53 protein-coding genes and 1 pseudogene (2 of these 54 running past the window's edge) are annotated in these 56262 nt (G+C 73.8%); 27 read left to right on the top strand and 27 right to left on the bottom strand.

Annotated features, from left to right (window positions below):
- The 5 genes from R2D22_RS32885 to R2D22_RS32865 form a co-directional block, all read right to left on the bottom strand.
- Positions 1-1176: the 5' portion of a DUF6986 family protein gene (locus tag R2D22_RS32885; RefSeq protein WP_318108731.1), read on the bottom strand. The gene continues 114 nt to the left of window position 1, outside the view; 1176 of the gene's 1290 nt are visible here — the first part of the coding sequence; the start codon lies at positions 1174-1176; the stop codon falls past the left edge of the window.
- 165 nt (positions 1177-1341) lie between these two features.
- Positions 1342-2304: an electron transfer flavoprotein subunit alpha/FixB family protein gene (locus tag R2D22_RS32880; RefSeq protein ID WP_318108730.1), complete on the bottom strand. Its 963-nt coding sequence runs from the start codon at positions 2302-2304 to the stop codon at positions 1342-1344.
- A gap of 56 nt (positions 2305-2360) precedes the next feature.
- Complete coding sequence (locus R2D22_RS32875) at positions 2361-3146, bottom strand: electron transfer flavoprotein subunit beta/FixA family protein (protein ID WP_318108728.1); 786 nt, start codon at positions 3144-3146, stop codon at positions 2361-2363.
- Between the two features lie 191 nt (positions 3147-3337).
- On the bottom strand, positions 3338-3844 hold the full coding sequence (locus R2D22_RS32870; RefSeq protein ID WP_318108726.1) for a flavin reductase family protein: 507 nt from the start codon (positions 3842-3844) through the stop codon (positions 3338-3340).
- Positions 3845-4035: 191 nt separating this feature from the next.
- Positions 4036-4359, bottom strand: a complete 324-nt coding sequence (locus R2D22_RS32865) for a TlpA family protein disulfide reductase (RefSeq protein WP_318110125.1) — start codon at positions 4357-4359, stop codon at positions 4036-4038.
- Between the two features lie 247 nt (positions 4360-4606).
- On the opposite strand from R2D22_RS32865, the gene R2D22_RS32860 reads away from it, so the two are divergent.
- On the top strand, positions 4607-5329 hold the full coding sequence (locus tag R2D22_RS32860; RefSeq protein ID WP_318108725.1) for a lysophospholipid acyltransferase family protein: 723 nt from the start codon (positions 4607-4609) through the stop codon (positions 5327-5329).
- Between the two features lie 111 nt (positions 5330-5440).
- On the opposite strand, the gene R2D22_RS32855 is transcribed toward R2D22_RS32860, so the two are convergent.
- The 5 genes from R2D22_RS32855 to R2D22_RS32835 form a co-directional block, all read right to left on the bottom strand.
- Complete coding sequence (locus R2D22_RS32855) at positions 5441-6541, bottom strand: threonine aldolase family protein (protein ID WP_318108724.1); 1101 nt, start codon at positions 6539-6541, stop codon at positions 5441-5443.
- Positions 6520-7281 carry an SDR family oxidoreductase gene (locus R2D22_RS32850; protein WP_318108723.1) on the bottom strand — a complete coding sequence of 254 codons (762 nt, stop codon included), beginning with the start codon at positions 7279-7281 and terminating at the stop codon, positions 6520-6522. Before R2D22_RS32850 ends, R2D22_RS32855 begins: the two co-directional genes overlap by 22 nt.
- Before the next feature lie 35 nt (positions 7282-7316).
- Positions 7317-8723: a DUF6421 family protein gene (locus tag R2D22_RS32845; RefSeq protein ID WP_318108722.1), complete on the bottom strand. Its 1407-nt coding sequence runs from the start codon at positions 8721-8723 to the stop codon at positions 7317-7319.
- 81 nt (positions 8724-8804) lie between these two features.
- Positions 8805-9824, bottom strand: coding sequence for an alpha/beta hydrolase (locus R2D22_RS32840; RefSeq protein ID WP_318108721.1), 1020 nt, complete (start codon positions 9822-9824; stop codon positions 8805-8807).
- On the bottom strand, positions 9817-10947 hold the full coding sequence (locus tag R2D22_RS32835) for an LLM class flavin-dependent oxidoreductase (RefSeq protein WP_318108720.1): 1131 nt from the start codon (positions 10945-10947) through the stop codon (positions 9817-9819). Before R2D22_RS32835 ends, R2D22_RS32840 begins: the two co-directional genes overlap by 8 nt.
- A 51-nt stretch (positions 10948-10998) precedes the next feature.
- Here R2D22_RS32835 and R2D22_RS32830 point away from each other — a divergent pair, with 51 nt between their 5' ends.
- Together R2D22_RS32830 and R2D22_RS32825 are read left to right on the top strand one after the other, a co-directional pair.
- Complete coding sequence (locus R2D22_RS32830) at positions 10999-11631, top strand: PadR family transcriptional regulator (protein ID WP_318108719.1); 633 nt, start codon at positions 10999-11001, stop codon at positions 11629-11631.
- A gap of 176 nt (positions 11632-11807) precedes the next feature.
- Positions 11808-12491, top strand: coding sequence for a glycerophosphodiester phosphodiesterase (locus R2D22_RS32825; protein WP_318108718.1), 684 nt, complete (start codon positions 11808-11810; stop codon positions 12489-12491).
- A 71-nt stretch (positions 12492-12562) separates the two neighbouring features.
- Here R2D22_RS32825 and R2D22_RS32820 read toward each other — a convergent pair whose 3' ends face one another.
- Positions 12563-13114 (bottom strand): GNAT family N-acetyltransferase, encoded by a 552-nt coding sequence (locus tag R2D22_RS32820; RefSeq protein WP_318108716.1) that lies wholly within the window; start codon positions 13112-13114, stop codon positions 12563-12565.
- A 145-nt stretch (positions 13115-13259) separates the two neighbouring features.
- Here R2D22_RS32820 and R2D22_RS32815 point away from each other — a divergent pair, with 145 nt between their 5' ends.
- From R2D22_RS32815 to R2D22_RS32800, 4 genes are all read left to right on the top strand, one after another.
- Complete coding sequence (locus tag R2D22_RS32815; RefSeq protein ID WP_318108714.1) at positions 13260-13814, top strand: DUF5134 domain-containing protein; 555 nt, start codon at positions 13260-13262, stop codon at positions 13812-13814.
- A gap of 137 nt (positions 13815-13951) precedes the next feature.
- The gene (locus R2D22_RS32810; RefSeq protein WP_318108712.1) at positions 13952-14887 is read left to right on the top strand and encodes a M56 family metallopeptidase; all 936 of its coding nucleotides are present in this window, start codon (positions 13952-13954) and stop codon (positions 14885-14887) included.
- A 133-nt stretch (positions 14888-15020) separates the two neighbouring features.
- Positions 15021-15671 (top strand): phosphatase PAP2 family protein, encoded by a 651-nt coding sequence (locus R2D22_RS32805; RefSeq protein WP_318108710.1) that lies wholly within the window; start codon positions 15021-15023, stop codon positions 15669-15671.
- 136 nt (positions 15672-15807) lie between these two features.
- Complete coding sequence (locus R2D22_RS32800; RefSeq protein WP_318108709.1) at positions 15808-16461, top strand: TetR/AcrR family transcriptional regulator; 654 nt, start codon at positions 15808-15810, stop codon at positions 16459-16461.
- On the opposite strand, the gene R2D22_RS32795 is transcribed toward R2D22_RS32800, so the two are convergent.
- On the bottom strand, positions 16437-17987 hold the full coding sequence (locus R2D22_RS32795; RefSeq protein WP_411977104.1) for an LVIVD repeat-containing protein: 1551 nt from the start codon (positions 17985-17987) through the stop codon (positions 16437-16439). The two genes, R2D22_RS32800 and R2D22_RS32795, sit on opposite strands and share 25 nt — an antisense overlap.
- Before the next feature lie 144 nt (positions 17988-18131).
- Between R2D22_RS32795 and R2D22_RS32790 the strand changes: the two genes are divergently transcribed.
- Positions 18132-18782 (top strand): DUF305 domain-containing protein, encoded by a 651-nt coding sequence (locus R2D22_RS32790; RefSeq protein ID WP_318108705.1) that lies wholly within the window; start codon positions 18132-18134, stop codon positions 18780-18782.
- A 106-nt stretch (positions 18783-18888) separates the two neighbouring features.
- A complete protein-coding gene (locus R2D22_RS32785; RefSeq protein WP_318108703.1) occupies positions 18889-20247 on the top strand; it encodes an FAD-dependent oxidoreductase in 1359 nt (452 codons plus the stop codon).
- Here the strand turns inward: R2D22_RS32785 and R2D22_RS32780 are convergent.
- Complete coding sequence (locus tag R2D22_RS32780) at positions 20234-20587, bottom strand: ArsR/SmtB family transcription factor (RefSeq protein ID WP_318108702.1); 354 nt, start codon at positions 20585-20587, stop codon at positions 20234-20236. The two genes, R2D22_RS32785 and R2D22_RS32780, sit on opposite strands and share 14 nt — an antisense overlap.
- A 123-nt stretch (positions 20588-20710) precedes the next feature.
- Between R2D22_RS32780 and R2D22_RS32775 the strand changes: the two genes are divergently transcribed.
- Positions 20711-21793 (top strand): NADH:flavin oxidoreductase/NADH oxidase, encoded by a 1083-nt coding sequence (locus tag R2D22_RS32775; RefSeq protein ID WP_318108700.1) that lies wholly within the window; start codon positions 20711-20713, stop codon positions 21791-21793.
- 113 nt (positions 21794-21906) lie between these two features.
- The gene (locus tag R2D22_RS32770) at positions 21907-22992 is read left to right on the top strand and encodes a WD40/YVTN/BNR-like repeat-containing protein (protein ID WP_318108699.1); all 1086 of its coding nucleotides are present in this window, start codon (positions 21907-21909) and stop codon (positions 22990-22992) included.
- A 36-nt stretch (positions 22993-23028) separates the two neighbouring features.
- Here R2D22_RS32770 and R2D22_RS32765 read toward each other — a convergent pair whose 3' ends face one another.
- On the bottom strand, positions 23029-23706 hold the full coding sequence (locus R2D22_RS32765; protein WP_318108697.1) for a uracil-DNA glycosylase: 678 nt from the start codon (positions 23704-23706) through the stop codon (positions 23029-23031).
- Positions 23707-23768: 62 nt separating this feature from the next.
- On the opposite strand from R2D22_RS32765, the gene R2D22_RS32760 reads away from it, so the two are divergent.
- Positions 23769-24761 carry an N-acetylglucosamine kinase gene (locus R2D22_RS32760; RefSeq protein WP_318108695.1) on the top strand — a complete coding sequence of 331 codons (993 nt, stop codon included), beginning with the start codon at positions 23769-23771 and terminating at the stop codon, positions 24759-24761.
- Positions 24762-24856: 95 nt separating this feature from the next.
- Entirely contained in the window at positions 24857-25777 is a 921-nt protein-coding gene (locus tag R2D22_RS32755; RefSeq protein ID WP_318108694.1) for a sirohydrochlorin chelatase, read from the top strand.
- A gap of 86 nt (positions 25778-25863) precedes the next feature.
- Here R2D22_RS32755 and R2D22_RS32750 read toward each other — a convergent pair whose 3' ends face one another.
- Both R2D22_RS32750 and R2D22_RS32745 read right to left on the bottom strand, forming a co-directional pair.
- A complete protein-coding gene (locus tag R2D22_RS32750) occupies positions 25864-26925 on the bottom strand; it encodes a lactonase family protein (protein ID WP_318108693.1) in 1062 nt (353 codons plus the stop codon).
- Between the two features lie 61 nt (positions 26926-26986).
- Entirely contained in the window at positions 26987-28492 is a 1506-nt protein-coding gene (locus tag R2D22_RS32745; protein WP_318110123.1) for an FUSC family protein, read from the bottom strand.
- 403 nt (positions 28493-28895) lie between these two features.
- Here R2D22_RS32745 and R2D22_RS32740 point away from each other — a divergent pair, with 403 nt between their 5' ends.
- The 5 genes from R2D22_RS32740 (at position 28896) to R2D22_RS32720 (ending at position 33467) form a co-directional block, all read left to right on the top strand.
- A complete protein-coding gene (locus R2D22_RS32740) occupies positions 28896-29222 on the top strand; it encodes a hypothetical protein (RefSeq protein WP_318108692.1) in 327 nt (108 codons plus the stop codon).
- 128 nt (positions 29223-29350) lie between these two features.
- Positions 29351-31804, top strand: coding sequence for an FUSC family protein (locus tag R2D22_RS32735; RefSeq protein ID WP_318108691.1), 2454 nt, complete (start codon positions 29351-29353; stop codon positions 31802-31804).
- A gap of 11 nt (positions 31805-31815) precedes the next feature.
- On the top strand, positions 31816-32454 hold the full coding sequence (locus R2D22_RS32730; protein ID WP_318108690.1) for a LysE family translocator: 639 nt from the start codon (positions 31816-31818) through the stop codon (positions 32452-32454).
- Between the two features lie 97 nt (positions 32455-32551).
- Positions 32552-32803 (top strand): EF-hand domain-containing protein, encoded by a 252-nt coding sequence (locus tag R2D22_RS32725; protein WP_318108689.1) that lies wholly within the window; start codon positions 32552-32554, stop codon positions 32801-32803.
- Between the two features lie 190 nt (positions 32804-32993).
- Positions 32994-33467 (top strand): Lrp/AsnC family transcriptional regulator, encoded by a 474-nt coding sequence (locus R2D22_RS32720; RefSeq protein WP_318108688.1) that lies wholly within the window; start codon positions 32994-32996, stop codon positions 33465-33467.
- Between the two features lie 6 nt (positions 33468-33473).
- Here R2D22_RS32720 and R2D22_RS32715 read toward each other — a convergent pair whose 3' ends face one another.
- Entirely contained in the window at positions 33474-34397 is a 924-nt protein-coding gene (locus tag R2D22_RS32715) for a carbon-nitrogen hydrolase family protein (RefSeq protein ID WP_318108687.1), read from the bottom strand.
- 4 nt (positions 34398-34401) lie between these two features.
- Positions 34402-35883, bottom strand: coding sequence for an APC family permease (locus R2D22_RS32710; protein WP_318108686.1), 1482 nt, complete (start codon positions 35881-35883; stop codon positions 34402-34404).
- A gap of 160 nt (positions 35884-36043) precedes the next feature.
- Between R2D22_RS32710 and R2D22_RS32705 the strand changes: the two genes are divergently transcribed.
- Positions 36044-36646 (top strand): TetR/AcrR family transcriptional regulator, encoded by a 603-nt coding sequence (locus R2D22_RS32705; protein ID WP_318108685.1) that lies wholly within the window; start codon positions 36044-36046, stop codon positions 36644-36646.
- A gap of 98 nt (positions 36647-36744) precedes the next feature.
- On the top strand, positions 36745-41424 hold the full coding sequence (locus R2D22_RS32700; RefSeq protein WP_318108684.1) for a HEAT repeat domain-containing protein: 4680 nt from the start codon (positions 36745-36747) through the stop codon (positions 41422-41424).
- 3 nt (positions 41425-41427) lie between these two features.
- On the opposite strand, the gene R2D22_RS32695 is transcribed toward R2D22_RS32700, so the two are convergent.
- The 3 genes from R2D22_RS32695 to R2D22_RS32685 form a co-directional block, all read right to left on the bottom strand.
- Complete coding sequence (locus R2D22_RS32695; protein WP_318108683.1) at positions 41428-42204, bottom strand: hypothetical protein; 777 nt, start codon at positions 42202-42204, stop codon at positions 41428-41430.
- Between the two features lie 66 nt (positions 42205-42270).
- The gene (locus tag R2D22_RS32690; protein ID WP_318108681.1) at positions 42271-43269 is read right to left on the bottom strand and encodes a hypothetical protein; all 999 of its coding nucleotides are present in this window, start codon (positions 43267-43269) and stop codon (positions 42271-42273) included.
- 228 nt (positions 43270-43497) lie between these two features.
- Positions 43498-43779 (bottom strand): hypothetical protein, encoded by a 282-nt coding sequence (locus R2D22_RS32685; protein ID WP_318108680.1) that lies wholly within the window; start codon positions 43777-43779, stop codon positions 43498-43500.
- Between the two features lie 94 nt (positions 43780-43873).
- On the opposite strand from R2D22_RS32685, the gene R2D22_RS32680 reads away from it, so the two are divergent.
- Genes R2D22_RS32680 through R2D22_RS32670 form a run of 3 tightly spaced genes read left to right on the top strand, consistent with a single transcriptional unit; the run spans position 43874 to position 46348 of the window.
- Entirely contained in the window at positions 43874-44755 is an 882-nt protein-coding gene (locus R2D22_RS32680) for a PP2C family protein-serine/threonine phosphatase (protein WP_318108678.1), read from the top strand.
- Positions 44756-44811: 56 nt separating this feature from the next.
- A complete protein-coding gene (locus R2D22_RS32675) occupies positions 44812-45990 on the top strand; it encodes a PP2C family protein-serine/threonine phosphatase (protein ID WP_318108676.1) in 1179 nt (392 codons plus the stop codon).
- A gap of 22 nt (positions 45991-46012) precedes the next feature.
- Positions 46013-46348, top strand: a complete 336-nt coding sequence (locus R2D22_RS32670) for a YnfA family protein (protein WP_318108674.1) — start codon at positions 46013-46015, stop codon at positions 46346-46348.
- 13 nt (positions 46349-46361) lie between these two features.
- Here R2D22_RS32670 and R2D22_RS32665 read toward each other — a convergent pair.
- Positions 46362-46478, bottom strand: a pseudogene (locus R2D22_RS32665) (respiratory nitrate reductase subunit gamma); the annotation flags it as partial.
- A gap of 238 nt (positions 46479-46716) precedes the next feature.
- Between R2D22_RS32665 and R2D22_RS32660 the strand changes: the two are divergent.
- Both R2D22_RS32660 and R2D22_RS32655 read left to right on the top strand, forming a co-directional pair.
- Positions 46717-47688, top strand: a complete 972-nt coding sequence (locus tag R2D22_RS32660; protein WP_318108672.1) for a tellurite resistance/C4-dicarboxylate transporter family protein — start codon at positions 46717-46719, stop codon at positions 47686-47688.
- A gap of 10 nt (positions 47689-47698) precedes the next feature.
- Positions 47699-49894 carry a TerD family protein gene (locus R2D22_RS32655; RefSeq protein ID WP_318108671.1) on the top strand — a complete coding sequence of 732 codons (2196 nt, stop codon included), beginning with the start codon at positions 47699-47701 and terminating at the stop codon, positions 49892-49894.
- A 133-nt stretch (positions 49895-50027) separates the two neighbouring features.
- On the opposite strand, the gene R2D22_RS32650 is transcribed toward R2D22_RS32655, so the two are convergent.
- From R2D22_RS32650 to R2D22_RS32630, 5 genes are all read right to left on the bottom strand, one after another.
- The gene (locus R2D22_RS32650; protein WP_318108668.1) at positions 50028-51770 is read right to left on the bottom strand and encodes a hypothetical protein; all 1743 of its coding nucleotides are present in this window, start codon (positions 51768-51770) and stop codon (positions 50028-50030) included.
- Positions 51771-51837: 67 nt separating this feature from the next.
- Positions 51838-53697, bottom strand: a complete 1860-nt coding sequence (locus tag R2D22_RS32645; RefSeq protein ID WP_318108667.1) for an ABC transporter ATP-binding protein — start codon at positions 53695-53697, stop codon at positions 51838-51840.
- Positions 53694-54200 carry a hypothetical protein gene (locus R2D22_RS32640; RefSeq protein ID WP_318108665.1) on the bottom strand — a complete coding sequence of 169 codons (507 nt, stop codon included), beginning with the start codon at positions 54198-54200 and terminating at the stop codon, positions 53694-53696. Before R2D22_RS32640 ends, R2D22_RS32645 begins: the two co-directional genes overlap by 4 nt.
- Positions 54201-54263: 63 nt before the next feature.
- On the bottom strand, positions 54264-54791 hold the full coding sequence (locus R2D22_RS32635) for a MauE/DoxX family redox-associated membrane protein (RefSeq protein WP_318108664.1): 528 nt from the start codon (positions 54789-54791) through the stop codon (positions 54264-54266).
- A 141-nt stretch (positions 54792-54932) separates the two neighbouring features.
- Positions 54933-55121 (bottom strand): hypothetical protein, encoded by a 189-nt coding sequence (locus tag R2D22_RS32630; RefSeq protein WP_318108662.1) that lies wholly within the window; start codon positions 55119-55121, stop codon positions 54933-54935.
- A gap of 287 nt (positions 55122-55408) precedes the next feature.
- Between R2D22_RS32630 and R2D22_RS32625 the strand changes: the two genes are divergently transcribed.
- The gene (locus R2D22_RS32625; protein ID WP_318108661.1) at positions 55409-55852 is read left to right on the top strand and encodes a S26 family signal peptidase; all 444 of its coding nucleotides are present in this window, start codon (positions 55409-55411) and stop codon (positions 55850-55852) included.
- On the top strand, positions 55849-56262 hold the 5' portion of the coding sequence (locus R2D22_RS32620) for an AfsR/SARP family transcriptional regulator (protein ID WP_318108659.1). 1680 nt of this gene lie beyond the right edge of the window; 414 of the gene's 2094 nt are visible here — the first part of the coding sequence; it begins with the start codon at positions 55849-55851; its stop codon lies off the right edge, out of view. The genes R2D22_RS32625 and R2D22_RS32620 overlap by 4 nt, the downstream gene beginning before the upstream one ends.

Here is a 56262-nt window from a genome sequence, read left to right as displayed (position 1 = left end):
GATGCCGCGCAGCAGGTAGGAGCTGAGCGCCTTGGCGGTGGCGGGCTCGTCCATGACGTCGCCGCCGGCGTGGTTGGCGTAGGCGGAGAGGCGCTTGGCGGCGGCCTCGAAGCCCTCGCGGTAGAACGCGAAGACGGCGGCGTACCGGGTGGGGATGTGGCCCGGGTGCATGTCCCAGCCCTGGTAGTAGGCGCGGGCCAGGGCGCGGCGGGTGAGCCCGTAGTGCAGCTTCCACGCCTCGTGGACGTGCGCGGTGGAGCCGACCGGGAGGACGTTGGTGGAGCCGTCGGAGACGCGTACGCCGGTGCCCGCGGCGGCGACCTGCATGATCGCCTTGGCGTGGTCGGCGGCCGGGTGGTCGCTGGCCTGGTAGGCGGCGGAGACGCCGAGGCAGGCACTGTAGTCGAAGGTGCCGTAGTGCAGGCCGGTGGCGCGGCCCTCGGCGGCGCCGATCATGCGGGCGACGGCGGCGGTGCCGTCGGTGGCGAGGATGGACTGGCTGGTCTCGATCTGGATCTCGAAGCCGAGCCGGCCGGCGTCCAGGCCGTGGGCCTTCTCGAAGGCCTCCAGGAGGCGGACGAACGCGGAGACCTGCTCCGGGTAGGTGACCTTGGGCAGGGTGAGGACGAGCCCGTCGGGCAGGCCGCCGTGCTCCATGAGTCCGGTGAGGAAGATGTCGGTGGTGCGGATGCCGCGGTCGCGTACGGCGGCCTCCATGCACTTCATCCGGATGCCCATGTAGGGGGCGGCCGTGCCGTTCGCGTACGCCTCCGAGATCAGGCGGGCGGCGCGGGCGGCGTCGGCGTCCTCGTCCTGCCCCGCGTACCCGTCCTCGAAGTCGACCCGGAGGTCCTCGATCGGCTCGCGCTCCAGCTTGGCGCGAACGCGGCCGTAGACGTCCTCGGCGAGGTCGTCGGAGAGGCCGAGGACACCGGCGAAGGTGCCGGCGTCGGGGGCGTGCTCGTCGAGCGCGGCGAGCGCCTGGTCGCCCCAGGAGCGGATGGTGTCGGCGGCGAAGACGTTGCCGGGCACGTACACGGTGTGGACGGGCTGACGAGTACCGGGGTCGCCCGGGTAGCGCCGGTCGAGCTCGGCGTCCACCGCTGCGAGGGAGGCGCTGATGCCCTCGCTGACCGCGCCGGCGAGGCTCGTCGACACCTTCTCCTGCTGACCCATCCCACATCCTCCTGTTTTCCGCTTCACGGAATCAACAATCCGTATAGCGAAGTTAGTAGTCCGCCGGGACCTGAGTCAATGGTTGTCCGAAACGGCCGGGGGCCGCACGGCGATGTTCGCCGCGCGGCCCCCGGACCGTACAGATGTGCAGGTCAAGCCCGCGGATCAGCCCTTGCGGGTCTTGATCTCCTCGGTGAGCTGCGGGACGACGTCGAAGAGGTCGCCCACGATGCCGTAGTCGACGAGGTCGAAGATCGGCGCCTCGGCGTCCTTGTTGATCGCGACGATCGTCTTCGAGGTCTGCATACCCGCGCGGTGCTGGATCGCACCCGAGATGCCGGACGCGATGTACAGCTGCGGCGAGACGGACTTGCCGGTCTGGCCGACCTGGTTGGAGTGCGGGTACCAGCCGGCGTCCACCGCGGCACGCGAGGCGCCGACGGCCGCGCCGAGCGAGTCGGCGAGGGCCTCGATGATCGCGAAGTTCTCGGCACCGTTGACACCACGGCCACCGGAGACCACGATCGCGGCCTCGGTCAGCTCCGGGCGGCCGGTCGACTCGCGCGGGGTGCGCGCGGTGACCTTGGTGCCGGTGGCCAGCTCACCGAAGGAGACCGCGAGGGCCTCGACGGCGCCGGCGGCCGGGGCGGCCTCGACCGGGGCCGAGTTCGGCTTGACCGTGATGACCGGGGTGCCCTTGGAGACACGGGACTTGGTGGTGAAGGACGCGGCGAACGCGGACTGCGTCGCGACCGGGCCCTCGTCACCGGCCTCCAGGTCCACGGCGTCGGTGATGATGCCGGAGCCGATGCGGACCGCGAGACGGGCCGCGATCTCCTTGCCCTCGGCGGAGGACGGGACGAGCACGGCGGCCGGGGAGACGGCCTCGTAAGCGGCCTGGAGCGCGTCGACCTTCGGGACGACGAGGTAGTCGCCGAACTCCGGGGCGTCGGCGGTCAGGACGCGGGTCGCGCCGTGCTCACCGAGGGTGGCGGCGGTGGCCTCGGCGCCGGCGCCGAGCGCGACCGCGACGGGCTCGCCCAGGCGGCGGGCCAGCGTCAGCAGCTCCAGGGTGGGCTTGCGGACGGCTCCGTCGACGTGGTCGACGTAGACGAGAATCTCAGCCATGGGACTTCAATCTCCTGCGAACGAAAAGGGGGCGGGTGAGATGGCTCGCGCGAGCCTTAGATGAACTTCTGGCTCGCGAGGTACTCGGCCAGCTGCTTGCCGCCCTCGCCCTCGTCCTTGACGATCGTGCCCGCGGTGCGCGCGGGACGCTCGGCGGCGGAGTCGACCGCGGTCCAGGCGCCCTCGAGGCCGACCTCGTCGGCGTCGATGTCGAGGTCGTCCAGCTCCAGGGACTCCACCGGCTTCTTCTTGGCGGCCATGATGCCCTTGAAGGACGGGTAGCGGGCCTCGCCCGACTGGTCCGTCACCGACACGACGGCCGGCAGGGACGCCTCGAGCTGCTCCGACGCGGTGTCGCCGTCGCGGCGGCCCTTGACGACGCCGTCCTCGACGGAGACCTCGGAGAGCAGCGTGACCTGCGGAACGCCCAGGCGCTCGGCCAGGATCGCCGGCAGGACACCCATGGTGCCGTCGGTGGACGCCATACCGGCGATGACGACGTCGTAGCCGACCTTCTCGATCGCCTTCGCGAGCACCAGCGAGGTGCCCATGACGTCGGAGCCGTGCAGGTCGTCGTCCTCGACGTGGACGGCCTTGTCGGCGCCCATGGACAGCGCCTTGCGCAGCGCGTCCTTCGCGTCCTCGGGGCCGACGGTGAGCACGGTGACCTCGGCGTCGTCCGCCTCTTCGGCGATCTGCAGCGCCTGCTCGACCGCGTACTCGTCGAGCTCCGACAGCAGGCCGTCGACGTCGTCCCGGTCGACGGTCAGGTCATCGGCGAAGTGCCGATCGCCGGTGGCGTCGGGCACGTACTTCACACAGACAACGATCCTCAAGCTCACGCCGGCTCTCCTACTGCATCGTCATAACTGAGCTGCCTTGTCAATGGGCAGCATAGGCGCCTGAAGGGCGGGTTTTCCGGTTGGGGCGTCCGATGCCCCGAGCGGAATATTACTCGTCAGTACACCCAGTTCGTTACCGCTGAGCAAGCGCTCAGGCATGTGACCTTGCCAACGCCGCGGCGCCGGAACTCTCAGTCGCGCAGCGCGTTGAAGCGACCCTGGTGGTACAGCAGCGGACGACCCTCGCCGCGCGGGTCGCCCTCGACGACCTCGGCGATGACGATCCGGTGGTCGCCGGCCGGGACCTTGGCCACGACCCGGGCCACCAGCCAGGCCAGGACGCCGTCGAGCAGGGGCACGCCCTCGGGGCCGGTGCGCCAGCTCGTGGCGCCGCCGAACCGGTCGGCGCCGCTGCGGGCGAAGGTGGCGGCGAGCTCGCTCTGGTGCTCGCCGAGTATGTGCACGCCGATGTGCTCGGCTTCGGACAGCACGGGCCAGCTCGACGAGCCGGTGCCCACACCGAAGGAGATCAACGCGGGTTCCGCGGACACGGAGTTGAGCGAGGTGGCGGTGAAGCCGACGGGGCGGTCCCCGTGGGCGGTGATGACCGCGACACCGGCGGCGTGCTGCCGGAAGACGGAGCGGAGGAGGTCGGGGGTGGCCTGCCGAGGGGTACGGAGCTCGGGCGTAACCGTCATGGAATTGTCCTTCTGCGAGGTGTGTACGGGGCGCGGGTTACCGGACGCCCAGACAGCGCGCGCTCGCGTTGCGGGCCAGATCCACGTGGGCCCGCCCGTAGAGAAGGAGTTCTTGGGACACGTCGTCAGACTGACGATGGTTGGCATGCGCAGTCAAGCTCGTACCGGGATGTGGGAGACATGTCACGGCGTCAGACGGCTCGGCCCAGGGCTGCGATGACGTCCGCCCTCCGCGGCTGGCCGGAGGCCCTGCGGACGATCCGCCCGGCACGGTCCAGGACGAGAACCGTGGGGGTGCGGACGATGCCGAGCGCGCGGACCAGGTCCAGGCGCTCCTCCGCGTCGATCTCGACGTGGCCCACGCCGTCGACCATCGCGGCCACCTCGGCAAGCGTGCGCCGGGTCGCCCGGCAGGGCTGGCAGAACGCGGTCGAGAACTGGACCAGGGTGGCCCGCTCCCCCAGCTCCGTGCCCAGCCGGTCGGCCCCGAGGATCACCCTCGGCTCGTCCTCCATCGGTGTCACCGCTCGTCCCGCTCCCGCTCCGTCACCGCTCCCGCACTCCCCCGGTGCAGCGTCCCAATATCCCGATCGATTCCCGCCATCGCCACCGGGCGTGACGAGAATCTCCCCGTACGAAGCCGTCAGGACTGGTCACGGGGGCCCACATGGGGCACGATCTGCCCAAAGCCGAAAACCTACGGCTGCGTAACTTCCGCCGGGAGAACCCTCCCCGGGCATCAACAGAAGGGGTTCCTCCCAGATGGCAGAGCTCGTCTATCGGCCGGTCATCGGCGCCGCACTCACGATGTTCAAGGCGCTCGACCTGAAGATCGACACCCAGGGTTCGGAGAACATCCCGCGTACCGGCGGCGCGGTGCTGGTCAGCAACCACATCAGCTATCTGGACTTCATCTTCACCGGCCTGGCCGCGCTGCCGCAGAAGCGCCTGGTGCGCTTCATGGCGAAGGACTCGGTGTTCAAGCACAAGATCTCCGGTCCGCTGATGCGCGGCATGAAGCACATCCCGGTGGACCGCTCCCAGGGCGAGCACGCCTACCAGCATGCGCTGGAGTCGCTGAAGGCCGGCGAGATCGTGGGCGTGTTCCCCGAGGCGACGATCTCCCAGTCCTTCACGCTCAAGAGCTTCAAGTCGGGCGCGGCGCGCCTGGCGCAGGAGGCCGGCGTGCCGCTGATCCCGATGGCGCTGTGGGGCACCCAGCGGGTGTGGACCAAGGGCAAGCCGCGCAACTTCAAGCGCAGCCACATCCCCGTGACCATCCGCGTCGGCGAGCCCATGGAGGCCCCCGCGGACCAGTACGCGGGCGCGATCACCCGGCGGCTGCGCGAGCGCGTCCAGGAGCTGCTGGAGGCGGCGCAGCGCGCCTACCCCGTGCGCCCCAAGGACGCGGGCGACACCTGGTGGATCCCGGCGCACCTCGGCGGCACCGCGCCGACGCCCGCAGAGGTCAAGGAGCGCGGCTGACGGACCGCCCCGGGGTCGCTGCGACCTCGGGGCGAAACGTCCCTCCGAACGCGGGAATGCGGCCCACCGGATCGAATCCGGTGGGCCGCATACGCGTGCGGTCCGCGGGTCTCAGCCCCGCGCCATCTCTTCCTTCAGCGCCTGGAGGAACGCGTCCACGTCGTCCTCGCGGGTGTCGAACGAGCACATCCAGCGGACGTCGCCGGCCGCCTCGTCCCAGAAGTAGAAGCGGAAGCGCTCCTGGAGCCGCCGGGTGACCTCCTGCGGCAACCGCGCGAAGACCGCGTTGGCCTGCACCGGGTAGAGGATCTCCACCCCGTCGACCTCGCGCACACCGGCCGCGAGCCGCTGCGCCATGGCGTTGGAGTGCCGGGCGTTGCGCAGCCACAGGTCCTTGGCGAGCAGCGCCTCCAGCTGCACCGACACGAACCGCATCTTGGACGCGAGCTGCATGGACATCTTGCGCAGGTGCTTCATGTGGCTGACCGCGTCCGGGTTGAGGACCACGATCGCCTCGCCGAACAGCATGCCGTTCTTGGTGCCGCCGTACGAGATGACGTCGACGCCGACCGCGTTGGTGAACGCCCGCATGGGCACGTTCAGCGACGCGGCCGCGTTGGCTATCCGGGCTCCGTCGAGGTGCACCTTCATGCCCTTGGAGTGGGCGTGCTCGACGATCGCGCGGATCTCCTCCACCGTGTAGACGGTGCCCAGTTCGGTGTTCTGGGTGATCGAGACGACCTGCGGCATCGCCCGGTGCTCGTCCTCCCAGCCCCAGGCCTGCCGGTCGATCAGCTCGGGGGTGAGCTTGCCGGCCGGGGTGGGCACGGTGAGCAGCTTGAGGCCGCCCATCCGCTCCGGGGCACCACCCTCGTCCACGTTGATGTGCGCGGTCTCGGCGCAGATCACCGCGCCCCAGCGGTCCGTCAGCGCCTGCAGGGCGGTGACGTTCGCACCCGTGCCGTTGAAGACCGGGAAGGCCTCGGCGGTCGGGCCGAAGTGGCTGTGCATGATCCGCTGGAGGTGATCGGTGTACTGGTCCTCGCCGTAGGCGACCTGGTGGCCGCCGTTGGCGAGGGCGAGGGCCGCGAGGACCTCGGGGTGCGCGCCGGCGTAGTTGTCGCTGGCGAAGCCCCGGACCGACGGGTCGTGGTGACGACGCGCGTCGGTCTTCGGGGAGGCGCCGCCGGTCACGGCTTGGGGGTCAGCCACAGACGCTGTCCATTCACTTCCGGGGCGGGCTTGTCCCAGAGTCCGGCGACCGCGTCGGCCAGTTCCTTGACATCGGTGAAGCCCGCGAACTTCGCGTTGGGGCGCTCGGCGCGCATCGCGTCGTGCACCAGTGCCTTGATCACCAGGATGACAGCGGCGGCGTGCGGCTCCTCGTCACCCCCCGCCTTGCGGAACGAGTCCGCCATGGCGAGCGTCCACGCCTCGGCGGCGGCCTTGCCGGCGTTGTACGCGGCGTTGGTGGCCACCGGCTTGTGCGCGCCGGACTGGCTGACCAGGACGTACCGGCCGCGGTCGCTGCGCAGCAGCCCGTCGTGGAAGGCGAGGGAGGTGTGCTGGACGGTGCGGATCAGCAGCCGCTCCAGGAAGTCCCAGTCCTTCAGCTCGGTCTCGGTGAAGGAGGGCGCGCCGCGCCAGCCGCCGACGAGGTGGACCAGACCGTCGATACGGCCGAAGTCCTTCTCGGCCTTGGCGGCCCACTCCTTGGTGGCGTCCAGGTCGAGCAGGTCGACGGTGTCGCCCGTGACCGTGGCGCCGCCGTGCGCGTACCGGGCGGCGTCGACCGCCTCGGCGAGCCGCGCCGGGTCGGCGTCGGACGCGACGACCGTGGCGCCGGCCTCGGCCAGCCGCAGCAGGGTGGCCCGGCCCGCGGGCCCGGCCGCTCCCGCGACCGCGATGACCGCGCCGTCGAGCGATCCGCCGTTTCCGTTGCCGTTCGTCATGGGCGACGCCTCCTCCGTGTCCTCCGTGCGAGAGCTCACGCGGCAGCCTGCTCGGACCCCGCCGCGCTCGTGGCCGTGATCCCCTTCGTGGCGGCGATCACACCCTTGAGCTTCTTGGAAAGGGCCTCATAGAACATGCTGAGCGGAAACTCGTCCGGAAGCACGTCGTCGACGAGCTTGCGCGGCTGCTGGGTCAGGTCGAGGGCCTCGGGGCCCTTCGCCCACTTCGAGCCCGGGTGCGGGGCGAGGTAGGTGGAGACCAGGTCGTACGCGGCGAACCAGTGGACCAGCTTCGGGCGGTCGATGCCGTCGCGGTACAGCTTCTCGATCTCGGCGCAGAGCTGGTTGGTGACCTCGGGGGCACGCTGCCAGTCGATCTTCAGCGTGTTGTCGGTCCAGCGCACCACGTCGTGCTTGTGCAGGTACGCGAAGAGCAGCTGGCCGCCGAGGCCGTCGTAGTTGCGGTTGCGGTCGCCGGAGACGGGGAAGCGGAACATCCGGTCGAAGAGCACCGCGTACTGCACGTCGCGCCCGTGCGAGTTGCCCTCGGCCTCGAGCTTCACGGCCTCCTTGAAGGCGGTGAGGTCGCAGCGCAGCTCCTCCAGGCCGTACATCCAGAACGGCTGGCGCTGCTTGATCATGAAGGGGTCGAACGGCAGGTCGCCGTGGCTGTGGGTGCGGTCGTGGACCATGTCCCAGAGCACGAAGGCCTGCTCGCAGCGCTTCTGGTCGGCGACCATCGCCTCGATGTCCGCGGGGAGCTGCAGGCCGAGGATGCGGACCGCTTCATCGGTGACGGCGCGGAAGCGCGCGGCCTCGCGGTCGCAGAAGATGCCGCCCCAGGTGAAGCGCTCGGGAGCCTCGCGGACCGCGACGGTCTCGGGGAAGAGGACGGCCGAGTTGGTGTCGTAGCCGGCCGTGAAGTCCTCGAAGGTGATGCCGCAGAAGCCGGGGTTGTCGTACCGGGTGGCCTCCAGCTCGGAGAGCCACTCGGGCCACACCATGCGCAGCACGACGGCCTCGAAGTTGCGGTCCAGGTTGCCGTTCTGCGTGTACATCGGGAACAGCACGAGGCGCTGCAGGCCGTCCGCGCGGTCGGCGGCGGGGTGGAACGCCAGCAGCGAGTCCAGGAAGTCCGGCACGCCGAAGCCCTGCTCGGCCCACTTGCGCAGGTCGACGACGAGCGCACGGTGGTACGCGATGTCGTGCGGGACCAGCGGGGAGAGGGCCTCGACCGAGGCGACGACCCGGTCGAGGGTCTTCTCGACGAGGGAGCGGGACGGCGCGCCCTCGGCGTCGAAGTCGATGGATCCGTCCTTGGACTGCCAGGGGCGGATCTCCTCCACGGCGTTCTTGAGCTCTGACCAGGCAGGGTGGTCCACCACTCGCTCGCCGGTGCCTATGCCCCCACCGATCGCATCCTGCTCAAGAATTTCCGTCATGCCTCTTCCTCCACAGGAGAACCTCGTGTCAAAACACCGTAAGCGTTCGAGGTTCTTCACCACAAGGGGAGACGGAAGAAATTATCCTGCCGACCCCCCATGGTCACCGTGATTTTTCCTGTCCGGCAGCGTCGCGGCCATCGCATCCGCCGCTCCCCGCAAGGCCTGCCGGGCTTCGTCCAGGTACTCGGACATCGCCAGGAAGCCGTGGAACATCGCCGGCCGGCAGTCCTCGGTGACCGGCGTCCCGGCCGCCCGCAGCGCGGCGGCGAAGGCCCGGCCCTCGTCGTGCAGCGGATCGCAGCCGGCCGTGATCACGTGCGCGGGCGGCAGCCCGGTGAGGTCGGCGCGCAGCGGAGAGGCCAGCGGATCGGCCGGGTCGCCGTCCGGGCCGAGGTACTGGTCCCGGAACCAGCGCATGGCGGCGGTGGTGAGGTAGTAGCCGGATCCGTTGGTCCGGTACGACTCCGGCTGCCCGGCCAGGTCGGTCGCCGGATAGATGAGCACCTGGCCGGCGAGGGCAGGACCGCCCCGGTCCCGGGCGAGCAGCGCCGTCGCGGCGGCCAGGTTGCCGCCCGCGCTGTCCCCGGCGACCACCAGCGCGGCCGGTTCGCCGCCCAGCTCCCCGACGTGCTCCGCGGCCCAGCACACGGCCGCGTAGGCGTCCTCGACGGGCGCGGGGAACCGGGCCTCGGGCGCGAGCCGGTAGTCGACCGAGACGACGACGGCGCCGGACTCCCGGCACAGCGAGCGGCAGGTCCGGTCGTGGGTGTCGATCCCGCAGAGCACCCAGCCGCCGCCGTGCAGGAAGACCACGGTCGGGCGAGGCCCGGCGTCCGCGCCGGCCTCGGGCCGGTAGATCCGCACCGGTATCGGCGGCGCGCCCGCCGGGCCGGGGATCGTCCGGTCCGTCACCTCGCCGACGGCAGGCGGCTCGGCGGGATGGGCCGGCGCGGCGGCGAGGATCCGGCGGGCCTCGACGGGGTCGGTGACCGCGCCGCCGACGTCGGGGAAGACGGCGGTCAGCAGGTCGACGAAGGGCCGGGCGGCCGGGTCGAGCCGGTCGGGCTCCGGGGTGCGTACGCGGGTGTCGTCAGTCACGACTTCCCTCCCTGAAGTGCGGAATGACCTTCGCGCCCCACTGGCGCAGGGTCTCCAGACAGACCTCCTGCGGCACGGTCCCCATCTGGATCAGGCACATGATCTCGTCGGCCCCCGCGTCGCGGAGCCGCTCCACGTACGCGATGGCGTCCTCCGCGCTGCCGTACGCGTGGTCCGCGTTGAAGGTGGCCGTGGACGTCGGCCGCACCGGGATGCGCTGCTCGTTCAGCCGGGCGACGACCTGCTCGGCCGCCTGCCGCATCGCGGCCGCCTCGTCGGCCCCGGCCACGACCGCCTCGTCCGGGACACCCGCGCCCCCGTACCAGTGGCCGATGGACTGCGCGAAGAACCGCTGGCCGCGGATGCCGACCCGGCGGGCCTCCTCGGCGTCGTCGAGGACGATCGTCGGGCAGAGCACGGAGAAGTGGTCGTTGACGACGGTGGAGACGAACCGGTCGCCGGTCCGGGCCGCTCGGGCCGCGTCGTACGCCGCGCGCATCTCCTTGATCGACTCCGGGCCCGCGAAGCCCATCACCAGGGCGCCGATGCCCAGTTCGGCGGCCTGGGTCAGGGTCTCGGTCCGGCTGCAGGCGAGGAAGAGCGGCGGGTGCGGAGTCTGCGCGGGCCGGGGCAGGATCGGATGCGGATCGATCCTGATCAGCTCGCCGTGGTACTCCAGCTCCTCCTCCTGCCAGGCCTTCCCGATGATCCGCAGGGCCTCCTCGACCTCCTGCGTGGTGCGGTCGCGGTCCACCCCGCACAGCGAGGTCTCCTGCGCGGTGCCGCCGCGGCCCGCCCCCAGGTCGAGCCGGCCGCCGGAGAGCAGATCGAGCATCGCGGCGCGCTCGGCCACCCGGGCCGGGTGGTTGAAGTTGAACGGCATGCAGACCACGCCGTGCCCGACGCGGATGCGCCGGGTCTTCGCCGCCACCCAGGTCAGGAAGATCTCAGGGGCGGACATGTGCGCGTACCACTTGAGCGAGTGGTGCTCGACCGCCCAGATCCGGTCGAAGCCCATCTCCTCGGCGAGCACCGCCTGCTCCACGCAGTCGCGGATGACCTGGTGCTCGCGCTCCACCGTCGGGTCGGCCAGCTGCGCCTCGAAGATCACGGAGAACTTCATGGCCCCTCCAGGGGGTTGTGTCCGTGCGCCGTCTCTCTTTCAATTCGCTATATGACTAGTCGTCAGTTCCCGCGAAGACAAGAGCCGCGCCAGGAGAAGCCGGCCGAACTCCCGCCGACCGCCTGGGCGGTGCTCGGACTGCTCTCCTTCCCCGGCGAACGCACCGGGTACGACCTGAAGAAGTGGGCCGACGCCTCGCTGCGGTTCTTCTACTGGTCGCCCGCGATCAGCCAGATCTACGCCGAGCTGCGCCGGCTCGAGACGCTCGGGTACGCGACCTCCCGGCGCTCCGGCCCCGAGGAGGCCCGGGCCAAGCGGCGGTACGCGATCACCGAGGCCGGCCGCACCGCACTGGCGGACTGGGCGGCCGAGGGCGACGCCGGTCCGGTCGTGCTGAAGCACCCCCTGGTCCTGCGGATCTGGCTCGGCCACCTCGCCGCCCCGGACCGACTGCGCGCCCGGGTCGAGGAGCACCTCGCGCACACCCGCGTCGCACTGAAGGAGGTACGGGACGCGCTCGCCCGCACCGAGGGCGTGACCGACTGGAACCACCCGCGGACCGCACTGCGCTGGAGCGAGCGGCAGCACCTGGCCGAGCTGGAGCTGGCCGAGGCGCTCCTCGCGGACCTCGACCGGATGGCGCAGGAACGTCAAGGCGCGGCGGACGCGCCCACGGGCGGGTGAGCCGAACGGGCCCGAGAGGGCGCATAGCCCCTGGAAGGAACGCCTCCGAAGCCCTGTGCACGACCGATTGCATCGTCGGCGGCGGCCGTTAGGCTGCGCCCGAGCCGCCACGGCGCCCGGCGGGACCCGGACGCGCGGACCTCGACGGCCCGGCCATCGACGGAAGCGAGAAGATCTTGAGTTTCCTCACCATCGGTCATCGCGGAGTCATGGGTGTCGAACCCGAGAACACCCTGCGCTCCTTCGTCCACGCCGAACACGCGGGCATGGACGTCATCGAGCTGGACCTCCACCTGAGCAAGGACGGCGCGCTCGTCGTCATGCACGACGCGGAGGTCGACCGGACGACGGACGGCAGCGGGCGCATCGCCGAGCTGACCCTCGCCGAGCTGCGCGGGCTCGACGCGGGCCAGGGCGAACGGATCCCGGTCTTCGAAGAGGTCCTGGACGCGGTGCGGGCGCCGCTCCAGGCGGAGATCAAGGACGAGGCGGCGGCCCGGGCGCTGGCGGACGTGATGCACCGGCGCGACCTGGTCGGCCGGGTCGAGGTCTCGTCCTTCCACGACGGGGCGATCGCCGAGATCTCCCGGCTGGTGCCCGGGGCCCGGACGGCACTGATCGCCAGTCGCTGGGAATCGGACGTCGTGGACCGGGCGAAGGCCGTCGGCGCGGAGAGCCTCGCGCTGAACATCCGGCGGCTGAACCTGGAGACGGTCGAGCACGCGCACGGCGAGGGCCTGCGGGTCATCGGCTGGGTGGTCAACACGCAGGACCACCTGCGGCTCGTCCGGGCGCTGGAACTGGACGGCGCGACGACCGACTACCCGGAGATCCGCCGCACCGGCCGCTTCACCGCCTGACACGCGTCCGCGCCGCGTGCACGGCCTGACGCACGTCCGCGCCGGGTCCGACGGCCTGACGCACGGCGGCGTCAGGCCAGGACCTTCACCAGCAGCTCGAACTGCAGGTCCGCGCGCTGCGGCAGGCCGAAGCGCTCGTCGCCGTACGGGAAGGGCGTCATCCGTCCCGTACGGCGGTAGCCGCGGCGCTCGTAGTAGGCGATCAGCTCGTCGCGCACCGAGATCACGGTCATGTGCATCTCGCGCACGCCCCAGGTCTCGCGCGCCTGCCGCTCGGCCTCGGCGAGGATCTGCTTGCCCAGGCCGCCGCCCTGCACGCCCGGACGCACCGCGAACATGCCGAAGTACGCCGCCTCGTCGCGGTGCTCCAGCTGGCAGCAGCCGATCAGCTCGCCGTCGCGCTCCACGAGGAGCAGCCGCGAGCCCGGGGCGGCGATGACCTCCCGTACACCCTCGGGGTCGGTGCGCTGCCCCTGCAGGATGTCCGCCTCGGTGGTCCACCCGGTGCGGCTGGAGTCGCCGCGGTAGGCGGACTCGACGAGCGGGACGACGACGGGCACGTCCGCCTCGACGGCGTCCCGGTAGCTGAGCTGTCCGGACTCCTGGGGCAGTGCGGTGTCCATGCGGGTCGGCTCCCCTCGCGGCGGCGGTGATCTCTCCCGAGCGTAGCGCCCGCCCGGCGCGCTCCCCCCGTACACCCCTGCGCTCGCGTAACGGCCCGGGCGCGCGGGCATCGACGGAGGAGTGGCGGCGAGGGGGAGGTGGCCCGTGCACGGACCGGCGACGGCCGGATGGCTGCTGGTGACGCTGTGCGCGGCGTCCGGCGCGTACTGCCTGCTGCGGATGCGCCGCGGCGCGGGCGAGGAGCGCCGGGCCGCCGGGGGCGAGGCCCTGATGGGGTTCGGGATGGCGGCGATGGCCGTGCCCGCCGCGGTGTTCGTGCCGCCGTCGTGGAGCTGGGCGGTGTACGCGGCCGTGTTCGGCGGCGCGGCGCTGCGCGCGCTGTGGTCCGCGCGGCGCGGCGGGCACCATCTGCACCACACGGTGGGCTCGGTGGCGATGGTCTACATGGCGCTGGCGATGACGCTTCCGGCACAGGGAGCGCACGGGGCGCACGGCGCGGGAGCGGCGGGGCTGCCCGTGCTGACAGGGGCCCTGCTCCTCTACTACACGGTCTACGTGCTGCGGTCGGGCGCACGGCTGGTGCCGGCAGGGGTGACGGCCGGCGGCGCGTCGCCCGGGTGGGCGGCGCGGCCGGAGCTGGCGGCGGCCTGCCGACTGTCGATGGGGCTGGCCATGCTCGCCATGCTCGTCACGATGTGACGGGCACGGCGAGGCGACGGGCGAGGGGAGGTGACGGGGTGACGGCCCGGTGCGCGTCGGCCGCGTCAAACCGTGGCGTGCGTCACTTGGCGCGCTCGGCCATACCCCCGAGTAGCAGGGACTCATAGGGTGGCGGCATGGTGGTCTCCCTCACGCTGCTCGTGCTCGGCGTCGTGACCGCTGCCGTCGCCCCGCGGCTGCTGGCACAGGCGGTCTGGGTGGAGCGCGAACCGGTCGTGGCGCTGTGGGTGTGGCAGTGTGTGGTGGCCGCGGTGCTGCTGAGCTTCGGACTTTCGATGACGCTCAGCGCGGCGGTGGCCTGGCAGGCCGTCAGGGGACAGCTCTTCGCGTCCGCGCCCAACGGCGTGATCGAGGCGTACGAACTCGGGGGGCACCAGCCCTGGTCGGGGCCCCTCGCGGTGTTGCTGGCCTGCGGCGGGCTGTGGACCGTCACGATGCTCGCCCGGGAGGTCCGACGAGCCCGGGCACGACGCCGGACGCGCCGGCGCGAACTGCTCGTCCGCGCCCCGATGTTGCCGGGTGAGGAGCCGGGCGCCGGGCCGCTGGTGGTCCTGGAGGGCGAGCGGCCGGACGCCTGGTGGCTGCCGGGCGCCACACCCCAGCTGGTCATCACGACGGCCGCCCTACAGCGACTGAAGGGACGTCAGCTCGACGCGGTCCTGGCGCACGAGGAGGGGCACGCGCGGGCCCGGCACGACTGGCTGTTGCACTGCTCTGCGGCGCTGGCCGGCGGGTTCCCGGGGATCCCGGTCTTCGCCGCGTTCCGTGGCGAGATGCACCGGCTGGTCGAACTGGCCGCCGACGACGTGGCGTCGCGCCGCTACGGCCGGCTGACCACCGCGCTCGCGCTGGTGGAACTCAACGAGGACCGGGGCGTGTTCGGCCCCGCCTCGTCGCCGGAGGCGGACGTTCCGCAGCGGGTGAACCGGCTGCTGGCCGCCTCGCCCCGGCTCGCGCCGTTCCAGCGGCTGCGCCTGACGGCCACCGCGGCCCTCGTCCCCGTGATCCCGCTGCTGGTCGCCCTGATCCCGGGCCTCGCCGCCCTGCGCTGACGCCGGACCACCCGCGCCGACGGACCATCTGCCCGCCGCGCCGGCGGACCACCCGCCCACCGCGCGCCGGACGCGACCCGCCGTTCCGGCGAAGCGGAGGACGCGATTCGGTTCCGTCCGGAAGGATCGGCTCATGCGCTCCTCCGCCGTGGCCTCGGGTCTGCTCGCCGTCCTCCTGTTGGTGCTCGTGGCCACCCGCTGGGGTCCGCTCATCGCGGCGGACCACGACGTGGCGGAGGCGCTGCACCGCAGCGCGGTCGCCGAGCCGGGCTTCACGGAGCTGAACCGGATCCTCAGCGACTGGATCTGGGACCCGTGGACGATGCGCGCGCTGATCGTGGTGACCGTGGTGGTGCTCTGGCTGCGCCGCGAGCGGCGGCTCGCGGTGTGGACGGCGTTGGCGAGCGTGCTGACCGCGGTGACCCAGCGGGTGGTGAAGGCGCTGGTCGACCGGCCCCGGCCGAGCTGGCCCGATCCGGTGGACAGCGCACAGTACGAGGCCTTTCCCTCCGGCCACGCGATGACGGCGACCGTGACCTGGGGCCTGCTGCTCTGGGTACTGGCGCTGCACTGGCAGGAGCGGTGGCGCGGCTGGAGCGTGCTCGTCGTGGCGGCGCTGGTGTCCGTCGTGGGCGTCGGCTGGACCCGGGTGTACCTGGGGGTGCACTGGACGTCGGACGTCGTCGAGGGCTGGCTGCTCGGCGCCTGCCTGGTGTGCGTGACGGTGCTCACCTATCGCTCACGCCTGTGGCGGCGGATCGACGAAGAGACCGGAGGAGAATAGGACAAAGCCGTCTGTCCTGGACGATCCCCCGCGTCGCCCAGAACAGACGGCAGAGCCCTGCCGACCAGGCGCGGCGGCGTGGCGGCAGGACACGCTGAGTATATTGGCTGGAAGCCAGTCAACGCAGGAGTCCAGCATGTCCCCGCGGAGCCCATCGGTCAATGAAGAGCTTCGGCGGCGGTCCCGCGAGCGCATTCTGCAGGCCGCCGTCGACCTCGTCGGCGAGCACGGATACGAGGCGACGACGCTCGGAGACATAGCCGACCGGGCCGGCACCGCCCGTGGCCTCGTCTCCTACTACTTCCCGGGCAAGCGACAGCTGCTCCAGTCCGCGGTGCACCGGCTGATGCACCTGACGCTGGAGGAGGCGCTGGAGCGGGAGCCGCGCACCGAGGACGGCCGGGAGCGGCTGGCGCGGGCGATCGACGCGATCCTCGGTCTCGCGCGGGACCGTCCGCTGCTGATGCGGACGCACATGGCCGGCATCCTGCAGGCCGAGGGGTTCGTGCAGTGCCCGGAGCAGCAGCGGCTGGCCTTCCTGCTGCGGGACACGATGGTCCGTTTCGGCTCCCCCGACGTGGACACCGAATATCCGCTGCTGCGCGCGCTGCTGATGGGCACGGTGGTCGCGATGCTGCTGCCCGGCGCGCCGATGCCGCTCCCCCGGCTGCGGGCGGAACTGTTCCAGCGGTACGGGCTCGACTGGGACATGGGCATGCCGCCGGACGGAGGTCCGCCCGACGGCATGCCGTCACGACCGCTGGATCAGTCCTCGAAGTCCTCGAAGTAGTCCGGCTGGGTCTGGACGTTCAGCTCGTCCATCCGGATCTTCTTCGCGGGGTCGGTACGACGGTCGCTGAGCTTCAGCACGTCGAAGCCCTTGGCGATGTCGTTCGAGTAGATGTGGCCGTTGTAGTAGTACGCCGACCACGAACCGCCCGTGCGGATCACGTCCGTGGTGAGCGGGCCGCGCTCGAAGTACGCGATCTCACGCGGCTGCGAGGAGTCGGTGAAGTCCCAGACGGACACGCCGCCCTGGTACCAGGCCTGGACCATCAGGTCCTTGCCCTTGACCGGGATGAGCGAGCCGTTGTGGGCGACACAGTTCTCGGTGTCGGCCTGGTGGCGCGGGATCTTGAAGTAGCTGCGGAACACCAGCTTGCGCTGGTCGCCCTTGCCGACGATGTCGTAGATGCCGTCGGCACCGCGGTTCGGACCGACCGCCGCGTTGCAGGTGGCGCCGGAGCCGCCGCCGAGCTCGTCGGTGAAGACGACCTTGTCGGCCTTCTGGTTGAAGGTCGCCGAGTGCCAGAACGCGAAGTTCACGTTGTCCTGGACCTGGTCGATGACCCTCGGGTGCTCCGGGTCCGCGATGTCGAAGAGGATGCCGTCGCCCATGCAGGCGCCGGCGGCCAGGTTCTTCGACGGCAGGACCGTGATGTCGTGGCAGCCGGTGGTCTTGGAGACGCCCGGGTTGGTGGGACCGCCGGGATTGCCGCCGCCGTCCGGGCCGTCACCGGGGAAGAGCACCGGGAAGTTCACGATCGCGGCCTGCTGCGGGGCCTTGCGCGGGACCTTGATCACCGAGATGCCGTCGTGCGGCGGCTGGCAGTCGGGGAAGGCCACGTTCGGGGAGTACGAGGAGACGTACACGTACACGTTCTTGCCCTTGGGCACGAGCGTGTGGGTGTGCGAACCGCAGGCGGTCTCGACCGCGGCCACGTACTTCGGGTTGGCGATGTCGCTGATGTCGAAGATCTTCATGCCCTCCCACGAGGACTTCTCCGTGGCCGGCTGCGTGGTGCTGGCACAGGAGTTGTCGCTGCGGGAGGAGTCGGTGGACAGGAAGAGAAGGTTGCCGGAGACGGAGATGTCGTTCTGCGAGCCCGGGCAGAGGACCTGGGCGACGGTCTTCGGCGCCTTCGGGTCGCTGATGTCGAAGATCCGGAAGCCGTCGTAGTTGCCCGCGAACGCGTACTTGCCCTGGAACGCCAGGTCCGAGTTGGTGCCCGGCAGGGCGTCCTTGGGGATGTTGGTGAGGTGGGTGATGTTGTCGCTGTGGACGATCTCGTCCACGCCGGGTATCTCGCCGCTCTGGACGGCGGATCGCGCCTCGGCAGCCTGCTCCGAGGTGACGGCGCCCTGGGTGACGGCGTCGCCGGGGTCGGGCGTGGCGACCGCGGGTCCGGCCGTCAGCAGGGTGGCCAGCAGTCCGGCGGCCGCAGCCGCGACCGCCAGAGGTCTGCGTCGTGTGCGCGTGGTACGCAACGAGGTCACGCGTCCTCCCTTGTATCCGTTCAGAGTTGAACGGTTCATGGACCCCGGCAGTATCTTCCTTTCCATGCACATCTCAACAGATGGCAACACAGACGTAATGAAGGTTTTCTGCTGACGCTCCTGACGCATGTGTGACAACGTCCCCTCCGTCCTCGCCCACCCCGATCGCCCCTGGAGGCCGTCTTGTTGAAGCGTCCCGTCCGCACCGCCGCCGTCGCGTCCGCGGGCGTCCTCGCCGTACTCCTGCTCGGGGCCTGCGAGTCGGGGTCGTCCGGGGACGAACCGCAGGCCAGGGCGGCCACCGGGCCGAAGGTGATCGCGCCCGGCAAGCCGGGCGAGGCGGCCCGGACGATGTCCCCGGAGGAGGCCTCGCGCGCCCTGCCGGACGACAAGCCCAACGCGGCGGACCGCAGCTACGCGCAGATGATGATCGTCCACCACCGGCAGGCGCTGACGATGACCGCACTGGTCCCCCAGCGGACCGGATCGGAGCAGGTGAAGAAGCTGGCGGCGCGGATCACGGCGGCTCAGCAGCCGGAGATCGCCGCGATGGAAGGCTGGCTGAAAACGAACGGTGGCCCGGCGAAGCAGAGCGGCCACGACCACGGCACGATGCCCGGCATGGCGACCGACGCCCAGTTGGCCCAACTGAAGGCGGCGAAGGGGAAGGCCTTCGACGACCTCTTCCTGAAGCTGATGATCACCCACCACGACGGGGCCCTGACGATGGCCGCCCAGGTGCTGTCCGAGGGGAACAACGTCCTGGTGGAGGAGATGGCGAACGACGTGATCGCGCAGCAGACGGCCGAGATCAACCGGATGCGCTCGATGTAGCGACCGCCGTGGCGGCTGCGCCGGCGGGCGCCACGTGGTGCGGGACGACTCCCCGCCGGGGGATTCCGGTGCGATGCTGGAAGCCCCGGCGGGAAGGAGACGTCCCGTGCTTCGCGTCGCAGTCGTCGGCTCGGGTCCGAGCGGGGTCTACACCGCCCAGGCGCTGGTCCAGCAGGACCTCGTGCCCGGTGTGCGGGTGGACGTGCTGGACCGGCTGCCGTGCCCGTACGGCCTCGTGCGCTACGGCGTCGCCCCCGACCACGAGAAGATCAAGTCGCTCCAGGGCAACCTGCGCACCGTCCTGGAGGACGAGCGCGTCGGGTTCCTGGGCAACGTCGAGGCCGGGACGCGCGGGCTGACGCCGGCCCGGCTGCTCGAGCTGTACCACGCCGTCGTGTACTGCGTGGGCGCCGCGCGCGACCGGCACCTGGGCGTGCCCGGCGAGGAGCTGGTGGGGAGCAGGTCGGCGACCGAGTTCGTCTCCTGGTACAGCGCGCACCCGGACGCGGCGGGCAACGGCTTCGCCCTCGGTGCCCGCTCGGCCGTGGTGATCGGGGTGGGGAACGTGGCGGTGGACGTGACCCGGATCCTGGCCCGCGGCCCGGAGGAGCTGCGGCCGACGGACGTGCCCCAGGGCGCGCTGGCGGCGCTGGAACGAAGCGGGGTGCGCGAGGTGCACATGGTGGGGCGGCGCGGGCCCGGGCAGGCCAGGTTCACCACCAAGGAGCTGCGCGAACTGGGCGCGCTGCCCGGGGTCTCGGTCTCGGTGGACCCCGCCGAGCTGGCGCTCGACCCGTCGTTCGCCGACCCGTCCGGGCTCCCGGCGGTGAACCGGCGGAACCTGGAGGTCGTACGGGGCTGGGCGGCGGGTCCGGCGGACGGAGGGGCCGCCGCGCGGAACATCCGGCTGCGGTTCTTCCTGCGCCCGGTGGAGCTGCTCGGCGAGGCCGGCCGGGTGGCCGGGGTGCGGTTCGAGCGCACGGAGCCGGACGGCTCCGGCGGCGTACGGGGCACCGGCAGGTACGAGGAGATCGAGGCCCAACTGGTGCTGCGGGCGGTCGGCTACCGGGGCGTACCGCTGGCCGGGCTGCCGTTCGACGAGGCACGCGGCACGGTGCCGAACCTCGCCGGACGGGTGCTGCGGGACGGGGCGCCGTCGCCCGGCGAGTACGTGGCCGGGTGGATCAAGCGCGGCCCGACCGGGGTGATCGGCACGAACCGGCCCTGCGCGAAGGAGACCGTGGCCTCCCTGCTGGAGGACGCGCCGGAGCTGGCACGCCGGGCGGTCGTGGCCGATCCGGTCGCCGCGCTGCGGGAGCTCGGGCACGAGCCGGTCGCCTGGCCGGGCTGGCTGGCGATCGAGCGGGCCGAGGCGCAGCTGGGACGCTCGCTCGGCCGGCCCACCGTCAAGATCCCGGACTGGGACGGGCTGCGGGAGGCGGCGCGGGGCGTCAGCCCGTCGTAGCGCCCAGGCGGGTCTGCTGGGCGGTGGCCGCGTACAGGAGGCGGTCGAGAAGGCCGGGGAACAGGGCATCGAGGTCGGCGCGGCGCAGGCCGTTCATCTTCGCGGTGCCCTGGTAGTCCTGCTGGATCACGCCGCTCTCGCGGAGTACCCGGAAGTGGTGCGTGGTCGTCGACTTGGTGACCGGCAGGTCGAAGTAGGAGCAGCTCAACGCGTTCTCCGCGTCGGCGAGTTCGCGCACGATCTGCAGCCGGACGGGGTCCGAGAGCGCGTGCAGCACCGCCTCCAGGCGGATCTCTTCCCGCGCCGGGTGGTCGAGGGCGCGGGGGGTGGTGGCGGTCACGGCGTCTCCAGTTCGTCGGCGGTCGCCTCCATCGTACGAGAACCATCGTAGTTTGACAGCTGCCGTACTACGACGTCTATCGTATGAGTCGTCTTCCCCGGTCCCTCGAAATGGAGTCCGCCCATGAGTGCTGCCCTGTTCGCGCCGTTCACGCTCCGCTCCGTGACGATCCCGAACCGTGTCTGGATGTCGCCGATGGACCAGTACTCGGCCGAGCCCACCGGACCGAACGCGGGTGTCGCGACCGACTGGCACTTCGCCCACTACGCCGCCCGGGCCACCGGCGGGACCGGCCTGATCATGATCGAGGCGAACGCCGTCGCCCCCGAGGGCCGGATCAGCCCCTACGACCTAGGCATCTGGAACGACACCCAGGTCGCGGCGCTGCGCCGGATCTCCGGGTTCCTCAAGGAGCACGGCACGGTGCCCGGCATCCAGATCGGGCACTCCGGCCGCAAGGGCGCGACCCGCCGGCCCTGGCGGGGCCGGGGACCGGTCGAAGCGCACGAGCACAGCTGGCAGCCGGTCGCGCCCAGCCCGGTGCCGTTCGACGAGAGTCACCAGGTACCGGCCGAGCTCGGCGTGGAGCAGATCCAGGAGATCGTCGGCCTCTTCGCCGCCGCCGCCCGGCGGGCGCTGGACGCCGGGTTCCAGGTCCTGGAGGTGCACGGCGCCCACGGCTATCTGATCGGCGAGTTCCTCTCCCCGCACTCCAACCGGCGCACCGACGCCTACGGCGGCTCCTTCGAGAACCGGACCCGCCTCGCCCTGGAGGTCGTCGACGCGGTGCGCGCCGTGTGGCCCGAGGAGCTGCCGCTGTTCTTCCGGATCTCCGCCACCGACTGGCTCGGCGAGGACGGCTGGACGCCGGACGACACCATCCGGTTCGCCGCGCTGCTGCGCGAGCACGGGGTCGACCTGCTGGACGTGTCCTCCGGCGGCAACGGCGGACCGGCGAAGATCCCCACCGAGCCCGGGTACCAGGTGCCGTTCGCGGCCCGGGTGCGGGCCGAGACCGGGCTGCCGACGGCGGCCGTGGGCCTGATCACCGACCCGCGGCAGGCGGAGAAGATCCTCGCGAACGGCGAGGCGGACGCCGTGCTGCTCGGCCGCGAGCTGCTGCGGGACGCCTCCTGGGCCCGCCGGGCGGCCCGCGAACTGGGCGGCGAGGTGGCGGCGCCGGACCAGTACCGCTGGGCGATCTGAGCCCGTAACACGCCTCGGACCTGCGGGGACGGCCGGTCGGGACGCCGTTGTCGGTGGCACGGTGCAGACTTGCCCGTATCCACGACAACGGCGTCGTTCCGGAGGTGTCGGCCATGTCCGACGTACTGCTCACCGTAGGCACCCGCAAGGGTCTGTTCATCGGCCGCCGACGCGGCGGCCGATGGGAGTTCCAGGACCCGCACTTCAACGCGCAGGCCGTGTACTCGGTCGCCATCGACACCCGGCGCGAGGTACCCCGCGTCCTCGTCGGCGGGGACAGCGCGCACTGGGGTCCGTCCGTCTTCCACTCGGACGACCTGGGCGCGAGCTGGACCGAACCGAAGCAGCCGGCCGTGAAGTTCCCCCAGGACACCGGGGCTTCGCTGGAGCGGGTCTGGCAGCTCCAGCCGGCGGGGCGCGACGAGCCCGACGTCGTGTACGCGGGGACGGAACCGGCCGCGCTCTTCAAGTCGGTCGACGGCGGCGAGTCGTTCGAACTGATCCGGCCGTTGTGGGAGCACCCCACCCGCACCAAGTGGGTCCCGGGCGGCGGCGGTGAGGCGGTGCACACCGTGATCACCGACCCGCGGGACGCGGAGTCGGTGACGGTCGCGGTGTCGACGGCGGGCGTGTTCCGCTCCCGGGACGGCGGCGCGAGCTGGAACCCGTCCAACAAGGGAGTCTCGGCGGTGTTCCTGCCCGACCCGAACCCGGAGTTCGGCCAGTGCGTGCACAAGATCGCGCGGGACGCGGTGGATCCGGACCGGCTCTATCTTCAGAACCACTGGGGCGTCTACCGCAGCGACGACGCGGGCGCGACCTGGACGGACATCGGCGCCGGGCTGCCGTCCACCTTCGGATTCGCCGTCGCCGCGCATCCGCATCTGGCGGACACGGCGTACGTGTTCCCGATCAACGCGGACGCGGACCGCGTCCCGGCGGGCCGGCGCTGCCGCGTCTACCGGACGAGCGACGCGGGCACGAGCTGGGAGCCGCTGTCCGCCGGGCTGCCGCAGGACGACCACTACGGCACGGTGCTGCGCGACGCGCTGCGCACGGACGACGCGAACCCGGCGGGGATCTACTTCGGCAACCGCAACGGCGAGGTGTACGCCAGCGCGGACGACGGCGAGAGCTGGCAGCTCCTCGCCGAGCACCTGCCCGACGTGCTCTGCGTCAGAGCGGCGGTGCTCGGCTGAGGGGCGGCCGGTCGGACGCCCAGGGCAGGCGCATCTCTACGGCAGGCGCCAGTCGATGGGCTCGGCGCCCTGCCCCACCAGGAGTTCGTTGGCGCGGCTGAACGGGCGCGAGCCGAAGAAGCCGCGGTCCGCGGACATCGGGGAGGGGTGGGCCGATTCGATCGCCGGCAGGTCGCCGAGGAACGGCCGCAGGTTGCGGGCGTCCCGGCCCCAGAGGATCGAGACCAGGGGCTTGCCGCGGGCGGCCAGGGCACGGATGGCCTGCTCGGTGACCTCCTCCCAGCCCTTGCCGCGGTGACTGTTGGCCTTGCGCGGTTCGGTGGTCAGCGACCTGTTCAGGAGCAGCACGCCCTGGCGGGTCCAGGGCGTGAGGTCGCCGTTCGACGGGCGGGGCAGCCCCAGGTCGGAGTTCAGCTCCTGGTAGATGTTCTCCAGGCTGGGAGGCAGCCGGCGCACGTCGGGCGCGACCGCAAAGCTCAGGCCGATCGGCATCCCCGGCGTGTGGTACGGGTCCTGACCCACTATCAGCACGCGTACATCGGCGAAGGGCTGCTGGAAGGCCCGCAGGATGTGCTCCCCCGCGGGCAGGTACTTCCGCCCCGCCGCGATCTCCGCGCGCAGGAACTCGCCCATCGCCGCGATGCGCCCCTCGACGGGACGCAATGCCTCAGCCCAACCGGGCTCCACCAGTTCGTTCAACGGTCTCGCTGCCACGGTGCGTGACTCTACCGGCCTGCACCGACAACGCAGATCGGCCCGGGGATAGGGTGCCCGGCGTGGACAGTGCCGTGAACGAGTGGGTCGTCGGGGTCGATTCGGGGGGCTCGGGGCTGCGCATCGCCTGCGCCGAAGCGGCCGGAGGGCGCGTGGCGGCGACGGAGTCGACGCGCGAGCCGGTGCGCACCGGGCCCGGCGGGATGGACGCCGGTCATCTCCTCGCGCAGGTACTGCCGCCGGTGGAGGCGTTCCTGGCCCGGTCCGGCGGCCGGGTGACCGCCGTGGCGGTCGGCGCCGCCGGGATGGCGACGCTCGGGGACGAACTGCGGGCCGAACTGCCCCGCGCCCTGGCGCGGGCGCTCGGGGTGCGCCGGCTCGCGCTGGCCGCCGACGCGGTCACCGCGTACGCGGGTGCCCTCGGGCAGCGGCCCGGCGCGGTCGTGGCCGGCGGTACGGGCCTGATCGCGCTCGGCACCGATCTGTCCGGCTGGCGCCGCGCCGACGGCTGGGGCCATCTGCTCGGCGACTGCGGCAGCGGCGCCTGGATCGGCCGGGTCGGTCTGGAGGCGGCGATGCGCGCGTACGACGGACGCCGCCACGGCTCGGCCGCCCTGCTCGCCCGCGCCGAGGAGCGGTTCGGCCCGGCGGCCGGGCTGCCGGGCGCGCTGTACCCGCGCACGGACCGGCCCGCCGTGCTGGCCTCCTTCGCACCCGAGGTCGCACGGTGCGCCACGGAGGGGGACCGCGTGGCATCACGCCTGCTGCGGCACGCGGCGGCGCACATCGCCGAGGCCGCGGCCGCGGCGTGCCCCGCCGCCGGCGACGAGCGGGCAGGGGAGGTCGAAGTCGCGCTGACCGGTGGACTGTTCAGACTCGGCGAGCCGCTGCTCGTACCGCTGGAGGAAGAACTGACCGCACAACTCCCGCACGCCCGGCGGGTGGCCGCGGCCGGGGACCCGCTGTCCGGAGCGGTCACGCTCGCCGGCGCCCTCGCGACCGGAACGCTCCGGCTGCCGGAGGACCCGCACCTGCTGTACGTACCCGATCATTGACCCCGTAAGGAGCAGGTCGGACAAACGCGGGCATCCGACGCCGAGTCGCACCTCAGCGAACAGCCGGACGGGCAAAGCCAGTAGCATGCGGCGCCATGAGCTCCCCCACTGGGCCCGCTTCCGGCCTGCCTGTACGAATGCCGCGACCCCGCCAGCCCGGGCGGCACCGCCGACCCGAACCCGTGGCGGCGCCCGAGGGCGCTCCGACGCTGGTTCTGGCGGTCCCCGGCACGCCCTCCCCGGCCATACGCTCCCTCGCCGAAGAGGTCGTCAGCATCGCCCGTTCCGAGCTGCCCGGCCTGGAGGCCGTGATCGGCTACCTGGACGGTGACGACGCCGAGTACCCCACCCTCGGGTCCGTGCTCGCGCAGGTCTCCGCGCTGCGCACCGAGCGGTACGAGATCGCCCTGGCCGCGGGCCGCGAGGTCAGCGCTCCCGAGGGCCCGGCCGCGGTCGTGGTCCCGCTGCTCGCCGGCCCGGACAGCGCGCGGATGCGCCAGATCCGCCAGGCCGTGACGGCCAGCGGCTCGGGCGCCGAGCTGACCGACGTGCTCGGCCCGCACCCGCTGCTCGCCGAGGCGCTGCACGTCCGGCTCTCCGAGGCGGGTCTGTCGCGCGCCGACCGCGCCCGGCTGTTCACGGTCGCCACCGCCGCCGACGGCATCATCCTGGCGACGGTCGGCGGCGAGGAGGCCGTGCAGGCCGCCGGCATCACCGGCATGCTGCTGGCCGCGCGCCTGGCCGTCCCGGTGATCGCCGCCGCCCTGGACCAGGAGGGCTCGATCGCCTCTGTCGCGGATCAGCTGCGCGGCGCGGGCTCCGCCCAGCTGGCGCTGGCCCCGTACCTGGTCGGCCCGGAGCTGGCCGAGGGCCTGCTCGACGAGGCGGCGAAGGAAGCGGGCTGCGCGGCCTCCGAGCCGCTCGGCGCGTACCCGGCCATCGGCAAGCTGGTCCTGTCGCAGTACGCGGCGACCCTGGGCATCAGCCCGCAGCAGCAGGGCGCCCCGACCCACTGACGGGGGCACGGAGGCAGCCGCAGAGGCAGTAAGGGCCCGTACCGGACGTCCGGTACGGGCCCTTCTCCGTCGGGCGGGGCGGGTCGTCAGGCGAAGACCACACAGGACGCGGCGGGGGCGGGGAGCGAACCCGCCCGGACCGGGATGCCCGTCTCCCGGTCCACGTCGAACCAGGTCACGTCGCCGGAGCGCTCGTTCGCCGCGTACAGCCGGCCCGACGCGGGTTCCAGGGTGAGGTCGCGCGGCCAGTGCCCGCCGCACGGCACCGTGGCGACCGGTTCGGCCTTGTCGCCGGACGGGGTGAGCGCGAGGACGGCGATGCTGTCGTCGCCGCGCACCGCGGCGAACGCGAAGCGGCCGTCGGCCGCCACGACGATCGTGGACGGGTAGCTCGGCTCCCGCGCGCCCTCGGGCCCCTCGGGCAGCACCGAGGTCTCCCCCAGCGGCTCCACGACGCCTCCGACGGCGTCCCAGCGGCACACGGTGACGGTGGGCTCCAGCTCGTTCAGCACGTACAGGTGCGTGCCGGCCGGGTGGAAGGCGAGGTGCCGGGGCCCGGTGCCGGGCCGCAGCGCGGTCTCCCGGTGCGTGCGCAGCACGCCCGTGGCCGGGTCGAGGGCGCACACCCGCACCGAGTCGGTGCCGAGGTCCACGCTCAGGATCCAGCGCCCGCCAGGGGCGGGCAGCACCTGGTGGGCGTGCGGTCCGGACTGCCGGTCCGCGACGGGGCCGGAGCCCTCGTGCCGGAGCACGTCGGAGGAGGGGAGCAGGGTGCCGTCCGGGCCGAGCGGAAGGGCGCTGACGCCGCCGGAGGTGTAGTTGGCCGTCAGGACGTGACCGGCGGCGACGCACAGGTGGGTGGGGCCGGAGCCGCGTACCGGCGCCGGCGGGCCGAGCGGCTCCGGTACGGGTCCCGTGACATCGAACGCGGCCACGGCCCCGTCGTCGGTCTCGGAGACCGCGTACAGGACGGGGCGGCCGTCGCCGGCCCGTCCGAGCGTGAGGAACGACGGGTCCGCGACCGCGTCGGTCGCCCCCGTCTCCGTCAGCGCCCCGGTCTCCGGGTCGACGGAGGCGGCGGTGACGCCCCGCCCCCCGGCCGAGGTGAACGATCCGATGAATGCCCGTACTGCGCCCTGCTCGGCCACAGCCTCTCCCCTCCGCGCGCTCGGTCTGCGCGCCGACGGTAGCAGCCGGTCTAGACCAACGTCAGGCAGCCGGGACGAGCGGGTCGCGCGGCGAGGAGCCGAGCGGGGTCGCCAGCTCGGCGAGGGCCTTCTCCAGGCCGTGCAAGTGCACGAGGGCCGGCTCGCCCCGCTCCTGGTGCGGGGTGTCGCGGTACGCCTCCGCCGTCACCCGGCAGCAGCCCAGCTCGTCGGCGGTGAGCGCCTCCACGGCGGCCTCGACGCGCCAGCAGGCGGCGGCGAGACGCGCGTCGTGCGCCGCGTCCGGGTCGGCGGCGACAGTCACCAGGCCGCGCACCTCGCGGGCGGCGGCGTCGAGCAGCTCGATGACGTGGCGGGCCCGGGCCTTGCGGGCGCGGAACGGGTTCAGGGGGTGCAGCAGCGGCGCGAGCGCCATCCGCACCCGGCCGAGCAGCAGCTCCAGCTCGGCGGCGTGCGGCGCCGGGTCGCCCGCGGGGTCGCCGGCGAGCCGGGCGATCGCCTCGGCGGTCGCCGCGTGCATGCTGTGCAGGGCCCGCTGGATCCAGGCGTGGTTCGTGGCGTGCGTGGTGATCGGCAGGACCAGGGCGACCGCGAGGCCGGCGCAGGCCGCGCCGACGCCCGTCTCGGCGAACCGCAGCACGAGCAGGCCGGTGTCCAGCACGCCGAGCAGCCCGTACAGCGAGCTGGCCATGACCGTGACCGCCAGCATCATCCAGGAGTACGAGACGGCCGCGGTGTAGAAGATCCCGAAGACGCAGAGGGCGACCAGGACCGCGGTCGGCGCGGGCGCTCCGTGCAGCGGCAGGGCGATCAGCAGACCGAGGACGATGCCGACGACGGTGCCGAGCACCCGGCGGAAGCCGCGGACCAGGGTCTCGCCGCGCGAGGTGGTGTTGACGAAGATCCACCAGACGGTGCCGACGGCCCAGTACCAGCGCTCGTCCGAGAGCACCTGGCCGACGACCAGCGCCACGGCACAGGCCGCGGCGGCCTGGACGGCCTGCCGGGTGGTGGCCCGGGCGAGCCCGGCGCCGGGCAGCGCGGGCGGGGGTGCGGCGGGCGGATTGCGGCGCTCGATCGGCCAGAGCACGAAGCGGGTGGTCCCGGCCGCGACGAGGGCCAGGAGCACGGCGGCGTACAGCTCAGGCAGCTGGGCGGGGACCGCGTGCAGGAACTGGGTGCTGAAGAAGTCCATGAACGCGAAGATCCCGAGGGCATGGCCGCGGGGGCCCCAGCGCCTGGCGTAGACGCCGACCAGGACGACCAGGACGAAGGCCGTGTCGCGCAGCAGCGGGAGGCCGTGCAGGGTCGTGGCCAGGGCGAGGACGGGGAAGCCCGCGACGGGCAGCAGCGCGGTGGTGATCTTCTGGTCGCGGACGGTCGCGTCGGTGACCGTGAAGAGCGCGAGGAGCGCGGCCAGGCCGCCGACGATCGATGCGACCAGCGACAGTCCGCAGGCCTGGGCGGCGGCGACGGCGAGGCCGACGCCGATCACGGCGCGCAGTGCGGTGCGCAGTCTCAGGAGTCCCGGGTCAGGAGCCACGAACATCTTCTTCACGGCGGTGCGCCGCCCCCCTCGCAGTGGTGCGCGCCGGCCCTCGGCGGCCCGGGGTGGGGGGCCGCTCGGCGGACACGACGAAAGCACCGCGGTCCCGGGCGGCGTCGTTGCCGTCCGGCGCTGCGGCGCCAGGAAGTACTTGGATGCTTGGCAGGGTACCGGCGGGGGTACAGGTGGCTCAACAGAGCTGAGGACGAGTGGGCCAATGGCACAGTCCCGGCGTGATCCGTGGGGCCAGGAGTGGACCAATGGTGGACGTTCGGACATGCCGGGCGTCTCCTCCCCCGCGCGGCATGCGGGCAGTGTGACCCATGGAGGCCACACTTATCCTCGACAGTGAGCGGCGCCCGCGCGGAGGGCCGCCGAACCCCGGGGTCTGAACGGCAGGTGGGCCATGATCATCAGCCACGTCATCGACGACGGCGTCCTGCATGTCAAGATCCTTCGGGACCTCGACATCACGAACCGGGCCGCGGCCGCCCTGCAGATCGAGGCGCTCGTCTCCGCGCACCGCCCGGCCTCCGTCACCGTCGAACTCCCCGCCGGCCCGCCCTCCCCCGCCACGCTCAGCGCCCTCGCGCGCGCCCAGCGCATGTGCCAGAGCATGTCCGTCCCGCTCACCGCGACCTCTCCGGGCTCCTCCGAGGCGTATCTGGAAGGCATCGGCGCCGGAAACCCGGGGTCCCGGCGGCTGCACTTCGGGGCCCGCCAGGACCACTGACGCGCCGCCCGGCGTGCGCGTGCCGTCGCGCCGGGGCGGGGTGATGCTGGTGGCATGGCTGTGATGCCGGCGGCACGGCCGGTGCCGTGCAGGCACCCGGCGCGCCGCACCCGTCGAGGGCGTCCCGGGTGACCCTCCCGGCCGCCTACCGCGACGCGGCCCGCCGGGCGACGCGGGTCACCGCCGCCGCGGCCGGCGGCTTCTACCTGTTCCTGTACGGCGTCGGCTCGGCGACCAGCGCCACGTACGCGCTGTTCGGCGCCGTCGCCCTCGGCGGGCTCGCCCGCGTCCCCGGCACCGGACGGCAGCGGGCCGCCCAGATCCTCCGGCTGACGCCGTGGTGCTGGGTGCTGGTGACGCTCGGCACGTTCCTGGCCGTGCGCACCTGGAGCGCGGTGGTGGGGATGCTGGTCATCGGGTTCGCCCTGGCCTTCCTCGGGGCGGCCGGGCCCCGGGCCGCCGGTGCGGCACCCGGGCTCCAACTCCTGTACATCCTGCCGAGCTTCCCGCCCTACGCACCGGGCTCGCTCGACGAGCGGCTGGCCGGGACCACGGTGGGACTGGGGCTGCTGGTCCTTGCCGAGGCGTTCCTGTTCCGCGACCCCGCCGTGCTCCCCTACCGCGCCCGGGTGGCCGCGGCCGCCCGGCTCGCCGGACGGTGCGCAGGGGCGTTGACGGCGCCGCAGTACGCGCTGAGCGAGGCGGAGCTACGGGAGGCACACGCCGCGTCCGAGAGGCTGCGACCGTCCCACGTACCGGAGGCGGACCGACCGGCGGGGCCGGGCGTCCGGGACCGGGCCCTCGCCCAGGCGGGGCTGGCCGCCCGGGCACTGCTGAGCCGGCTGGCGCTGCTCGGACCGGCGCCGTCGGGCACGGACACCGACCGCACCGGCCCGGAGGTGCTCAGGGCGGTGGGACGGGCGGCGGAAGGCACCGCGGAGCGGCTGGCGGGCGCGGCGCCGGTGGCCGGGGACGGATCCGACCCGCATGCCGAGCTGGGCCGGGCCCGGTCCGCGCTGGCGGCCGGAGCGGCGGAGCCGGCCACGGCCGCGCCGGAGGTGCTGCGCCGGCGCGCGGCGGTGCTGGAGATCGCGGACGCGACGCTCGCCCTGTCGATGGCCGCGTCCCTCGCCGTACGCGGGCGCGGTGCCGGGGCCGTCGCCTCGCCGGGCCGCTTCTGGTACGCGGGCAAGCGCGCCCCGGAGCTGTGGTGGCACCGGCTGGCGGGCAACGCGGGGCAGCGGTCGGTGTACTTCCAGAACGCGGTGCGCATCAGTCTGGCGCTGGCGGCTGCCCGCCTGGTCGCGGGCGTGGACACGCTGCCGCACGGGTTCTGGGCGCTGCTCGCGACCCTGACGCTGACCCGCACGACCGTGGCCGAGACGCGGGTGACCGTCCGGCGGGCACTGACCGGAACACTCCTCGGCGCGCTGGCGGCGGCCGGCCTGCTGATCGCGGTGGGCACGGACACGGCGGTGCTCGCGGCCACGCTGCCCCTGATGATGCTGTTCGCGTTCACGGTGGGCCCGGTGAAGGGCGTGGGGTGGGCGCAGGGCCTGTTCACGGTCCTGATCACGATGGTCTTCGCGCAACTCGCGCACTCGACCTGGGAACTCGCCGAGTTCCGCCTCCTGGAGGTGCTGACCGGGAGCGCGATCGGCGCGGTCTTCGGGCTGCTGGCGTGGCCGCGCGGCGCGCACGACGAGATGCGCCGGTCGGGCGCGGCGCTGCTGCGCGGTGCGGCGGAGATCGTGGTGGCCACGGCCGCGGCGGTGGTGGCCGGCGGGACCCGGGAGCAACGGCTCACGGCGCCGGGGCACCGGTCGCTCCAGCACGAGCTGATCCTGGCGGAGTCGGCCTTCGCCCAGTTCCAGAGCGAGCCGAAGGGCCTGACGGGCGGGGGCGGGGTGCTGTACGTGGCGCCGGGAGGCGGGGACGGGGCGGACGGGCCGGAAGGGCACGACGGACAGCGCACGGCGGTAGCGGCGAGGCCGGACGGGCAGGGCGCGGCTGACAGGCAGGGCGGGCCGGACAGGCAGGGCGGGCCGGACAGGCAAGGCGGGCCGGACAGGCAAGGCGGGCCGGACGGGCGGGGCTCGCCGGACAGGCGGGGCTCGCCGGACAGGCGGGGCTCGCCGGACAGGCGGGGCTCGCCGGACAGGCGGGGCTCGCCGGACGGGCAGGAGCGCCGGGAGCCGGACTGGCAGGCCACGCTGATGATGGGCCATCACACCCTGTGGGGCTCGGACCGCCTGCTGGTGTCTCCCCCGCCGCCGGCCGGGCCGGCCGGGCCCGTGTCCGTCCCGCCGCTGGACCGGGAGGCCGCCGCGGAGGTGCTGCGGCTGGGCGACCGGGTGGCGGGCCGGATGCTGTTGGTGTCGGCGGCGCTCGACCCGGGCGGGGACACTCCCGAGGCGCCCGTGCCCCTGCGCGATCCGGCCGTGGCCGGCTTCGAGGCGCAGCCCGCGGGCGCACCGCCGCATTACTACGTGGCCGTGTCCTGGCTGGACTCCCTGGTCACCGACCTGGAACGGATCACGGGAACGGGCCGCGGCGGGGGCGGGGGTGCGGGTGTCGCATAGGCTGCGCGTCCATGGAAACCGGTACCGCCCTCTGGTCTTTCGCCCTCGTCGTCGGTCTGCTCACCATCACCCCCGGGCTCGACACGGCGCTCGTGCTGCGTACGTCGGCGGTCGGACACCGCCGCCGCGCCTGGGGCGTCGTCCTCGGCATCCAGGCGGGCACCTTCGCCTGGGGCGCGCTCACCTCGCTCGGCGTGACCGCCCTGCTCACCGCCTCCCACGTGGCGTACGAGGTGCTGCGTTGGGCAGGCGCGGCGTACCTGGTGTTGATGGGCGTCCGGATGCTCGCCGACACGCTGCGCCGGCGCGTCCCGGCCGTCGCGGACGACGACGAGGCCGCCCTCGGTGCGGACTCGCTGCCCGCCGGGTTCCGCCAGGGCGCCCTGACGAACCTGCTCAACCCGAAGGTCGGCGCGTTCTACGTGGCGGTCCTGCCGCAGTTCATCCCGCCGGGCGCCGGCCAGTTCACGACGGGTGTCCTGCTCACCTCGGTGCACGTCGCGCTGGGGCTCAGCTGGTCCACGGCCCTGATCGCCTGCGCCCGCGCGCTGCGCACCTGGCTCCGCCGCCCCGGGGCCCGTCGTCTCATGGACCGTGCCACCGGGACGGTCATCGCCGGCTTCGGGATCCGTCTCGCACTCTCCGACTGAGCGGATCACCACTGAACCCCCGGCCGCGACACCGCGTCTCCCCTGATGACCGCGGTGATCCCGACGGCCCCCCGGCCCGCCCCGAAAGGAACCGACCATGAGCGAGAAGGCTCGCAAGCTGTTCGACGCGATCGACCTCGATCACGACGGCACGCTCACCCGGATCGAGGTGATCACGGCGCTGCGGTCGAAGGGACCGACCCTCGCCGCGCAGGGCGACCTGCCCTTCTGGGGGCTCGGTGACGTGGACGCCGCCTCGGCGCTGTTCGACGCTGCGAACCAGGACGGCGACGACGTGCTCACGTTCGAGGAGTTCACCAAGGAGATCGACCGGCGCTTCGGCTGGTGACCCGCTGCCCGCCCGGGGTCAGGCGGGCAGCGGCGGGCGCGGTCGACTCCCTCGCAGCACTGCGGAAGATGTTCGGGATGTGAGGGGTGTGCGGGGGTGGTCCGGTCCGGCGGCTCGGGTTCTGCGCGTCCACTGGGCCATTGGTACGGTCGAAGGACCGGACATCTGGCCATGAGGAGGCCGACGGACCATGGCCGTCGACACGCTCGACACCCGCATCCTGCGGCTGCTGATCGAGCAGCCGCGCACCAGCGTGCGCGAGTACGCCCGGATCCTCGGCGTCGCCCGGGGCACCCTGCAGGCCCGGATCGACCGGATGGAGCGCGACGGGGTGATCACCGGCACCGGTCCGGTTCTCTCCCCGGCGGCGCTCGGGCACCCGGTGCTCGCTTTCGTGCACATCGAGGTGACACAGGGTCATCTCGACGAGGTCGGGGACGCGCTCGCGGCCGTACCCGAGATCGTCGAGGCGTTCTCGATCACCGGCGGCGGGGACCTGCTGACCCGGGTGGTGGCCCGGGACAACGGTCATCTGGAGGACGTGATCCAGCGGCTGATCAACATGCCCGGGGTGGTCAGGACCCGGACGGAGATGGCCCTGCGCGAACGCGTCCCGCACCGGCTGCTCCCCCTGGTGGAGTCGGTGGGCCGGGCGGCGCCGTAGGCCGCGTCAGGCGATCGGGACCTCGGACCGGGGCCGGCGCCGTGACTCGGGCCGGGGCCGGGGCTCGTGCCGGGGCTCGGGCCGGGGCCGGAAGGACCCCCCGTACGCGGGCAGATCGATCCGTTCGCCGTAGCGGGCGAGTTGGTCCCACGGCCGGTTGAGGCCGGCGGAGCCGTACGTCCGTACCCGCGTCACCGCGTCCAGGTCGAGGACGTCGACCAGGACCTCCTCGCCGGAGCCGGCCTGCTGGCGGACCAGCCCCTCGGGGTCGACGACCGCGCTCGCCCCGACCCCCGCCGGGGCGGCGGCGTTGAGGTTCACCACGTAGACCTGGTTGGTCCAGGCGTTGGCGCGGGCGCAGACCAGTTCCATCTCGCGGTCGCGGGTGGTGGTGAGGGTGGGCTGCAGGATCACCTCCGCGCCCAGCCAGGCGAGTTGCCGGGCGGTCTCGGGGAACGACCCGTCGTAGCAGATCGCGAGCCCCGCGCGCCCGATACCGGGCAGGTCGAAGACGGTGAACTCGGTTCCGGGCGCGGTCGCCTCGTACGGCTGCCACGGAAAGACCTTGCGGTACGCGGCGACCAGCTCGCCCTCCGGGGAGACCGCGATCGCGGTGTTGTACACGAGACCGTCACCGGCGCGCTCGTACAGGCTGCCCGGGACTAGCCAGAGCCCCGTCTCCCGGGCGAGGGCGCAGATCCGGTCGGTCAGCGGGCCGGGGACGGTGACCGCCGCCTCGGCCATCCAGTCGGGGCGGGCTTCGAGGAGCGGGGCCTCGGCGGCGAGCATCAGCTCCGGGGCCAGGACGAGCTGCACGTGCGGGAAGGCGGCACGGACGGCGCGCACCTGGTCGGCGTACCGCTTCCAGGTGGCGTCGAGGTCATGGGGCACGGGAGTGGTCTGCACGGCCGCGACGGCGAGGGTGCGCATGGGGTCAGTCCTCCTGGACGGTCAGGTCGGCGACGGCCGTGCGGCCCTCGCGGAAGAATCGGGGGAAGCGGGCGCGGGCCACGGCCGTGGCGAGGGCGCCGACGAGGAGCGAGCCGACGCCGAGCAGGAACACGCCGCCGACGCCGCCGATCGCGGTGGACCCGTAGGCCGGGTCGAGCATGTCGTGGGCGCTGCGCGCGAAGGCGGCGAGCATCGCCAGCGCGCCGAGCAGCGGAAGCACGCCCTTGAGGAACAGGTCCCGCGTCGAGGCGCCCAGTTCGTGGCGGAAGTGCCAGACGCAGGCGAGCCCGGTGATGCCGTAGTAGAAGGCGATGAGCAGGCCGATGGAGAGGATCGCGTCGCCCAGGAAGTCCTCGGAGACCGCGGTGAGCAGGGTGAGCAGGGCCGCGGCGACGGCGCCGAAGAACACGGTGCCGAAGGCGGGGGTGCGGAAGCGGGGGTGGACGCGGCCGAAGGCCGGGGGCAGCGCGCCGTGCGCGGACATCGACAGGGTGGCGCGCGAGCTGCTGACGAGGCAGGTGAGCAGGGCGGCGACGGCGGAGACGCAGACGGCGAGCTGGACGACCTTGGCCAGTGTGTCGCCGAGCAGGCCCGGGGCGAGCGCGGCGAGGACGTCCGCGGCGGTCTCCTCGTCGCCGAGCCCGTCGGGGCCGCTGCCCGCGTACGAGATCGCGGCGAAGGCGGTGAACAGGTAGGTCCCGAGGAGGACGAGGGTGGAGATCACGGCCGCCTGCCCGGGGATGCGGGCGCTGTCGGTGGTCTCCTCGTTGACGGTGATGAGAGCGTCCCAGCCCCAGTAGATGAAGAGGCAGAGCAGCACGGCCTCGGCGAAGGGGCCGAATCCGTCGAAGCCGAAGGGATTCAGCCAGGCCACGGAGGGAGTGACGGCCCCGTCACGGGCGAAGGCGGCGACGCCGAAGGCGATCAGGGCGAGCAGCTGCAGGCCGAGGAGAACGTACTGGACCTCCGCGGCGAGGTGGATGCCCCGGCGCGCGACGCCGGTCACGACGACGAGCAGCAGCACGGCGGTGACGGTGACGGCGAGGGGGCTGCCGGCGAGGGAGTCCGGCGCCACCAGGTCGAGCAGATAGGCCGCGCCGACCTGGGCGAGCGAGGCCATGGCGAGGACGGTGGCGAACTGCACCGCCCAGCCACCGGAGAGCCACCCGACGTGCGGGCCGAAGGCGCGGGTGTTCCAGACGAAGGTGGTGCCGCAGTCCGGCATCCGCCGGTTGAGCTCGCGGAACGCGAACGCGGTCAGCAGGATCGGCACGAAGCCGACGAGCAGCGCGGCGGGGGCGAACCGGCCGCCGACGAGCGTCACGAAACCGAGGGTGACGGCGATGCTGTAGGCCGGCGCGACGGAGGACAGGCCGAGCACGACGGACGCGAGCAGGCCGACGGAGTCGTTGCGCAGACCCTTTCGGTGCGGGGTGCCGGTGTCGGGTGAGTCGGGTGGGTCCACGGGAACAGTCTGCGGGGTCAAGACGCCTCCAGGGGCGGGCGCGGATGAGGGGCGCGTTTCGCTAAACGGAGATTTAAGGAAACCGTCGGATCCCAGTCAATAGCTGGAGAGGTATCGTTGCGTTCTCATTCAGCGACACACTGTCGAGAGGATCCGTCCCGTGGCACGCCGCAAGGACCAGGAATCCCGCCGCGCCCAACTGGGCGAGGCCGCCCAGCGCGCCCTCCTCAACCGCGGACTCGCGGGCCTGCGCCTGCGCGACGTGGCCGAGGAGGCGGGCGTCACGCCGGCGGCGGTCCTGTACTACTACGAGGACCTCGACGCCCTCATGAACGAGACCTTCCAGCAGGCGATCGAGCGCTTCTGCCGACTGCGGGAGGAGGCCGTCGAGGCCGTCACCGACCCCGCCGAGCGCCTCCGCGTCTGCATCGAGTCGGGCGTCGCGACCGGACCGGACGACGCACTGCCCCGGCTCCTGTTCGAGTACTGGCCGCGCAGCCTGCGGGACCCCAAGGCGGCGGCGTTCGACGGGATCTTCACGGAGCGTCAGATCGCGGTCTACTACGCGATCCTGCTCCTGGGCCAGTCCCAGGGCGTGTTCACCCTCACGGACCCGCCCCGCCTCCTGGCGACGAGCTTCGTCGCCCTGGAGGACGGCTACCAGATGGAGATCCTCTCGGGCCGCCGCACCCGCCCGGAGGTCCTGACAGCCCTCAACTCCTTCGCGGCAGCGGTCACGGGGTACCGGCCGGCGGGGGCGTAGCCGGACGGGGACAGGGCTCGGAGGCGGACGGGATCGAAGGCTGACGGGCAGCCGAAACGTGCGTGCGGGGCGCGTGGAGCGGACCGTACGATCCCGGGGTGATCACGCCCTCGCACACTCCCCCGACCGGCACCACCACCCCTCCCCCCGGCGTTCCTGCGAGTGCCGAGGAGGCGCTCGCGTGGGCCGGGGGCGGCGGGGAGGCGGTGTCGGAGTGGCGGGAGTGGCCCGCGGAGGTGCTCGTGCCGTCCGTGAGGGTGGCGTGCCTGGGGGCGGAGATCCGGCACGATCCCGGGGCGCTTCGGGGTGAGGAGCGCGACGAAGCGCTGTACCAGGCCGTCCGGGGGACGCCGATCGGCTCTGTGCCGCGGGCGCGGGTGCGGGACCTCGTGGGGGAGCTGACCGGCGCCGCGGACGCCGTGCTGCAGGGCGAGGCACTGCGGCTGGCCCGGGAGGGGCTGCACGCGGGGGTGCTCGCGCCCCGGTTCGTACGCGCCGTCCTGACCGGGCTGCTGGGCTCCGGTACGCCCGCCGTGGTGAACGGTGCGCTGGACGAACTCGCCGAGCCCTGGGCGGCGTTGGAGCCGCTGCCGGTGGGCGCGCTCAGCGGGCTGCTCGCCCGTGCGACGGCGCCCGTCACCGCCGACGCCGTGCTGGCGACCGCGGCCTGTCACGGGCACGGCGAGCTGCTGCGGCGGGCCGCCGAGGACCGGGAACTCGCGCCCCGGGTGCGCCGGCGGGCGCTGGAACTGCTCGGGGAGACGGCGGAACGGACCGACGTCCCCGCCGTCCTCGCGCTCGCCGCCGAGGATCCGCTCCTGCTCGGCGGGCCTGCGGTCGCCTGCCTGCGCGCGATGCACCGACGCGGGCACTTCGTCACCGACCCGGACGTCCCGGCCGTGCTCGCCCTGGCCCTGGCCGACCACACGATCCCGGCCCGCACGGTGGCGACGATCCTGTACACCAGCCGCCACGAACTCCTGCGCGCGCTGCTGGACGCGGCCCCGGCCGCCCCCGACTGGCCCCGCCGCCTCGACCTGCTGACAGCCCTGGCCGCCCAGGGCGTCGACGAACTCCCGATCGCCTCGGAGATCGCCCGCGTCCTGCCGCTGGCCGAGACCCCGACGCCCTTCCTGCACGCCCTCCGCACCCTGCGCGCCCCCGAGACGGAGCCGGCGGTACTCGCCGCCCTCCCCCGGTGCCCGGCCGCGGCCCTGGACGCCCTCGAGGCCGTGGGCGGAGACCGGACCGTACGCTCCCTGGCCCGGGGCCTCGGCATCGACGGCCTGGACGGAGACGAGCCGTCCGCGGCGGCGGGCGATCCGCTGGACCCGGACGTTGTGGGTATCCCGTGGAGCGAGCGCGGTGGACCGCAAGGCGGACCGTCGTGGGGCCGGTGCCCGACGTCGGGGGCCGACACGGGCGAACGGCCCGGCGTCGCGCCCGGCGCAGGAGACAGCCAGGACGGCCGGGCGGCGTCGGGCCGACTCCGATCCGCCGCAGCCGGCGAAGCCGGGACGGCGCGCAGCGCGCCTGACGCAGGGCGCGGCGCGGGCGGCGATCCGGCGCGGGGCCGGACGACCGACGGAGCCGGCGAGGCCGAACCTGCTGGCATCGCCCCCGGCGAACGGCACCGCGCGGAATCCCGTCCTGCGCCGGGACGGGCCCTTGTCGCCGAGGCCGGTGGCGCCGGACCGGGTGGCATCGTGCCCGCGTTGCGGGCCGTGCGTCGGCAGGCGCTTGAGGTGCTCTGGCTGCTCACCACCGACCCGGAGCTGCGGCACCGGATCCTCGTGCGCCTGGATCCGGTCGGGTTGCCCGCGCGCGTGGCCGCCGACCTCGGGGGCCCCGACGAGGGCGAACTTGCCGTACTGGCTTCGCACTTGGATCCCGATCGGCCCGCCGACGCGCTGTGCCGGCTGGCCGCGCACGGCGGCGCTGCGACCCTGCCGGTGCTCGCCGACCTGCTGCTGCGGCTCACCGGCGACCTCGCCGCGTACGGGGAACCCGAGGGCTCCGGCGCCACAACCGGTGCCGTGCCGCCGGAGGCCGCGGACGCACTGGACGACCTCGGACGACGGCTGCCCGCGCGTCACTCCGAGCCCGCCGTCCCACCGGAGGTGGTGGACGCGCTGGCCGGTCTCGGGCGGCGGCTCCACGCGCGCGGCCGGATCCGGCCCGCGTGTCTGCTCGACGCCACGGACGAACAGTCCGCGGGTCACGCGCTCGTCGCGGACCTCGCGCTCGACCTGTTGGACCGGCCCGGGTTGTCCGCCGGCGAGCAGGCGGTCCTGCTCAAGCTCGTGCGGGACCTGCCTCACGCGCCGCACGCCCGCGTGCGGTCCCGGGTGCACCGGCTGCTGCGCCACCCCGACCGGCACGTCCGCAAGCACGTCGTCGCCCTGCTCGCGCGGGACACGGCCGGGGACGGCGTCGAAGCCCTGTCCGCCGGCCTGCTCACGCTGACCGGTCCGACCCGCGACCCCCAGACCGTGCGCCAGACCCTCGCCGCCCTCGGCCGGGCCGAGGCCCGCTGGGCGTCCGACGCGATCGCCGGCTGCCTCGGCCACCCGAACATGAACGTCCGCAAGACGGCCGCCGAGGCCCTGGCCACCGCCGGCACACCGCGGGCCGTACCGCCCCTGCTCCACCGGCTCGGCCGCGACGACAACCCGGGCCTGCGCGCCCTCGTCGTCCGGGCGCTGCGGTCCCTGCTGGGCGAGGCGTACGCGGCGACCGTCACCGCCGCGGCGGAGGGCGAGGGTGATGCCCGGATCCGCGACCGGCTGCGGGTAGCCCTGGACACCACCCCCACCCCCCGGGACGCCGACGTCGAGCAGCTCGCGGAACACGGCTGGGACCAGGAGATCGCCCTGCGCGTCGCCGAGCGCCTGGTGGAGCGCGGCCCGGCGATCGTGAACGACCGAGAGCCGCATCTGCGCCCGTACCTCGTCGATTGGCTCGCCCTCGCCGGCACGTCGGCGGACGCGCGCCGCACCGTACTGAGCCTGCTGCCGGACATCTGCCCAGGCCCGTGGGAGCGGCATGAACTCGCCGGGTTCGCCCGTGCCGTCCCGGTGTTCCTCGACGCCCTCGGCGAGGAGGACGGTGAGGGCCGGGACCGACTCATCGGGCTCCTCGAAGCCGCCGCGCCCCTGCTGCGGCCGGCGGTGGCGGCCGATGTCGTCACCGCCGTACGCGCCCTGCCGCCGCGCCCGGCAGGGCGGCGGTCCACGCTGCCCCTGCTGCGCCGCTGCGGCGCGGTCGTCGTGCGCACGGACCTCGACCGCGAACTGGCCTGCGCCGGACTCGCCGAGAACCCCGACGCGGCCCGCACCCGGCTCCTGCGCGAGGAGTTCGGCCTCGGGGAGTCGCAGCCGTACGAGGAAGCCGGCTGGCACGCCGAACTCACCACCGCGGCAAGGAGCATGGAGTCTCTTGCCGCGTTCCGCAGCAGGACGGCGCGGCTCGCACAAGCCGTACCCCGCTCGCGGGCGCAGCTCGCCGCGCTCGTCGATGCTCAGGCGGACGTGTCGCCCGCCGTGCGGGGCGCTCTGGTGGACTGGATGACGGAGCTTCAGCCCCTGGGCGAACCCGCGTGGACACTCGGGGAGCAGGCCAGGACCGCGGCGAGCGCGTCGCGGGCGGCGCAGGACGGCGACCTGGACCAGCCGAGGTCGGCGGCCCAGCGGGAGCGCCTCTACGAGATGTTGGCCTCGGCCACCCCCGACCGCCGCGACACTGCCGCCCGCACCCTCCTGACCTGGCCCGAACCGGCCCCACGCGCGGCGGTACTGGACGCGTACCTGCGCGGCCGGGTCGAGGTCCCCTCCCGAGACCTCCACCGCGCCCTGACCGAGGCCGCCCCCGGACTCATGAGGGAGGCCCCACCCGCCGACGGGCCGCGGGCCGAGCGGCTCGCTCGGATCGCCGTCTCGCTGGGCGCCCGGGACGCCGAGGAGTTGCTGCCGCTGCTGCTGCGGCTGTGGGAGCACGGGCCCGCCGACACGCGGCCCGACTTCGCACAGGCGCTGCGGAACGTGCCCTCCGACTCGCTGGCCGCTCGTCTGGAGGGGCGGATCGCCGCGGGGACCCTGGGGCTGCTGCCGCTGCTCGCCGGGCGGCCGTTGCTGCGGACGCCCACGCTCGCCCTGCTGGACGAGCAGTACCCGGACGCCCGGCTCGTCCTCGTCGACGGGCCGTTGCGCGGGCCGGGCGCGCCGGACGAGGACGCCGACGCGCTGCGCGCCCTGCGCGAGCGGACCCGCTCAGCGCCCCCGCAGCCACCCTCCCGGGAGGAGCTGTACCGGCTGGCGCGCTCCGGCGATCCGGAGCGGATCCGGCGCGCGCTCACCCGACTGTCCGAGGACGCCGACGGCGCACCGCACCCGGAACTCGCCGACCTGCTACGGGGGTTGCTGACCCATCCCAGCACCGGTGTCCGGCTGCACGCGCACCGCACCTCACGCGCCCTGCTCGACCGGGACACGCATCTCCGGCTCACCGAGGTGCTGCTCGACGACCCGCAGCCGGACGTCGTCCGCAGCGCGGTCCGCGTGCTCGCGCAGGCGCGGTGGCAACCGGCGACCCCGGCGCTCACGTCACTGCTGGACCACGCGCACCCGACCGTCCGGCGGGCGGCGGAGGACGGCCTCGTCCTCGTGGGCCCCGCCGCCGTTCCCGCGCTGCGCCGCGCCGTCTCGCGGGCCCGCCCCGACCGGCGGGCCCGTTACGCGGACGTCCTGGCCCGCGTCACCACCGCGGCGGAGGACACGTAGCCGTCACGGGTGGGCGCGCCCCGCCACGTCCGCCGCCGCGACGCCGTCGGTGCGCAGCAGCCGCAGGAACGCCTTGAGGCCGGTGATGATCTCCTCGTTGTCGCCGAGCCTGTCGACCGTCGCCTCGAACTCCCGCGCCAGCGTGGTGATCCGGTGGTCCGTGGCGTCGGTACGCGCGTACATCGAGGCACTCAACGCGTCGACGTTCCGGCGGAGTTCGGCGAGCGCCCGGTACTGCTCCTCCGCTTTGCCCTCCAGCACCGCCGCGCCGGCCAGCAGTTGCGCGACCTGGGCCCGTACCTCCACGACGTCGTCGCGCGGGTACGTCACGTCCTTGAGCAGCGAACCGAGCCGGCGCCGCAGCTGACCGAAGTACGCACCGGCCGGCCGGAAGAGCGTGCTCAGCAGGAAGAACCCGGCGAACCAGTACCCCGTCGCGTTCCCGGTCGCCCGGGTCACGGCGACCACCAGGCCGGCCGTCGCGACGTGCCCGCCGATCGCCGCCCGCAGCATCGTCCGCGCGATCCGCGCCGCCTCGGCGTCCCGCGCCTCCGGGACGTCGAGGCCCTTCTCCCGGCTGACCGCGATCTCGGACAGCACCGTGTGCGCACGGAAGTACAGGTTCCACGGCACGGTCAGCAGCACGAGCAGCCACAACAGGGCGACGACTCCGGCCCCGACGCCGAGCACGACGTCCACCGGCACGCCCACCACGTACGCCCCGACGAGTACGGCCCCGGTCCCCGCGACCGCGAGCACCACCCCGAGTACCTTGCCCATGTACGCTCCCCCTCACCTCGGTCCCAGGGTGCTCCCGGAGGCGGCGCACGACATGAGTACGGGTACTCAACCCCGTCCGTGGATACGGGCGTTGGCCGCCTCCCGGACATCGGGCCGCTCCATCGGGTCGTCGGCGAGCGCCGCGACCCGCTCCCGCACGGACGGCAGGTCCGGCGCCGACGCGATGCCGAGCAGCCGGGCCTCCTCCTCGCAGTCCCAGAGCGATTCGACGTACGCGGGCTCGATCCCCGCCGGGTCGATCGCCGCGAGCGCCTTCAGGTAGGCGGGCCGCTCGTACGAGTGCGGGGTGAGCGCCCAGTACCGCCGGAGCAGCGGGGCGGCCTCGGCCGCCGCGGGCCCGAAGCGGGCGAGGCCGTCGGCGATCACCTTCGGCCCGCACCAGTTCGTCCGCTGCCAATCGGCCTCCAGCTCCGCCACCAGGACAGGCACGTCCTGGGAATCGCCGTGTTCCGTGAGGACGGCGACACCCGTCCAGGACAGCCACGCCCGCTCGTCCCGCGCCCACTCCCGCGCGGCCGGCACGGCGAGCGCGCCGAGCCGCCGGACGGCCCGTGGCAGCAGGGGCAGCGGGCGCTCCCCGTCGGCCGAGCCGAGCGTCGGCACGAGCGGCAGCAGGGCGGGCTCGGCCGGGCGGTCGGACAGCAGGCGGAGCGCGTCGGTCCTGGCGCGCTCGGGCGCGTCGGGATCGGCGAGCCGCGCGAGCAGCAGATCGCTGCGCAGGTCCAGCGGATACGCGTGGCCGCCGGACCGGGGCCCCGGCACCCGCACGGGAATACGGTCCCGCCAACGCACCCACGGCTCCGACCGCCACAGATCCGGCCGCTCCCCGTCGAGCCGGGCACGGGCGACGTCGGCGAGGTCGTCCCACCACACGACCGGCCAGGCGGCGGCCATCTCCTCCAGCACGTCCGTCCAGTGCTCGCCGTGCCGCACGTACTCCCGCAGCGCGTCGCGGGCCTCGGCCGACCCGCCGAGGGCGAGCGGGCAGAGCATGCCGGCAGCGCGTTCGACCGCGTCCTGGTCGCCGGCGAGCAGCGCGGTCACCGGGTCGAGGGGGAGCTCCAGGTCGCGTATCAGCCGGGCCGAGAACAGCTCCCGGTCGTCGACGAAGTCCCACCGCCAGTCCGCGGCCAGGACATCCCGTACGACCGGGGCGGCCGCCGCCGGATCCGCGAGGGCTTCCCGGGCGCCGCGGCCCCGCCCTCTCTGCAGCAGCCCGGCAAGGGTGCGGGCCGGTGCGTAGAAACTGTCTTCGATGGTGAACCGCCCTGTTCAGTAGTGGCGTGGCGACATGACCTGGTGCTCCGCGTCCGGCGGTGCGGCGAAGAAGCAACGGGGCATGCCGGGACCGGGCGTGACGTGTACCGCGACGGGGGCCGGTGGGTCGCTCGGGAGCTCGACGGTGACCGCGACGGGCCGGTCGTGCGGGGTCGTGGCGTACCCCGTCTCCTTGCCGTCGACGAGGACCTCCACGATGGACGTATGGCCCGTCTGGACGGTGACGCTGATCGAGTGCCCCGCATGATCGATGTGGAAGTGATGACGTCGTCTCATGAGCTCCTCCGGCCGCACGGCACCGCCGACGCCCCCTCTACAGCGTAGGAGGAGGGGGCCCGACCCGCAGCCGAGTTTCGCTACCCTCGCGATCATGGACGCGTGCGAGGGGTGCGGCGGGACGGTGGCCCCGGACGGCCGCTGCTGGGAGTGCGGCAGGGCGCAGGCGGGGTTCCGGGCGCGGGTGGAGATCACGCCGGTCGGCGGCGCGGCGGGGGTGAGCGACCGCGGCCTGGTGCGCGAGGTCAACGCGGACGCCATGGCGGTGAGGACGAGCGGGCCGTGGACGGTCGGCGTGGCCTGCGACGGCGTGTCGATGACGCCGCGCTCGGACCGGGCGGCCCTGCTCGCGGCGGAGGTCGGCGCGTCCGCGACGGCCGCCGGGCTGAGCGACGGGGCGCTGCCGGAGGTCGCGCTGTCCGAGGGGGCTCGCGCCGCCGGCCGGGCGGTGGCCCGGCTCGTACCGCCGGGGGCCGCGCCGGGCGAGACCCCGCCGGCCTGCACGTACGTCGCGGCCGTCGTCGGCCCGGAGGGCTTCTGGTGTGCGGGCATCGGCGACAGCCGGGCGTACTGGATCCCCGACGAGGGTCCGGGGACCCTCCTGACGGAGGACGACACGGGCGCGGACGAGGCGCTCACGGCGTGGCTCGGGGCGGGCAGCGGACATGCGGACGGGGGCGCGGGCAGCGGCAGCGCCGAGGGCGCCGGCGCGGACGCCCCGCTGCCCCGGATCCGGAGCCTGCGGACCGCCGTCCCGGGCCGCCTCCTGCTGTGCACGGACGGACTCTGGCGGCACCTCCCGGACCTCGCCGCGCTGCGCGCCCGGCTCCGCCCCGGCGGCGGCGAACCCCTCGCGGACGCACGCGCGCTGGTGGCACATGCCCTCGGTCTCGGCGGCGCCGACAACATCACGGCCGTGGTCCTCTCCGTACCGGCCGCGGAGCCCGCCGCGGACCTGCCGCGGACCCTCGCGTGACGGCGGCCCCGGTATGTCGGTAAGCCGATAGGGCGACCCTGCGGTATGCAGGTCGTATGGACTCCTCGCGGCAGCACGACACGCCGCTCGTCGCGCGGCATCGTGCCCGGCCGTGGCTGCTGGCGGTCTCGTTCGCGCTCATCGCCGCGGTCACGGTGGTGGACGTCCTGTCACCGCCCGAGGTCCATCTGGGGCCGTTCCTCGTCGCGGCGCCCGCGCTGACCGCGTCCTTCGCGGGGGCCCGGACGACGGCGCTGGTCGGCGCGGTCGCCGTGGCCGCGCAGGTGGGTGTGGCCGTGGCCCGGACGAGCCTGACCGACCTGAACCACACGTACCAGATCATCGCCCTGGTCCTGATCTCCGCGATGGTCACGTTCTTCGCCCACCTCCGCGAGCAGCACGAGAGCAAGGTGAGCCGGCTGCGGTCCATCGCGCAGGCCGCGCAGGGCGCGGTGCTGCGGCCGCTCCCGCGCCGCGCCGGACCGCTGACGATCGCCTCCGTCTATCTGGCGGCCGAGGAGGAGGCGAACATGGGCGGCGACCTGTACGCGGCGGCGCGTACGGCGTCGGGGACCCGGCTGCTGATCGGGGACGCGCGGGGCAAGGGACTGGACGCGATCAGCGAGGCGTCCCTGGTGATGGGCGCGTTCCGGGTCTCGGCGGGGCGGGCGGCCCGGCTGCCCGAGCTGGTGGCGAGCCTGGAGGCGGGCGTCGGCTCGGCTCAGGACTCCGGCGGGACGGACGAGCCGGACGCCGCGGCGTCCACCGCGCGCGAGGAGGCGTTCGTGACCGCGCTCGTCCTGGACGTACCGGACGACGAACCGGTCGTGCACGTGGCGAACTGCGGACACCCGCCCCCGCTGGTGCTGCGCGACGGGCACGTCGTCGTGCTCGACAGCGCCGCCCCGAGCCCGCCGCTCGGCCTGACGGCGCTCCTGTCGCCCGAGATCCTGGTCGAGACCTTCCCCTTCCGGGTCGGCGACGTGCTGCTGCTCTACACGGACGGGGTGATCGAGGCCCGCGACCGCTCGCGGGCGTTCTACCCGCTCCAGGAGCGGGTCGCGGCCTGGGCCGGGGAGGAGCCGCAGACGCTGCTGCGGCAGCTCTCGGGGGACCTGCGCGGCTACGTCGGCGGGCACCTCGGGGACGACGCCGCCCTCGTCGCGATCGAGCGCCGGGCGCCCGGGACGGGCGGGCCCGAGGCGGACCGTGGGCAGATCATGGCCGGGCCGTGACCGGGCCGTAGAGTCGTGCGCCATGACCGTCGCTCGTTCCGTCGCCCTGTTCGTCGTCGCCGCCCTGTTCGAGATCGGCGGCGCCTGGCTCGTCTGGCAGGGCGTGCGCGAGCACCGGGGGTGGGCCTGGGTCGGCGCCGGAGTCGTCGCGCTCGGTCTGTACGGGGTCGTCGCCACCCTGCAGGACGACGCGAACTTCGGCCGCGTCCTCGCCGCGTACGGCGGGGTGTTCGTCGCCGGCTCGCTCGCCTGGGGCATGCTCGCCGACGGCTACCGCCCGGACCGGTACGACGTCGTCGGCGCGCTGATCTGCCTCGCCGGCATGGCCGTCATCATGTACGCGCCCCGAAGCGGCTGACGGCGCCGCCGGGTCAGTACGTGATCCGTTCCCAGCCCCTCCGTGCCGGGCGCTCCGCCGGCTGTCGCGGGTCGAGGCTGCGGTAGACCACGTACGGCCGGAAGAGGTACTGGACGGGCGCGCTGAACACGGCCGGAAGTACCGGCCGGTGCGCAGCAGCAGGGCGCCCGGCTCGCTCGTCGACTCCTGCACCTCGCGCCTCCCGCCGGCCGCGGCCACGGGGCACCGCTCCCCGTCCATGGACCACCGCTCCCCATGAGAACCGGCGCCGCACGGGCCCGCGCGGCGAGAGCCGCCACCCGGCGGCGCTTCACCCGAACGGCCACCGGATGCGGGCGGCGCGCCGGGCGGGACGGTGCGATGGGGCCATGAACGAGCGCGTCACGTCCTGGTGGTCGGGGCTCCCACCGGCGGCCGGGTCGGCGGTCATGGCGACCGGCATCCTGTCGGTCGGCCTCCACACGAGCGGCCACGAGGTGCTGTCCGTGGTGGCGCTCTGCCTCGCCGGAGCGCTGTGGGTGCTGCTGGCCGTCCACTTCGCGGCGCTGGCGGTGCGGGACCGGGGGCAGTGGGAGGCGCGGGCGGACACGCCGTCGGCGTTGACCGCGGTGGCCGCCACGACCGTGCTCGGCGCCCGGCTGGCCCTCCTCGGATGGACGGTGGTGGCGACCGTCCTGCTGGTGCTCGCCGCCGCGGTCTGGCCCCTGCTGCTCGTGGCGGTGCTGCGGCATCTCGGGCGGCGCGTGCCGGGCGCCGCGTTCCTCGTCTGCGTCGCCACGCAGGGGCTCGTGGTGCTCGCCGCGGTGCTCGCGCCGCACATCGGCGACTGGCTCGCCCGGGCGGGCCTGGTGCTGTTCGCGCTCGGCCTGTTGCTCTACGCCGACGCGCTGAACCGCTTCGACTTCCGCCAGGTCCTCACCGGCGCGGGCGACCACTGGATCTCGGGCGGGGCGATGGCGTTCTCGGCGCTCGCCGCCGCCGAGCTGCTCGACTCGGGCGTGTGGGTGGGCGACCAGCGAGCCGTCCTGCGGACGACCACCTTGGTGCTGCTCGGCATCGGTCTCGCGTCGTACGTCGTCCTCATGGCGGCGGAGGCGGTGCGCCCACGCCTCGGCTACGACGTCCGCCGCTGGGCGACGGTCTTCCCGCTCGGCATGACGGCGGCGGCCACCCTGTCGGCGGCGGACTCGGCGGACGTCGCCTGGCTCGACACACTGGGCCGGGTCCTGCTGTGGATCGCCGTCGCCGCCTGGCTGCTCACCGCGTACGGCCTGGCCCGGTCGGTCCGGGCCGGGCGGGAGCGCGGAAACCCGGGTGCACCGGCCGTACCCGAGCTGTGATCATGCCGGAATGGTTGTCCACGCTCTCGAACCCCTGGTCGTCCGTCACACCCTCCGACTCCCCGCCCCGGCCGGACCGGCCGGGCAGGGCGAGGCCGTGGCGCGGCAGTTCGACGCCGTGCTGATGTCCGTCGGCTTCAAGCTCTCGGCAGACCTCATGAAGCACCTGGGCGGGCTGTCCCCGGACGCCGTGCGCGAGACCGCCGAGCGGACCCTGGAGACCGTGCGCCGGATGGTCGGCGACCACGTACAGCACAACGTCTACTTCCTCGACTTCCCCGCCAACGTGCCCGACACCGTCGCGTTCTGGGCGAGCTGCGTCGCCGAGGCCCTCGCCGACGACGCGACGCGCGAGAGCACGCTCGCCCAGCTGTCGAGCGGGGTGCTGAACCTGCTCACGCTCCCCTCGTACGGCACCTACCGCCACACGTACGAGGAGATGCTCGCCGCCCACGACGAGCTGATCCCGGCGGCCGGCGACCGCCAGATCGTGCTGCACCTCGGCGGTGACGCGGAGACCGAGGTCACCGCGCTGTACCTGGCGCTCGCCGGCAGCTCCACGCCACTGGGCGAGGAGGCGCTGGCGGACCTCGCCGTGCTCGCGGAGGCGTGCGTGGCCGGCCCGCAGCCCGAGGAGATCCCGGTCCGGGAGAACCGCGCCGTCGTCAACCGTGCCCGGCTGGGCGTCGGGGCCGGCCTGCTCCTCGACACCGTCACCGACGTGCTGCGGCTCGCCTGCGCGCTCGCGGAGGGCGACGTGACCCTGCGGGAGCCGACGCGGTTCCGCGGGATGTCGCGTCCGGTGCGCCGGGCACTGCTGGCGGGTCTGGACTCCGTCGTCGCCGCGTCGCCGGCCAAGCTGGCCGACGTCGCCGCGCACCGCGAGGCGTGGAAGCGGCTCGGCGAGCGGCTGCACCCGCACGAGTACCCGCGGTGGCCGCATGCGGCGGAGGTGTTCGCCGTCGCCCGCGGCGAGAAGACCGTGCGGTCCTTCGACAGCCGGGTGGAGGAGCTGCTCGACCGCGGTGACGTCGCCGGGGCGACCGAGCTGCTGAAGTCCGCGCCGGGCAGGCTGTTCCGGTCCCTGGACCGGCTGCTGCGCGCGGCCTGGGAGGAGACCCCGGAGCGGCAGCGCGACGTGCGGGACGCCGTGGTGGCGGCGGCCGTCGAGGTGGCGCCGCAGGTGGCCGGGCGGGTCGTGCTGTCCGTGCGGGAGCATCTGCACAACCGGCGTCCCGAAGCCTCCGCGGCGCCGCGGATCCACGTGAACCGCGGCGGACGCGCCTGGGCGCAGCCCGACACGCGTGCGGACCTGCCGGCGACGCACCGCGAGCGGCTGATCGAGGCGCTGGACGCGGAGACGCGCCGTCGACTCCCCGCCCCCGGGCGGCTGTTGGTCGACCCCGACATCCTCGACGTGGCGCTGCCGCTCAGCGGCAAGGCGACCTCGGCCGGGCTCGGCGTGCTGCCCCGCGGCTCGGTGACCCCGGTCGACGGCGAGCTGCTGCGCTTCTTCGTGTACTGGAAGCAGACCGCGCGCACGACGGACTACGACCTGTCGGCGTTGATGCTGAACACCGACTACTCGATGCTCTCCTGGCTGTCCTGGACGGCGCTGACCCAGGTGGAGGGCGTGCACTCCGGCGACATCACCGACGCGCCCGACGGCGCCTCGGAGTTCATCAACCTCAGGCTGGGCGCGGCCCGCGGCCCGTACATCGTGCCGCAGGTCGACATCTACTCGGGCGAGGGCTTCGAGGAGACCGCCGAGTCCTTCTTCGGCTTCATGCTGCGCGACGGCGACCAGCAGGGCCGGCCGTTCGAGCCGCGTACGGTGCGCATGAAGTCGGAGCTGCGCGGGACGGGCCGGGTCGCGCTGCCGCTGGTGTTCGCGCGGGACGAGGACGGCCGGTGGACCGCCAAGTGGCTGCACTTCTACCTGAAGGGCAGCCCGGCGACCAATCAGGTCGAGACCAACCGGGTCTCCGTCTCGATGCTGGTGCGGGCCGCCGTCGAGCGCGACCACCTGACCGTTCGTCACCTCGTCCACCTGATGGCCGAGTCGGCGGACGACGTGACCCTGTGGGACGGAGTGAGGCTGCCGGACGGCCCGGTCACCTTCATCGGTCTGCAGCGCCCCGACGGGCTCCCCGACGGGTCCCGCGTCCTCACGCCGGAAAATCTGCGCGACGTGATTCCCGCCTGACTGCTACGGTTCATCGTGGCGAGGCCATGAACAGGCTTCCTTCTCACCACTCCTTGAATCTAGTTCGTTCGCTTTCCTCGCCCTCGACCTCCGGACGGCCGGTCCCGCGCACTGCGGGGCCGGCCGTTCGTCGTCACAGGCCGAGCGGCGGCAGTTCGCGCGCCGGGTCCGCGGGGTCGTCGCGGAGGGACTCCCGCAGGGCGGCGCGCAGGGACCGCTTGGTGACCAGCTTCGCCCTCGGATCGTCCGCCAGGACCTCGTACCGCTCGCCGTAGCCCTCGGGCAGCGCGGGCAGGCGCAGGGCCGCGAGCGCGGCGTCGACGGGGGCGCGGTCCGTGCCCGGGTCGCGGAGGGCGGCGGCGACCTGCCGCTCGTCCGCCTTCCGGAAGGCGGACACGAGCGCGGCGGCGGTGCCGGCGGCCTCCTCCTGGGTGGGGATCCCGTCGGGGCCCTGCCAGTAGTGGGTCGCCACGACGGTGCGGTCGCGCACCAGGCTCAGCCCGTACCGGTCGGCGAACCTCGACACGACGAGCACCGGCCAGGGCTCGCCGGTGGTGAACGACCGGGCGAGCCGGACGAGGTCGCCCTCGCCGAGGAGCGCGCGGCGCAGGCCGGGACGCCTGCCGCGCTTCCCGGTCCGCGGTTCCTGCGAGGGGGCCGTCTCGACGACGGTGACGGATGTTCGGCCCTTGAGGGGCGCCATGCGGTAGGTGACGCCGGTGAGCAGCACGGCCTCGGTGACCTGGGCGACCGTTGTTGGTACGAGGGCGAGTTCGCGGCGAGCGCCGCCCGCGTCCGCGGCGGCCTCGTCCGGCCGGGGTGGGCCGACGGTACCGCCGAAGAACGGCGTCTCCTGGGCCACTTGGGCGCGGACGCCCGAGCGGAACTCCGTGAACACGGACAGGCCGCCCAGGTACGACCACGGGTACGGGGTGACGTGCCGCCCGACGGCCCGGAAGGCGTCGAGGATCTCCACGGCGGGTCGGCCGTCGCGGATCAGTGCCCAGACGAGATGGTTGCGGACCACCGCCAGCTCGGGATCGCCGGCCGGGCGGGACTCGGAGAGTGCGCGGGCAGCCGCCACCGCGGCATCGACGCGACGCTGGGAGAGGGGGCCGTACTTGGTCGCCGCGTCGCCGTCGAGCCGTTCGTCCAGGGCGAGTTCGGACAGCGCGACGACGGGCAGCCCGCGCAGCGGATGGCCCGGCGGGCTCGCGGCCGCCGCGCGCTCGGCGTGGGCGAACATCTCCTCGTGCGAGCCGTACCACTTGGCGGCGAGGAACTGCACGGCGCGGGCGTGGGCGGCCCAGTTGTGCGGGTCGAGCGCCAGGGCGCCGGCGAGGTGGTCCTGGAAGTCCTCCAGGGGCGCGGCCGAGCCGGTGTCGTGGGCGAGCACGGTCACCCACGGGGTCGGGTCGCCCTCGTTGAGCGCGACCGCCTCGTCCAGGACCGGTACGGCGTCGGTGAGCAGTGCGCGGAAGCCCTCGAACTGCTCCGCGGACACCTCGGAGGCCCGCGCGCCGGTCCGTACGGCCCAGGCCTGGGCAACGGCCGCCTCGGCGCGGACGATCGCGACGTCACGGTCGCCGGGCCTCCGCTCGGACCACGCCTCGATCCGTCCGGGGCCGTCGAGCAGCACCTCGGCGAGCGCCCGGGCGGCCCGGGTCCGCAGCCCCCAGTCGGCGGCCTCACGGGTCGCCGCGAGCAGCTCCTCCGCCGGCCCGAACCGCCCCTCCCGAACGGCCTCGCAGGCCGCGCGCACGCGCGGGTCGGGCGCGTCGAACTCCAGCTCGTCGTCTGCCGGCAGCCCGGCCCCGGTCGCTCCGATGTGCCTCAAAAGCCGCGGGATCCCCAGCAGACCGGGCAGACGTCCCATGGGGGCTCCTCGCAAGGCGGTACGACGATACGGCCCCCAGGGTACGAGGCGCGCCCCCGGGGGCGCGCTACGCGTCGACCGTGTAGCCCTCCGCCTGGACTGTGAACAGGTGCTCGTACACGCCGCCCGCCGCCATCAGTTCGTCGTGGGTGCCGCGTTCGGTGATGCGGCCGCCGTCGAGGACGACGATCGTGTCGGCCTCGCGGACCGCGCCGAGTCGGTGGGAGACCAGCAGGCTGGTGCGTCCCTCGCGGTGCCTGCGCAGGCCCGCGTGCACCTCGTGCTCCGCCTGGGCGTCCAGGCCCGCGCTCGGCTCGTCCAGGATCAGCAGGTCCCGGCCCTGCCGCAGCAGCGCCCTGGCCAGGGCCAGCCGCTGCCACTGGCCGCCGGAGAGCACCGTTCCCGCCGTCGGATCGTCGCCGTCCGCGAAGAAGATCCGGCTGAGCAGGGTGTCGTACCCCTGCGGCAGCGCGCTCACCATGTCGTGGGCGCCCGCGAGTTCGGCGGCCTCCCGGATCCGGTCCGGCTCGCCGAGGACGTCGAGGTCGCCGACGCCGATGTTCTCGCGCGCGGTGAGGTCGTAGTTCATGAAGTCCTGGAACAGCACGCCCATGCGCCGGCGCAGCTCGTCCGGGGCGATGTCGCGCAGGTCCGTGCCGTCCCAGTGCACCGAGCCGCGCACCGGGTCGTAGAACCGGCAGAGCAGCTTGATCAGGGTGCTCTTGCCCGCCCCGTTGAGTCCGACGACGGCGAGCGACTGCCCGAAGGGGATGAAGAGGTCGACGCCCTTCAGCACCCACGGGTGGTCGTCGTGGTACCGGAACCACACGTCGCGCAGCTCGATGCCGCGGCGCAGGGCCGGCAGGTCGTGCGCGCCGCCCGAGGCGAGGTCGTCGGGCAGCTCGGTGACGTCGGCGTGGTACGAGAAGAGCAGCAGCGCCTCGTGCGCCTGCGCGAGGCCGGTGACGAGGCCGACGAGCGCCGCCTGGACACCGGCGACCGCGGCCACGAACGCGGTCACGTCGCCCGCGGTGAGGCGCCCGGCGAGCGCGGCGTCCACCGCGTACACCAGGCCGCCGCCGGCGACCGCCGCGGACAGCGCGGCGAGGGTGCCCTGCACGGCGGCTTCCTTGCGGTCCAGGCGGCGTTCGGCGGCCTGGATGCCGGTGAGCTCGTCGAGCATGCGGCCCTTGAGGAAGCCGCCGAGGCCGAACAGCCGGACCTCCTTGGCCGCCTGTTCCTCCGTCAGCAGCGCCGAGTAGAAGAGCTCCCGGCGCATCGCGGACGACGTGGCGGCCAGCATCCCGACGCGCCGCCGGGACAGGGCGAGCCGGGCGATCAGCACCGGCACGGCCGCGAGCAACACCACCACCGCCATCACCGGGCTGAGCACGAACAGGGTGGCGAGCAGGCTCAGCAGCGCGACGACGTTGCGGCCGATCTCCGCCGTGCCGCCGGTCACCGGCGACAGCGAGCCCCCGGACGCCTGGGTCGCCATCCGCAGCCGGTCCAGGTGGTGCGGGTCCTCGAACCGCGACAGGCCGAGGAAGCCGTTCACCGCCGTGTGCAGCCGGTCCCGCAGCAACCGGTCCATCCGGCGGCCCAGTTCGCCGCGCAGGTACTCGCCGGCGTGCGGCAGCAGCGCGCCGAACAGGCCGACCGCGCCGAGCCCCGCCGCGTAGGCAAGGGCGTGCCCGCCCCGGCCCTGGGTGAGGTCGTCCACCAGGAGTTTCGTCAGCCAGGCCGTGGCCGGCGGGACGAGCCCGGCTGCCACCGCGACGGGCAGGTGCCCGGCCCAGACCCACGGCGCCGCCGCCCAGCAGGCGCCCCAGACGGTCCGCAGATGCCGTACGGCGCAGACGCGCGCGGCCCGGCCGGGGCCCGCTTCCGGGCCGTCGTCCGGACCCACGGCCCGGCCTGCCGTCACAGCGCGGGGGTCGCGGCGGGCAGGTCCGCCACGGCAATGCCGGCGCGGACGATCACGCCGTCCCCGTCGACCCGGAGGAAGGTCGGGAACGCCTTGACGTCGACGGCCCTCATCAGCCCGTCGGCCTCCTCGCCGGTGACGACGACCGGCACGCCGCCCAGCAGGCCGGTCAGTTCGTCGGCCGGGGCGCCGACGACGATCGCCGAGGCGTCGCCCACCCCCGCGGCGGCCACGAACTCCGGCGCCTGCTCGTGGCAGGCCTCGCAGCCGACCGAGAAGAAGCCGACCGTGCGGGGCTCCCCACCGGTGTGCGCGGCGAGTTCGGGGATACGACGGCCGACGAGCTCGTTCGGGTCGTAGGCGTCCATCGGGCCCCGGGACCGCGCCAGTTGCTCGAACCGGGTCTCGTGCTCGCGCAGCCGGCGCAGCACCGCGAGGACGAGGACGAGTTGGAAGACGCAGAGCGCGGCGACGAGCACCAGCGCGACGACGAGGAAGGCCATCTCATACTCCAGTCAGCGGGGTTCGGCTCGGATCAAGGGCTCGGCGAGTGGACGAGCGGGGCATCAGCGAAGCAGCGGCACGAGAGCCAGCAGGTCGTCCATGCGGACGACCATCAGCGCACCGACCGCCGCCGTGCCGCCCGCGAGCGCGAGCCCGCCGGGGTGCAGGGCGCCCGGCGCGGACGCTGCCATGGCGACGAGGCCCAGCACGGCGACCACGGCGAGCAGCGCGTTGCGGATCACGTGCGGCAGGCCGAGCGGGGCGCTGGTGGCCCCGAAACAGCGGCACGGCACCTGCCGCCCGCCGCGCCGGGCGGCCAGGATTCCGGCGACGAACGCCCCGAGCAGGGCGATCGCCAGGACGAGGCCCGCGCCCGCCGTCGCGGGGACGGCCAGGAGCACGGCGGTGAGCGCCTCCGCACCGACCGTCGCCACGGCCACGGCGGTGGTCAGGCGGCGCGGGAACAGCCGCAGGGCGGCGAGGGAGGCGGCGAAGCCGGTGAAGGACGCGCGCCGCCAGGACTTCCCGGCGGCCGCGGCGACGAAGACGAGAACCAGCAGGAGACGGGCCGCGAGCCCGGCGTAGTACACCCTTCAGCTCCTCGGCGTTCGGTGCCCGGGACTCCGGGGCCCCCACGGCCCCGGAGGGCACCGGCCCGCCCGCGCACGACGCGGGGCGGACCGGTGGTCCGGCTCATCGGCAGCGGGGCCGCCGACGCGGTCGGTGCCCGCTCAGCACTCGCCCGAGCGGTAGCAGGAACCACAGGTGCTGTAGCCGCCGACGACGTGGCACAGCTTGCGGTAGTAGTACGGACCGCTGCAGTAGCAGAACTGGTAGAAGCTGGTGTCCGCCTGCGCGGTGGCGCTCGGCGCGAGACGCTCCAGCACGCGGTCCCCGAGCTTCCTGACGATTCGGTTCACGTCGGCCCCTTCCGTTTCCCTGGGAGGTGGATCAGTGCGGCTCAGGACCCTACGAGCGCCGCGTACAGCGAGCCGTACAGCCATGGGTACAGCGCGGATACAGCGCGCGGATCATGGCCCGGCGAGGGTCGGGAAGGGCGGCCCGGGTGGGTCCGAAGGGGGCCCGGGGAGGGGATTGACACCTGGGGCGGGAGAGACGCAGGATTCCTGATCACTTCGAAGATCCCTGAGGAAGATCCCTGAGGAGGCTTCAGTTGCGCGGGGGACGGTTAGGCGCAGGAGTGGGCGTGCTGGTCGTGGCCGCGGCGGTTGCCGCCGCCGTGCGGATCCGCACGTCCGTGGTGGTGGTGTCGGTACGGGGGAACAGCATGGCGCCCGCCATCCGGGACGGTGAGCGGGTCGTCGTACGGCGCAGGCCGCTCGCCCGGATCCGCCGCGGGGACGTCGTGGTGCTCAGGCCGCCGGAGACGTCCGAGCGGGACGGCGGCTACGGCACCGACCGGCACGGCGCCGGATGGAACGTCAAGCGGGTCACCGCGCTGCCGGGCGAGCCCGTTCCGGCCGGGACCGCGGGCGCCGGGCCGCGCGACACCGTGCCGCCCGGTTCTCTCGTCGTACGGGGCGACAACCCCGACAGCATCGACTCCCGCCACCGGGGCTTCTTCCCCGGCGACCAGCTCCTCGGGACCGTGGTGCGCCGGCTCGGCGCGCCCCGGGCGCCCGGCGCATGAGCGGCGACGGCGGCACGGACGACGGCGACGGCACTGCGGACGGCGACTGTACGAGAGCTCGGAGCGTCGCGTTCCGTACGCTCGGGCCGCTCGAACTCCGCGTGGCCGGCGACCCGGTCCTGATCGGCGCCGACAAGCAGCGCGTGCTGCTGGCGATGCTGCTCGCGCACGGCGGGCGGGCGGTGCCGGTGGCAGCGCTGGTCCGGGAGATCTGGGGCGACGAGCCGCCGCGATCGGCCGTGGCCAACCTGCGCACGTACGTCATGCAGTTGCGCGGACACCTGCGCACCGCCCGGGCGCGGCTGACCAGTTCGCGCTCCGGGTACGTGCTGCGGACCGACGACTCCGAGTTCGACCTCCCCTGCTTCCGCGGCAAGGTCGCGGCGGCGCGCCGTGCCGTCGCCGCGCGG

Origin of the sequence: Streptomyces sp. HUAS YS2 (assembly GCF_033343995.1) — a bacterium.
Classification (GTDB): Bacteria; Actinomycetota; Actinomycetes; order Streptomycetales; family Streptomycetaceae; genus Streptomyces; species Streptomyces solicathayae.
The sequence above is the reverse complement of the archived record's forward strand: the minus strand, read 5'-3'. Positions and strand labels throughout refer to the sequence as shown.

Excerpts from the sequence above, each read along its gene's own strand:
- R2D22_RS32880 (WP_318108730.1), bottom strand. The coding sequence starts at position 2,304 with ATGGCTGAGATTCTCGTCTACGTCGACCACGTCGACGGAGCCGTCCGC.
- R2D22_RS32870 (WP_318108726.1), bottom strand. The coding sequence starts at position 3,844 with ATGACGGTTACGCCCGAGCTCCGTACCCCTCGGCAGGCCACCCCCGAC.
- R2D22_RS32865 (WP_318110125.1), bottom strand. The coding sequence starts at position 4,359 with ATGGAGGACGAGCCGAGGGTGATCCTCGGGGCCGACCGGCTGGGCACG.
- R2D22_RS32860 (WP_318108725.1), top strand. The coding sequence starts at position 4,607 with ATGGCAGAGCTCGTCTATCGGCCGGTCATCGGCGCCGCACTCACGATG.
- R2D22_RS32850 (WP_318108723.1), bottom strand. The coding sequence starts at position 7,281 with ATGACGAACGGCAACGGAAACGGCGGATCGCTCGACGGCGCGGTCATC.
- R2D22_RS32845 (WP_318108722.1), bottom strand. The coding sequence starts at position 8,723 with ATGACGGAAATTCTTGAGCAGGATGCGATCGGTGGGGGCATAGGCACC.
- R2D22_RS32835 (WP_318108720.1), bottom strand. The coding sequence starts at position 10,947 with ATGAAGTTCTCCGTGATCTTCGAGGCGCAGCTGGCCGACCCGACGGTG.
- R2D22_RS32830 (WP_318108719.1), top strand. The coding sequence starts at position 10,999 with ATGACTAGTCGTCAGTTCCCGCGAAGACAAGAGCCGCGCCAGGAGAAG.
- R2D22_RS32820 (WP_318108716.1), bottom strand. The coding sequence starts at position 13,114 with ATGGACACCGCACTGCCCCAGGAGTCCGGACAGCTCAGCTACCGGGAC.
- R2D22_RS32810 (WP_318108712.1), top strand. The coding sequence starts at position 13,952 with ATGGTGGTCTCCCTCACGCTGCTCGTGCTCGGCGTCGTGACCGCTGCC.
- R2D22_RS32805 (WP_318108710.1), top strand. The coding sequence starts at position 15,021 with ATGCGCTCCTCCGCCGTGGCCTCGGGTCTGCTCGCCGTCCTCCTGTTG.
- R2D22_RS32800 (WP_318108709.1), top strand. The coding sequence starts at position 15,808 with ATGTCCCCGCGGAGCCCATCGGTCAATGAAGAGCTTCGGCGGCGGTCC.
- R2D22_RS32795 (WP_411977104.1), bottom strand. The coding sequence starts at position 17,987 with ATGAACCGTTCAACTCTGAACGGATACAAGGGAGGACGCGTGACCTCG.
- R2D22_RS32775 (WP_318108700.1), top strand. The coding sequence starts at position 20,711 with ATGAGTGCTGCCCTGTTCGCGCCGTTCACGCTCCGCTCCGTGACGATC.
- R2D22_RS32770 (WP_318108699.1), top strand. The coding sequence starts at position 21,907 with ATGTCCGACGTACTGCTCACCGTAGGCACCCGCAAGGGTCTGTTCATC.
- R2D22_RS32755 (WP_318108694.1), top strand. The coding sequence starts at position 24,857 with ATGAGCTCCCCCACTGGGCCCGCTTCCGGCCTGCCTGTACGAATGCCG.
- R2D22_RS32745 (WP_318110123.1), bottom strand. The coding sequence starts at position 28,492 with ATGTTCGTGGCTCCTGACCCGGGACTCCTGAGACTGCGCACCGCACTG.
- R2D22_RS32740 (WP_318108692.1), top strand. The coding sequence starts at position 28,896 with ATGATCATCAGCCACGTCATCGACGACGGCGTCCTGCATGTCAAGATC.
- R2D22_RS32730 (WP_318108690.1), top strand. The coding sequence starts at position 31,816 with ATGGAAACCGGTACCGCCCTCTGGTCTTTCGCCCTCGTCGTCGGTCTG.
- R2D22_RS32725 (WP_318108689.1), top strand. The coding sequence starts at position 32,552 with ATGAGCGAGAAGGCTCGCAAGCTGTTCGACGCGATCGACCTCGATCAC.
- R2D22_RS32720 (WP_318108688.1), top strand. The coding sequence starts at position 32,994 with ATGGCCGTCGACACGCTCGACACCCGCATCCTGCGGCTGCTGATCGAG.
- R2D22_RS32715 (WP_318108687.1), bottom strand. The coding sequence starts at position 34,397 with ATGCGCACCCTCGCCGTCGCGGCCGTGCAGACCACTCCCGTGCCCCAT.
- R2D22_RS32695 (WP_318108683.1), bottom strand. The coding sequence starts at position 42,204 with ATGGGCAAGGTACTCGGGGTGGTGCTCGCGGTCGCGGGGACCGGGGCC.
- R2D22_RS32685 (WP_318108680.1), bottom strand. The coding sequence starts at position 43,779 with ATGAGACGACGTCATCACTTCCACATCGATCATGCGGGGCACTCGATC.
- R2D22_RS32680 (WP_318108678.1), top strand. The coding sequence starts at position 43,874 with ATGGACGCGTGCGAGGGGTGCGGCGGGACGGTGGCCCCGGACGGCCGC.
- R2D22_RS32675 (WP_318108676.1), top strand. The coding sequence starts at position 44,812 with ATGGACTCCTCGCGGCAGCACGACACGCCGCTCGTCGCGCGGCATCGT.
- R2D22_RS32670 (WP_318108674.1), top strand. The coding sequence starts at position 46,013 with ATGACCGTCGCTCGTTCCGTCGCCCTGTTCGTCGTCGCCGCCCTGTTC.
- R2D22_RS32660 (WP_318108672.1), top strand. The coding sequence starts at position 46,717 with ATGAACGAGCGCGTCACGTCCTGGTGGTCGGGGCTCCCACCGGCGGCC.
- R2D22_RS32655 (WP_318108671.1), top strand. The coding sequence starts at position 47,699 with ATGGTTGTCCACGCTCTCGAACCCCTGGTCGTCCGTCACACCCTCCGA.
- R2D22_RS32650 (WP_318108668.1), bottom strand. The coding sequence starts at position 51,770 with ATGGGACGTCTGCCCGGTCTGCTGGGGATCCCGCGGCTTTTGAGGCAC.
- R2D22_RS32640 (WP_318108665.1), bottom strand. The coding sequence starts at position 54,200 with ATGGCCTTCCTCGTCGTCGCGCTGGTGCTCGTCGCCGCGCTCTGCGTC.